The sequence below is a fragment of the Ensifer sp. ENS11 genome (genome assembly GCF_014851895.1).
GTDB classification, from domain to species: domain Bacteria; phylum Pseudomonadota; class Alphaproteobacteria; order Rhizobiales; family Rhizobiaceae; genus Ensifer; species Ensifer canadensis.
In genome coordinates, this window is record NZ_JACVAN010000023.1 from 1 (window position 1) to 56,756 (window position 56,756).

Consider the following 56,756-nt stretch of genomic DNA (forward strand, 5'->3'; position numbering starts at 1 on the left):
GCGCCACCAGCCCGTCATCGTGATGAAAGCCCGGAAACTCTAATCCCCGGCGATCCAAGGTTTGGGCTCAGAGCATTGAAACCAACGACTCTCCTGAAAAATGGAGGGAAGATGGGTCTCAGGTCACCCGGCGTCGAGCGCGACGCCGGGCCTTTCTGTTTATGGGTGTTGAGCAAACCGCGTCAGGCGGCCTTGCCGAAGAGATTTTGTAGAGCGCTACGCAAGCCGGGTACGACTTCATAGGTGTCGGTTACCAGAAGCAAACCATCCGCGCACTCGAACCAATCTCCTGCCATCCCCGCGATCCCTTTGATTGATGTGCTGAGCTTGGCAACCTCGATCGAGTTGGGCGGGGTGCTGATGACCCGCTCTGCAATCCAGGCGTCAAGCCAGCTTTGGTTCGCGGGTGAGACAGCCTCCAGCGCGGTTTGTGGGTGTTTGTCGAAATAGTCCTGAATAGCGATATTGGTCGGTGCGATGACGATCTGGTCGAGATTGCTGTCCCCGAAGGCATCGATGACGCGTGAGCGTTCAAGCGCCATCAGGAAGGTATCGGTCTTGCCGTCCCGGCCGGTTGTCGCCGCGAGAGAGCGTAGCGTCTCCAGTATCGTCGGAAGCTGTTGTTCCTGTTGCGCGTCGTCGGCGCCGGTCTTGATGAGGGACTGATAAACGAGGTCGATGCCGGGGGTGAACGACCGCTTGCGGATGCCGCGTGTCCAATTGTATTCGAAATCCACTTCGAAGCGACCTTTGAGATTGGGCACTGCGCCCTGCGGCACCTCGATGATCACGGCTGGGTTCCAGATATAGCCGGCATAGGATGGGCGGCCGGGATTTGCCGGCATTCCCGACGACACCCAGCCGACATGCGGCAAGCTGGTGTGCCACTCGATTGATCGCGATTCCGGGCGGGCCGCGAACGAGACCTCGGAAGCGGTGAAGCTGACGCCGACATTGGCGCTGAGCGAAGCGCCCGCCTTCGGGCCTTCCGAACTATACTCGGCGCTCAGTTCGCCGCCGATCGAGAAGCTGATGGTTGCCTGCTCGACCGTGCTGTTCGGCCCGAACGTCAAGAGACGTGCCTGTGCCGAGGTCGTTTCAATGCGCAGATTCATGTGGTTGGCATAAAAGCCGACCGAGACCCAATTGGACGACGGCTTGGACGGCGAGCCCTGAATGCCGTGGTAGACATCGCCGGCAACGAGATAATAGTCGCGCGTCAGATTCTGATCGCCGTGTATCAGCTTGTAGACCGATAGCAAGGCGTTCGCGGTCAGGGTTTGCGATGAGGTTTTGACCGTACCCCATCCAAAATCCTTACCGCCGTTCGTTCTCCATTCACCGTTCAAAGTGCCGACAAGCTTCCAGACTTCAGGATTCAACGTCTCGATAGGCATCGTTTTGTTTCCTTCGAAGCGCCGTCGATCGACGGGAGGTTGAGCTGTGGAGCGAGACCGGAACCGGCCCGCGCAGCCACCTTAACGCAGATATTCGAAGACAACCTAAGGTAATTATTTGTGCATTAAAGCTCTTTAAACGAGTCCTAAAATTAGACAAGCAGGACTCTGGTCCTATGCGCTTGCGGCGTCAGGCAAGCAGCGTTCTGACCGTTGCCCGCAATCGCTCCAGCCCACCCGGCTGCCAGCCAAGTGCCCGGATCTTCTCGCTATTCATGGCGTTGAAGGCAGTCAGGGTGGCCGGGCGCGGAAGGGCGTGCTTGGATCCGGTGATCTGCTGAACGATTGCCAGAATGGCACGGTTGTCGACGAGGACATCGGAGATATTGAACACGCGGCTCGTCAGGCGGTCGAGCGGTGCTTCGAGGGTGAGGCGAACGGCGGCGGCCACATCATCGCCATGAACTTCCGTGCCGGCGCGTGGCGCAATCTCTCGGCCCGCGAGATAGTCATCGAAAAGCGGCTGCCATTTGTGAGCGGCACCTGTGCCGGACCGTCCGTAGACGCCGGTCACACGCAGGCTCACCGCCTTGAATGCGTTCGTGCCTAGTGCGGCCAGTGCATTTTCGGCTTCCAGCTTGAGGCTGCCATAGAGGCTTTCGGGATGGCAGGGCGTATCTTCAAACAGTTCTACGCCCGGCAGTTCGTCGCCATAGACGGCGCGGCTCGACAGGAAGACGCAACGCTTCACGCCGTGGTCGCGGGCGGTTCGAAACAGGCGGACGGAGCCGTCCAGATTGCTGCGGCGGAACCCTTCCGGGTCATCGCCTTCGCCGCCCCGATAACGCCCGGCGACATGCTGGAAGGCGGCATGGACGAAGTGGTCGACGTCACGGAAGGCGACGCTCTGATCGATATCCGGGTCGAGAGCGAGCGGAACGAAAGCGACAGGCTTCGAGAAGAAGGCGGGAGCGGGCGGAGTGCGGCCGCCGGCAACAACGTCATACCCGGCGGCCATCAGATGTTCGACGATGAAGCGGCCGACGAAACCGGTGCCACCGGAGACGAGCACGCGCGTCATGACTGAGCCGGATTCGCAAGGGTTGCTATGTCTGGAATATTCTCGCCGGTTAGGTAGGCGGACCAGAGGTCGATCAACGGACGAAGCTGCTTGGTGCGGGGATGGTCCTTCTCCCACGGCTTTTCGTACTGGTAGTGCAACACGCCGATCGACGACCAGTCCCAGAGTTCTGGCAAATTGAACCAGACATATTGCAGCATGTTCATGGTCACCGGCAGGCCATGCCATTCGGGAAAAAAGCTCTGCAGGAAGGTCTGGTCGGTGCGGGGCCAGAAGGCTTCGGGCGCGTCGAGCCTTTCGACCATGGCGCGGAACGTCGCGATGGATGGCTCGGCAACGAAGACGCCGGAATTCAAACGGTGAAAATCGGCAAGACCTTCATAGACATTCGGCGCGGCGGAAAACTCCGGATAGCCAAACAGCCGGTCGATGTTTCTGAGAACGATCGCATCGGCGTCGATGAACACGCAGCGGCGATATTCTGTCAGCTGCCAGAGCCGCAGCTTGCAGAAATTGTCGAGCGGCGAATGAAAAGCCGGCTTGCGCCCCTTGGTGAAGGGCGCTTTGTCGTGGACGTTGCGCTTGCCGTGGCGCTCGTTGAAGGCTTCCGAGAGCGGCAGCAGCTCCGTTTCGATGAGGCGGCAGCCGAAGGTTGAGATTGGCGCAAGGACGTCGGCGGCAACACCGCCGGTGTGGAGAACGACGATATCGGCCAGGGTGTTCGTCAGGCGGATCGAGCGGACGAGCGCGCGGGCGCCGAGCGCATAGTCGGCATTGGTCACGAGCGTCACGAATGCATGATCGGACGAGGCAGGGGAGGAGGGGCGGAGCCCCTCCGGGTGATCGTCAAGTGATGTCATGAAACGGATTTCAGCCGCTTGCCCTCAGGGTCGTGGTTGATGCGCATCGCGATATCCTTGGTCCAGGCGGAGACGGCCGGAACGCGCGAGCGATCGACGCGATAGGCAAATTTCCTGGCGACATCGACGATTTCGGAAAGCAGACCATCTCTGAGACGGATCGGATCGAGGCCGAGCCCCAGGAACTTTTCGTTGTGCACAACGAGTTCATTTTCCGCCGCTTCCTTGCGCGGGTTGGGCAGCCAGGCAATCTGCGAACCGGAGATCGTGGCGATCATTTCGGCGAGGTCCCGCACCCGGTGGGTTTCCGTCATCTGGTTAAAAATTTCGACGCGGCTGCCACGGGCCGGCGGGTTCTTCAGCGCCAGTTCGATGCAGCGCACGGAATCCTGGATATGGATGAAGGCGCGTGTCTGGCCGCCGGTACCATGCACGGTCAGCGGATAGCCGATCGCCGCCTGGATGAGGAAACGGTTCAGCACGGTGCCATAGTCGCCGTCATAGTCGAAACGGTTGATCAACTGAGCGTGCCTGCGGGTCTGCTCCGTGTGGGTGCCCCAGACGATGCCCTGGTGCAGGTCGGTGATCCTGAGGCCATCGTTCTTGGCGTAGAACTGGAAAAGCAGCTGATCCAGGCACTTGGTCATGTGGTAGATCGAGCCGGGATTCGAGGGATAGAGGATGTCCTGGGTCACGGTTTTGCCCGCCATCGTCTCGATGCCAACAGGCAAATAGCCCTCGGGGATCGCCGCGCCGACGGTGGAATAGCCATAGACGCCCATGGTGCCGAGATGCACCAGATGTGCATCGAGTTCGAGTTCGACGAGGGCGTTCAGCAGATTATGCGTGGCATTGACGTTGTTGTTGACGGTGTAGTTCTTGTGCCGGTCGCTCTTCATCGAATAGGGCGCTGCGCGCTGTTCGGCGAAATGCACGATCGCGTCGGGGCGGTGTTCCGTAAGCCAGTTCTTCAAAAGCTCGTAGTCGCGGGCAAGATCGATCAGGTTGAAATGAATGCGACGGCCGGTTTCGGCATGCCAGATGCGGGTACGCTCCTGGATCGAATCCATCGGGGTCAGAGACTGCACGCCGAGCTCGGTATCAATCCAGCGGCGTGAGAGATTGTCGAGAATATGGATGTCATGACCGGCGTCGGACAGGTGAAGGGCCGTTGGCCAGCCGATGAAACCATCACCGCCGAGGATCGCAATCTTCATGCACGGTTCTCCTGATCAGGAAGGAAAGCTGTGTCACGTGTAGGATAGGTTTGTGACAAAGCTGCAATGCTTGCAAATGCCTTTTTGTTCCTGCACAGGATTTGGGAAATTCTTGTCGGAGAGAAGCATGTCCCTGATCTCGATTGCAGGCGAACTGACCGAAGGCGGCCATCGACTGGTCCAGCGCGTTTATTACGAAGACACCGATTTTTCCGGCGTCGTTTATCACGCCCGCTACTTGCATTTCATGGAGCGCGCCCGCACGGATTTCCTGCGGCTGCTCGGCGTCGAGCAGGCGACGCTGGCGATCGAGGGGGACAGCGAGGGTCTCGTCTTTGTCGTGCATCGCATGGAGATCGACTTCAAGGCGCCGGCGCGCATGGACGACATCCTGACGATCGGCACGGTGACGGAGAAAGCGGGCGGTGCCAAGATGGTGCTGCTGCAGGAGATCCGCCGTGATGGGCAATTGCTGATCGCCGCCAAGGTGATTATCGCGGTGATCAACGGCCAGGGCCGTCCCCGCCGCCTGCCCGAAGCGCTGGCGACGAAATTCACACAGGCAAGGCAAAGCGTGGGTTAAGCCGGCACGTGCTGTTGCATGCATCGAAGCGTCCTTTCTGAAGGGCGCTTTTTTCGTTGCCAGGAGGTTAGTTGCAACCCGTACCGCTTGTGCAGCTGACGATCATGCGGACGTACGTATGGATCGAGGGCCTGCGGCAGGTGGCGGCCTAGCCGCCCCGCTTATTCGGCCAGCGTATCCAGTATCTTCTTGGTCAGGGACTGCCTTGTATCGCCAAGCTCAGACCAGGGTTCCATTCCATTTTCGATGCGCTGGAGGATATCGGCGATATGGAAACCGTTGGCTGCGTCGAGGTTGGAAAGCTCGCTCCAGCTGACGGGCGTTGCCACCGGTCCACCTGCGCGGGCTCGGGTGGAATAGGGAGCGATCGCTGTCGCGCCGCGTTCGTTCCTCAGCCAGTCGATGAAGATCCTGCCCTGGCGCTTTGCCTTCGACATGGTGGCAATGAAATTATCCGGATCGCGGTCGGCAAAGCCCTGCGCGAACGACTTGGCGAAGCGTTTCGCGTCCTCCCATGGTGCGCGTGGCGCCAGCGGAACGATGACATGCACGCCCTTGCCGCCGGTAACCATGGGAACCGATTGGAGGCCGATGTCGTCGAGCGCGTCTCGAAGGCGGAGTGCGGCGTCCTTGACGGTTGAAAAATCGACGCTTGGGTCGGGGTCGAGGTCGAACACCAATCGGTCCGGCGTCTCGATCTTGTCGACCGGCGATCCCCAGATGTGAAATTCCAGCGTTCCCATCTGGACCGCCGCAACAAGACCCTTGGCATCACGCACATACATGTAGTTCTCGGTGTCGCCGGAGGATTCCTTCACCGGTGTATCGCGGATCTCGGCCGGAAAACCCTCGCTGGCATGCTTCTGGTAAAAGCATTGGCCGCGTCCGCCCTGCGGGCACCGCATCAGCGACAGCAGGTGACCGCTGGCAAAGGGCAGCATCTTGTCCGCCACGACGGCGTAGTAGCGGGCGAGATCGAGCTTGGTGATGCGCTCTCCCTCGAACAGCTCGCGCTCCGGATGGGTGATGCGAACGCCGAGAACGGTGTCGTCCGTAACCGAATTCGCCGCGCTCGGCGTTTCGCGCGAGGCACGCTTCGCGTTGCCCTGCGCACGCACTGCTTGGTTCGGCGCACGTTTCGCATCGGGTTCGGGCTCCTTCGTCATCTTCGGTCTTTCCTGTGTCACGGCCTTGGCCTCCTTGTCGCGGCGCAGCCCTTCGAAGCGCCGTGGCGAATGTGTCCATCGTCAGAGAACTCGGCTAAGTCGAACTAGGCCACCAGATCCGGCGTGTGCCGGCGGGGCCCATGCCGTCGAGCAATGCTTGCAGCTCGTGCCGTCGCTTGATGAGCGGGTTCTTGCGCAGGTCAGCGTTCTCCGTTCAGCGGTTTGGTGCCTGACGCGCGGACTGCGTCTTGGGCGAGGGCCTGCTCGATGCCCGCGATATCTTCGCTGGTGATGGCAGGGATCGGATCGGAGATGATTGCCTGAAGCACCTCGCTGGATAGGACGCCGTTGGCGAGTGCCTCTTCCAGCGCGGCGCGGGTTTCCCGCTCGGCCTTCAACTGCGCGTAGAGTGCCAGGATCAAGCGATCGCGCTGATCGAAGTGCTGCGGGGTGGACCGCCGGTCGCGATGTCGTGTCGTTTGCGTGGTCATGGCGAGAAAACGCCCGCCGACGAGGGAAGTTCCGTGATGGGCGCTTGGCCTCAAGGTGCGGCCGGAAAGACACAGCGCGGTAACACTCCCTTAACCATAATGGTGTCTTAATCAGCCCATCAGGATTTGTGCAGTGCACGTCATCCTTTGACCAAAATTGACGGCAAGAAGGCAACCATAAGCTAATAAAGGTCGCGATGGTGCGACCAGCGGCGGCGCCGGGGCATTCTTGCAACAGGACGTTTGGGCTACCCGGTCACGAGCATGAGCCGCTCTTGCCGGGTGTTTGGATTCGGGGACTGAAAACGATGGAACAGGTTGGATTGGCCGCTGCGACGCACGATGTGACCCTCTGGTCGCTGTTCATGCAAGCGGGCTTTGTCGTGAAGTTGGTCATGCTGGGGCTGATTGCAGCTTCGGTGTGGACATGGGCGATCGTCGTCGACAAGACGCTGAACTACGGCCGTGTCCGTCGCCAGCTCGACGGCTTCGAGCAGGTGTTCTGGTCGGGCCAATCGCTCGAAGAGCTGTACCGCACGCTCTCCGACCGTCAGACGGCGGGCATGGGTGCGATCTTCGTCTCGGCGATGCGCGAATGGAAGAAAAGCTTCGAGCGTGGCGCGCGTTCGCCAATCGGTCTGCAGATGCGTATAGACCGGGCCATGGACGTGACGCTTGCGCGTGAATCGGAATCGCTGGAAGCGCGCCTCGGTTCGCTCGCGACCATCGGTTCGGCGGCACCCTTCATCGGCCTCTTCGGTACCGTCGTCGGTATCATGACCTCGTTCCAGGCGATCGCCGGTTCGAAGTCGACCAACCTTGCAGTTGTGGCCCCCGGTATCGCCGAAGCGCTGCTGGCAACGGCCATCGGCCTGCTCGCCGCTATTCCCGCGGTTATCGCCTACAACAAGTTTTCCGCTGACGCCGGCAAGCTGTCGGCGCGTATGGAAGCCTTCGCCGACGAGTTTTCCGCGATCCTGTCGCGGCAGATCGACGAGAAACTGCAGAACCCGCGCCAGGCCGCGCAGTAATCGCCAGAGAGCACGGAGACCACGCTGATGGGTATGTCGGTTGGCGGAGCCAAGGGGTCGGGCGGCGGTCGCCGCCGCCGCGGCGGCAAGAAAGCGATCATGAGCGAAATCAACGTCACGCCCTTTGTGGACGTGATGCTGGTGCTGCTGATCATCTTCATGGTCGCCGCACCGATGATGACGGTCGGCGTGCCGATCGACCTGCCGGAAACGCAGGCCAAGGCGCTTAATTCCGATACGCAGCCGATCACCGTTTCGGTCAACCCCGCCGGTGAGATCTTCCTGCAGGAAACGCCGATCGCGATCGAAGAGGTCGTGCCCAAGCTCGAGGCGATTGCCACCACCGGCTACAACGAACGCATCTACGTGCGCGGTGACACCAATGCCGACTATGGCACGGTGATGAAGGTCATGGCGCGCATCTCGGCTGCAGGGTTCAAGAACCTCGGCCTCGTGACGCTGCAAGAACAGGAAAAGTGATCCTTGGCCATGAAGGGCAGTCTCGCCACATCTGGTCTGCTTCACGCTCTGGTTCTGACCTGGGCGCTGGTTTCGCTCGGCAGCCCGGCTGACTTCCAGGTCGCCGACGTCGAAGCCTTGCCTGTCGATATCGTACCCTATTCGGAAATGACCCAGGTCCAGCAGGGCGACAAGAAGGCACCGAAGAAGGAAACATCGTCGCCGGTTCCGACCAAACGTCCGGAAACGAGCCAGCCGGCCGAGAACATCGGCGACAACGACACGGACCTGAAAACGCCGCCGACGCCGAACGCCAAGCCGTCGAAGAGCGAGGCCACGGCCTCGCCGGAAAAGAACGAGAAGCCCGAACCGACGCCCGATCCGGTCGAGCAGGAAATCAAGAAGGTCGAGGAGACGAAGCCTGCTTCCGAACCGGCGACCGAAGTCGCGGCACTGCCGGAAGCCAAGCAGGAAGTAAAGCCCGAAACCAAGCCGGAACCGGCGCCGGCCGAAGAAAAGCCGGCCGAAAATCCGGAAGCCGAAGCGTTGCCCGAAAAGGTGCCGACGCCGGCTGCCAAGCCCAAGGTCGAAAAACCGGCACAGTCGGCAAAGACACCTGACCGCAAGAACGAGCAGACGCCGAAGGAACAGAAGAAGGCGGCCTCCACTGAGGAGAGCAAGTTTAACGCTGACGAAATTGCCGCCCTTCTCAACCGGCAAGATCCCTCTGCCGGTGGCGCCAAGCGCTCGACGCAGGAGGCGGCTCTCGGTGGCAAGAAGACCATCGGCGTGGGCTTGAGCGCCAACGAGATCGACGGTGTGAAGGGTCAGATCCAGGACAAATGGTCGCTGATGGCCGGTCTCACAGGCGTCGAGGAAGTGCGCGTCTCGATCCGGGTGCAACTGGATCCCTCGGGCAACATCGTCGGTGAGCCGGAGGTGACCGCCACGGGGGGGCCGGAAGGAACGCGCCGCGCCGTCGAGAGCAGCACGCTGCGCGCGCTCCGCCGCTCGGCACCGCTACAGAACCTGCCGCCTGAAAAATATGACGGCGAAAAAGGATGGAATACCCTCGTGCTGAACTTCGACCCCTCGGATTTCGCACTCTAGAGCTGCCGGGATTGGAATCATGCCGGATAGCAAACCAACCCTGCAAACCCTTCGTACTAAGCTGAAAGGCTTGTCTCTATGATCAAGAGCTCTTTTTTCCGCGCCCTGATGGTGGCAGCGGGTCTGCTGGCCGCCTTCGTGGCGGCGACGCCGGCGAATGCGGTCGTTGAAATCAACATCAACAAGGGCAATGTCGAACCGTTGCCGATCGCGATCACCGACTTCCTGCAGGGTGAACTCGGCAAGAAGATTTCGGACGTGGTCGCAGCCGACCTCAAGCGGTCGGGCCTGTTTAAGCCGATCGACCGCGGTGCCTTCATCGAAAAGATCAGCAACCCCGACGCCGCGCCGCGGTTCGAGGACTGGAAGGTCATCAACGCCCAGGCGCTCGTCACCGGTCGCGTGACGCAGGAGGCGGACGGTCGCCTGAAGGCCGAGTTCCGGCTTTGGGACACGTTTGCCGGCACGCAGATGACCGGGCAGCAGTTCTTCACCCAGCCTGAAAACTGGCGTCGTGTTGCCCATATCATCGCCGATGCGATCTATGAGCGCATCACCGGCGAAAAGGGCTACTTCGATACGCGTGTCGTCTACGTTGCCGAAAGCGGCCCGAAGACCGCCCGCAAGCGCCAGCTTGCGATCATGGACCAGGATGGCGCAAATCCACGACCGCTCACCAACTCCAACGACATCGTTCTGACGCCGCGCTTCTCGCCGAACCGTCAGGAAGTCACCTACATGTCGTTCGAAAACCAGCAGCCGCGGGTCTACCTGCTGCAGCTGGAGACCGGACAGCGGGAGGTTGTCGGCAACTTTCCGGGCATGACCTTCTCGCCGCGCTTCTCGCCCGATGGCCAGCGCGTCATCATGAGCCTGCAGCAGGACGGCAACGCCAACATCTACACGATGGACCTGCGCTCGCGCACGACGACACGGCTCACCAGCACGCCGGCGATCGATACGGCACCGTCCTATTCGCCGGATGGTGGCCAGATCGCCTTTGAAAGCGACCGCGGCGGACGTCAGCAGATCTACGTCATGGGTGCCGATGGCTCCGGTCAGCGTCGTATCTCCTTCGGCGACGGTTCCTATTCGACGCCGGTCTGGTCTCCGCGTGGCGACCTCATCGCCTTCACCAAGCAGTCGGGCGGCAAGTTCTCGATCGGCGTGATGAAGCCGGACGGTTCGGGTGAGCGCATCCTGACCACAGGCTTCCACAATGAAGGCCCGACCTGGGCGCCGAACGGCCGCGTTTTGATGTTCTTCCGCCAGAACGCCGGTGCCGGCGGACCGCAGCTCTACTCGATCGATCTGACCGGTTACAACGAGCAGGCCGTCCCGACACAGGGCTTTGCCTCGGACCCGGCCTGGTCGCCGCGGCTTGAATAGCAGGCTCGCCTTTGCGGCGGGGATTGTGGCGACGATGCCGCTTTCTCGCCGCAAAGTGCTGGTCTAGCAGGCGCCGAGCTTAAATTATCGATTTGTTAACCATAACTGTTGAATAGCGATTAACCGCTTCCGGTTACAGTCTGGCAACCGTGAATTCAGACACTTCTCAAGGAGACCGGCGCATGAGCCGAATTGACACCCCGGCCGCAGGCCGCATGCAGACCATCGCTCGCAACCCGGTCATGATCGCACTTGTCATGACCCTTGCCATCGCTGGCTGCGCCTCGAAGAAGAACATGCCGAACAATGCCAACGAGCTTGGTCTCGGCGCCGGCGCTGCAACGCCGGGTTCGCAGCAGGACTTCACCGTCAATGTCGGCGACCGTATCTTCTTCGACACGGACTCGACCTCGATCCGCGCCGACGCCCAGCAGACGCTCGACCGTCAGGCTCAGTGGCTGGCCAAGTACCCGAACTACGCCGTCACCGTCGAAGGCCATGCCGACGAACGCGGCACCCGCGAATACAACCTGGCACTCGGCGCTCGCCGCGCTGCTTCCACCAAGGACTATCTGATTTCGCGCGGCGTTCCGGCCAACCGCCTGAAGACGATCTCCTACGGCAAGGAAAAGCCGGTTGCCGTTTGCGACGACATCTCGTGCTGGTCGCAGAACCGCCGCGCCGTGACCGTTCTCGGTGGCGCCGGCATGTGATCTTCCGATCACGCATCGCTAAATTATAAGGGCGGCCTTGTGCCGCCCTTTGCTTTTTTACCACACTTTGGCCGAACTCCGTTGCTTTTTCAGGGTAATTGGAAAACTGTGCGGCAATCATCCAGATGAATCGGCGAGATGTATTGCGGGGCCCGATTCCAGGGTGGGAAAACCGGTATTCGAACAGGACAAATGAAATGAAGAAATTTGTCGTGGCTGGACTGCTTGGTCTCGCGGCCCTTTCGGGCCTGGGCCAGACAGTAAACGCCATGCCGCTTTCCGGGCTCATGGCCCGAACGACACACGCCGACACGGCAGGGGCGCACAGTCTTCCCGTCGTGAAGGTACAGGCGTCCGAAACCACACGGGTCGGCCAACTTGAAGAACAGATCCGCTCGCTCAACGGGCGTATCGAGGAAATGAGCTTCCAACTCCTGCAGATGCAGGAGCAGATCCGGAAGTTCCAGGAGGACAACGAGTTCCGCTTCCAGGATCTGGAAAGCGGCAAGGCCTCCCCGAAGAAGAGCGGCGCATTGCAGACGCCGAAGTCCAGCGATCAGGCGTCCGTCACCCCTCAGGTGACGGATAGCCAGACGATGGCGCCTGTCGATCCCGGCACCGGCATGGCCGCATCGGGTGCCAATCAGGGCACGACCGGTGCGGCACCGCCGACGACACTCGGCCAGATCGTCTTCGACGAGAGCGGCAATCCGATTTCGACGACGACAGACGCACAGCCTGGCGCCAACGCCACGCCTCCCGGTGTCGATCCCGGCGTAGCACTTCCGGGCACCGATGGCGGGCTCAACGCCAATCCGGATAGCCAGCGGCAGACGGCAGCGCTCGACAACCCCGGCGACCTCTACCAGTCGGCCTATGGGCACGTGCTTTCCGGCGACTACAGCACCGCCGAGCAGGAGTTCCGCGACTATCTCGACGTCTTCCCGCAGGGCGAAAAGGCGGCCGATGCCAGTTTCTGGATGGGCGAGGCGCAGTATTCGCAGGGCAAGTACAGCGAAGCTGCCAAGACGTTCCTGAATGCACACCAGGCGCACGCCAAATCGCCGAAGGCTCCGGAAATGCTGCTGAAACTCGGCATGTCGCTTGGCGCGCTCGACAACAAGGAAACTGCCTGCGCCACGTTGCGTGAGGTGAACAAGCGCTATCCGAAGGCCTCGCCGGCCGTGCGCGCAAAGGTGACGAGCGAGCAAAGCCGCTTTGGCTGCTGAGACGCCGGGGCACCTGGCCGTTCTCGAAACGGCGAAACGATTTCTTTCATTCTTCCATCGGCCCGCCCGACTGCTCGTAGCTGTCTCAGGCGGTAGCGATTCCAAGGGACTGCTTCTTGCCCTGCACCGGGCGATCGAGGCAACCGGCAAAGCCGACCTTTCCCTTGCCGCCTGCACGGTCGACCATGCCCTGAGGCCCGGCTCCGCCGATGAAGCGGAGGCGATCGCCGCCTTCTGCGCCAGCCTCGGCATTGCACATATGGTCAAACGCTGGGACGGCCACAAGCCGACGGCGGGAATTCAGGCCGCGGCACGTAACAAGCGCTATCAACTGCTGGCGAGCGCTGCCGATGAACTCGGGGCCACCTGCATCGTCACCGGGCACACCCTCGATGACCAGCGCGAGACGATCCTGATGCGGTCCGAGCGCGGGCAGGGGCCCGGTGGCGCCGGAATGGCCGACGCAACGCTCTACGACAAGCGCTTCTGGGTGTTGCGCCCGTTTCTCGGCCTTCGCCGCGCCGACATACGCGCTTTTCTGAGCGCGGAGGGCGTTGGCTGGTTCGACGATCCGAGCAACATGAATATGCGCTTTGAGCGTGTGCGCACCCGCGAGCGCCTCGCCGAAACGGGCGACGAAGTGGCTGCCGCATGGGATGCTGCGTCGCGGGCGCGCTCCTCGGCAAGGGCCGCCGCCTGGCTGAAGCTTCATGCGCGCGTTCACGAAAACCTCGTGGTGAGCTTTGCCGGCGCTGCTGTCGCCAGATGCGTCGACGCCGACTGCCGCCGCGCGCTTCTGGCAATGGCTGCTGTCGTCGGTGGCAGGACGCATCCACTGGCCGCGGAAACGGTGACGCGACTGATGGCGTTTCTCGAGCGGGACGAACCCGGACGGCTGACGGCGGGACGCGTCGTGTTCGACAGGCGTGCGACCGACCTTTACCTTTATCGCGAAACGCGCGATCTGCCGCTTCTGGCGCTGAGGCCTGGCGAGGCCGGCATCTGGGATGGCCGCTTTACGGTTCGAAATGTCGGAAATGGCATGGTGCAGATCGGCGCCACCAACGATGGCGGCCTGCAACAACAGAGACTTATTGCCGCAGGACTGCCACCGGGCGTTGCCAAGCGGGCGTCGGTTTCCGCGCCTTGTGTTGTATCCACAGACGACAATTGCGTCGCGAAGACCGACGTTGAGCCGCGCATAGGCCCCTACGACACCTTTTTGCCGGGTTTCGACCTGATCATGGCGGAGATGATTGCCGGATTGTTCGGGCGTCAGCCCTATGTTCGGTCGCCGGTTCACGATCTGTTGACAGAAATGGAACGGTAGTTGGCGGTTTGCCTTGGCAAGGCGTCGCCAGAACCCTATGTTAGGGGCAAGAAAGCGGCCCGGCGAAATGTGCGGGTCGTGACAGGTTCCGGGGAGTTCGATGAACCCTAATTTTCGTAATTTTGCCCTTTGGGCAATCATAGCGCTTTTGCTGATCGCGCTGTTTAGCATGTTTCAGCAACCGACCGAGCGCACCGGCTCGCGCGAGATTCCGTTCTCGCAGTTCCTCAAGGACGTCGATGCGAGCCGCGTCAAGGAAGTCGTGATCACCGGCTCCAAGGTCATCGGCAGCTATTCTGAAAGCGGCGCGACGTTCCAGACTTATGCACCTTCGGTTGACACCGCGCTCACCGAGCGTCTGGAAGCCAAGGACGTGACGGTAACCGTTCGTCCGGAAACCGATGGCTCCTCCGGGTTCCTGAGCTATATCGGCACGCTGCTGCCAATGCTTTTGATCCTCGGCGTCTGGCTGTTCTTCATGCGTCAGATGCAGGGCGGTTCGCGAGGCGCCATGGGCTTTGGCAAATCCAAGGCCAAGCTTCTGACGGAAGCGCATGGCCGCGTCACCTTTGACGACGTTGCCGGTGTCGATGAAGCCAAGCAGGATCTGGAAGAAATCGTCGAATTCCTGCGCGACCCGCAGAAGTTCCAGCGGCTCGGCGGACGTATTCCGCGCGGCGTGCTGCTCGTCGGCCCTCCCGGTACCGGTAAGACGCTGCTTGCCCGCTCGGTCGCAGGTGAAGCCAACGTTCCCTTCTTCACCATCTCCGGTTCGGACTTCGTCGAAATGTTCGTCGGCGTCGGCGCAAGCCGTGTGCGCGACATGTTCGAACAGGCCAAGAAGAATGCGCCCTGCATCATCTTCATCGACGAAATCGACGCCGTCGGTCGCCATCGCGGCGCCGGTCTCGGCGGCGGCAACGACGAACGCGAGCAGACGCTGAACCAGTTGCTGGTCGAGATGGACGGCTTTGAGGCCAATGAAGGCATCATCCTGATCGCGGCGACCAACCGTCCCGACGTTCTCGATCCGGCCCTTCTGCGCCCGGGCCGTTTCGACCGCCAGGTCGTGGTGCCGAACCCGGATATCAACGGCCGCGAACGCATCCTCAAGGTGCACGTTCGCAACGTGCCGCTGGCGCCGAATGTCGACCTCAAGGTTCTGGCCCGCGGCACGCCCGGCTTTTCCGGTGCCGACCTGATGAACCTCGTCAACGAAGCTGCCCTGATGGCCGCGCGCCGCAACAAGCGCGTCGTCACCATGCTCGAGTTCGAAGACGCCAAGGACAAGATCATGATGGGTGCGGAGCGCCGCTCCTCCGCCATGACCGAAGCCGAAAAGAAGCTGACCGCCTACCACGAAGCCGGACACGCAATCCTGGCGCTCAACGTTCCCTCGGCCGATCCGCTGCACAAGGCGACTATCATTCCGCGTGGACGAGCGCTTGGCATGGTGATGCAGCTGCCGGAAGGCGACCGCTATTCCATGAGCTACAAGTGGATGGTCTCGCGGCTCGCCATCATGATGGGCGGACGCGTCGCCGAAGAACTGACTTTTGGCAAGGAGAACATCACCTCCGGCGCTTCATCCGACATCGAGCAGGCAACCAAGCTTGCTCGAGCGATGGTGACGCAGTGGGGCTTCTCCGACCAGCTCGGCCAGGTTTCCTACGGCGAGAACCAGCAGGAAGTCTTCCTTGGTCACTCCGTTGCGCAGCAGAAGAACGTTTCGGAAGCGACCGCTCAGAAGATCGACAACGAAATCCGTCGTCTGATCGATGAGGCCTACGAGACCGCCCGCAAGATCCTCACCGACAAGAACCACGAGTTCGTGGCTTTGGCGGAAGGGCTGCTCGAGTACGAAACCCTGACCGGCGAAGAGATCAAGGCGCTGATCCGCGGCGAAAAGCCGGCGCGCGACCTCGGCGACGACACCCCGCCGCATCGCGGCTCCGCCGTGCCTTCCGCTGGCGTGAAGAAAGAGGGTTCGTCGGGTAACAAGGGCGAAGAATCCGAAGGTGGGTTCGAGCCGCAGCCGCAATAGCGGTTTTGGTTTCAGACGCTTAACTCAGAAGCCGCCGCGCCGGAGGGTGCGGCGGCTTTTTGTTGCTACTGCACGTTTTCCTTAAATCGCATTCGATTTAAGGATAAAAACATGCAGTAATTCAAAGTGCTACAGCGACCTTTGCGCGTCCAATAAGACGCGCGGCGCTGTACGTGCAGGATTGCACTTGGTAACGCGTTGTAATGATTTCTGATGCTATCGTCGCTGCCGTTTGCATTGGTTTTGTGTCAAAGAAGAAACGAAATACTCTCGGCCTTTGCTTCGGCATCAATGTCGCGGGGGCCACGGCAACAGCCGGAATGATATGAGGTCTGGTCAATGAAACCCAGTCGCGGAGCACGCAGACAGGTGAAGCAGGCAAAGCCTGCATTGACCCAGCAGAACGATGGAGTTCTTATGAAGCGCAAGTATTTCGGCACGGACGGTATCCGCGGTCAGTCCAATATCTTTCCAATGACGCCGGATCTCGCCATGCGGGTCGGCATTGCAGTCGGTACGATCTTCCGCAATGGCGCCCATCGCCACCGGGTGGTGATCGGCAAGGACACGCGCCTCTCCGGCTATATGCTTGAAAACGCCATGGTTGCCGGTTTTACGGCTGCGGGTCTCGACGTGTTCCTGCTCGGACCGATCCCGACCCCCGGCGTTGCCATGCTGACGCGCTCGCTGCGCGCTGATATCGGTGTGATGATTTCCGCGTCGCACAATCCGTTCCAGGACAACGGCATCAAGCTGTTCGGCCCTGATGGCTATAAGCTCTCCGACGATATCGAAGCCAAGATCGAAGCGCTGCTCGATCAGGATCTGTCCGGCCAGCTCGCCAAGGCGGAAGACATCGGCCGCGCCAAGCGCGTCGACGGCGACATTTATCGTTATCTCGAACACGCCAAGCGCACCCTGCCGCGCGACGTCACCCTTCAGGGCCTGCGGATCGCCATCGATTGCGCCAACGGCGCCGCCTACAAGGTTGCACCCCAGGCGCTTTGGGAACTCGGCGCCGAGGTGGTGTCGATCGGGACCGAGCCGAATGGTGTCAATATCAACCTCGATTGCGGCTCGACCCATCCGGCGGCCCTTTCCAGGAAGGTGCATGAGGTGCGCGCCGACATCGGTATCGCGCTTGATGGCGACGCCGACCGGGTTCTGATCGTCGATGAGAACGGCACTGTGATCGATGGCGACCAACTGATGGCTGTTATCGCCGACAGCTGGGCCGAGGATGGCACGCTGCGTGGCGGCGCGATCGCCGCAACCGTCATGTCCAACCTGGGGCTGGAGCGTTACCTCAAGGGCCGTGGTATCGAGCTGCGCCGCACCAAGGTCGGCGACCGCTACGTTGTCGAGCAGATGCGCCAGGACGGCCTGAATGTCGGTGGCGAGCAGTCCGGCCACATCGTGCTGTCGGACTTCGGCACGACCGGTGACGGTCTCGTGGCCGCCCTGCAGATCCTTGCGGTCGTCAAGCGCCTGGGCAAGCCGGTGAGCGAGGTCTGCCACCGTTTCGAGCCGGTGCCACAGGTCTTGAAGAATGTGCGCGTGTCCGCCGGCAAGCCGCTCGAGGATGCAGCCGTGCGCCAGGCGATTGCCGATGCGGAAGCCGAGCTTGCCAAGTCCGGCCGCCTGCTGATCCGTCCGTCGGGTACAGAGCCTTTGATCCGGGTCATGGCCGAGGGCGATGACCGCGGCCAGGTCGAGCGGATCGTCGACGGGCTGATCAATGTCATCGGCAGCGCGCGTAACGCTGCTTAAAAGCGTACCTTCAGAAGTTTCCTCCAGGGCCGGTGACAATCACCGGCCTTTTCTTTGCTCGCCAAAGAACAAGTTGCCGCAGCCCGGAGTATTAACGTTCCTTAATGCACACGGTAAACGTTTGTAGTTAATCGGAGTTTAACCTTTCCCCCTCATTATCCATAACCAACGTCAGGATTTGGACACCACTTTCATGGTGCACCAAGCAACCGAATGTATTGGAGTGGGCCATGAAGAGAATTTTGAGTGGCGTTGTTGCAGTCTTGCTCAGCGGCACGGCAGCTTTTGCTGCCGACATTTACCAACCGCCTGTCGAAGCGCCTATCGTCGAGCCAGTGATCCAGACCAGCGGCTGGTATCTGCGCGGCGACGTCGGCTACGCCTGGAACGACCTGCGCGGCGCGAATTACTACCAGGGAGGCCCGGGCGGCTCTATCGCTGAGTTCGCCTCGGCCGATATCGATGACTCCTGGGTCATTGGCGGCGGTGTCGGTTACCAGTTCAACAACTATCTGCGCACCGACGTCACGCTCGACTACTGGGGCGGTGGCGACTTCAACGGCTCGACCTTGGGCGGCTGCGGGATCGTCGCGGGTCCCTGCGTGTCAAGTGACACAAGCTCGGTTTCCGCCTGGAGCTTGATGGCCAACGCCTATGTCGACATCGGCACCTACGGCGCCTTCACCCCCTATGTCGGTGCCGGTATCGGTGCCACGCACGTGAAATGGGACGGACTGCGCAACACCAGCTGCAGTGTCAGCAATCCGGCAGATTGCGACCCGACGACGGATCACGGTGGCGAGAGCGATTGGCGCTTCACCTACGCGCTCATGGCCGGTACTGCGATCGACCTGACCTGCAATCTCAAGGCAGACGTTGGCTACCGCTTCCGCCAGGTCGATGATGGCGACATGTTCGGCTACAACAACGGCGGCGGCCCGGGCTTCGACGAGGGTTTCTACATCCACGAGGCACGCGCTGGTCTGCGCTACTCCTTCGGCAATGTCTGCGAAGTTCCCTACGAGCCGGAGCCGATCGTCTACAAGTAAGACATATGACGCTGAAATCATGAAGGCCGCCCCCGGGGCGGCCTTTGTCGTTTCGCCCAAAGCTTTGCCCAAATCCCAACGGGCATGGTTAACCGCGAGTTAACCTCCGTCTGCAATAGTTAACGCTGAACGAAGCAGCTGGTGGGTGGATCCTATTCGGCGACGGCAATGGCAGCGAAAGGGCATGGGCATGGAATGGCGAAACGGGATCTGCGGAGCCGCGTTCGGTGTCGGCCTGTTGCTTTCCGGTCCGGCAGTTGCCGCAGACGAGACCCTGATCGACGCCCCCGAAATCACGATTGCCCAGGAAGCAACCGGCAGCAGCGGCCTCTACCTGCGCGGCGACATCGGTTACGCCGGCTGGCGCGACGAAGGCGATCCTAGCTACCGCACCTTCGATCAGGGGACCGGTTACAGCAATATTCCGTTCGACGGTGCACGCTTCGATAAACCGCTTTCGGGCACCATCGGCCTCGGCTACCAGATCACCGACACTTTCCGCGCTGACCTCACGGTCGATTATTTCGAGGGTCGTTTCGACGGCTCGTCGCTGACCGCAAGCCCCTGCGCGGGGCAGGGTGCCGGCACGTCCTGCGCCTTTGCCGCGACGGCGGATTTTTCCGCGCTGGGCCTGATGGCGAACGCCTATGTCGATTTCGGAACGCTCGCCGGCTTCACGCCCTATCTCGGCGCCGGTATCGGCGCGACCAATCTGCGTTGGAATACCGCCTTTGCCAGTGAGAGCTGCGTTGCCGGCGGCGGCGCCTGTGCCGGCGCTCCGGCCACAACCTCATTTGACGGTCGCGACAGCTGGCGCTTCACCTATGCGCTGATGACCGGCGTCTCCTACGACCTCAGCGATCGTCTGAAGCTCGATGTCGGCTACCGTTACTCGCATATCGGCGACGGCGAGATGTTCGGCTTCGGTGCCGAGGCACTGGCGGGTGCGAGCGGGGCAAAGGGTTTCGACGATGGACTTTCCCGTCACGAGATCAGAGCCGGCCTGCGCTTCTCGTTCTGGTAACATTCGGTCGGCAGGCGCAGCCTCATCTTTGCTGATATTGCCTGCGACGCCATAAATATTCTCGATTGCGACACAAGTCGCTTGACTTCCTTCCGGACCCGCAATATTTCCGACGGCGGGACACCCTTCCCCAACGAAGGGCTATCTATCTGGAAGGATAGCACATGACGAAGCCTGCCAAGCCGGACATCCGTCCGAACAACACCCATTTTTCTTCTGGCCCTTGCTCGAAGCGCCCCGGTTGGTCGCTCGATGCTCTCTCCGACGCTCCGCTCGGTCGTTCGCACCGCGCCAAGGTCGGCAAGACGAAGCTCAAGCAGGCCATCGATCTTACCCGTGACATTCTTGACGTGCCGGCCGATTACCGCATCGGCATCGTGCCCGCTTCCGATACCGGCGCCGTCGAAATGGCGCTCTGGTCGATGCTCGGCCAGCGTGGCGTCGACATGGTCGCCTGGGAAAGCTTTGGCGCCGGCTGGGTGACCGATGTGGTCAAGCAGCTGAAGCTCGCCGATGTACGCAAGTTCGAAGCCGGTTACGGCGAACTTCCCGATCTCTCCAAGGTCGATTTCGATCGTGACGTCGTCTTCACCTGGAACGGCACGACCTCGGGTGTGCGCGTTCCGAATGCCGACTTCATTCCGGCCGACCGCAAGGGCCTGACCATTTGCGACGCGACGTCTGCCGCCTTTGCGCAGAACCTCGATTTCGCCAAGCTCGATGTCGTCACCTTCTCCTGGCAGAAGGTTCTGGGCGGCGAGGGCGCACACGGCGTCATCATTCTTTCGCCGCGTGCCGTCGAACGCCTGCTGACCTATGTGCCGGCCTGGCCGCTGCCGAAGATCTTCCGCATGACCTCCGGCGGCAAGCTGATCGAAGGCATCTTCACCGGCGAGACCATCAACACGCCTTCGATGCTCTGCGTCGAAGACTACATCGATGCGCTCGTCTGGGCTGAGAAGGTCGGTGGGCTCAAGGGCCTGATGGCGCGTGCCGACGCCAATGCCAAGGTGATCTTCGACTTCGTTGCAGCCAACGGCTGGATCGCCAATCTGGCGGTCAAGGACGAAACCCGCTCCAATACGTCGGTCTGCCTGAAGATCGTCGACACGGACGTCGCCGCACTGGATGCGGATGGACAGGCAGCCTTTGCCAAGGGCGTTGTCGCCCTGCTCGAAAAAGAAGGTGTCGCGTTCGACATCGGCCATTATCGCGATGCACCGTCCGGTCTCAGAATTTGGGCCGGTGCCACGATTGAGGCATCCGACATGGCAGCTCTGATGCCGTGGCTGACCTGGGCTTTTGAGACCCAGAAGGCGACGCTGTCGCTGGCAGCGGCCTAACCCAAGCGTTTGCTTCGCTCCCGATGGGGGAGCGAAGCCCTTGTACCGCATTCCCGTTCAGACCTGATCTTCTCAAGGAGGCCATCATGGCACCTCGCGTTCTCGTATCCGACGAACTGTCGGAAACCGCCGTCCAGATCTTCCGCGACCGCGGCGTTGAAGTCGATTTCCAGCCGAAGCTCGGCAAGGACAAGGACAAGCTCGCCGAAATCATCGGCAACTATGACGGTCTTGCCATTCGCTCGGCCACCAAGGCGACCGAGAAGCTGATCGCCGCTGCGACCAATCTCAAGGTCATTGGCCGTGCCGGCATCGGCGTCGACAATGTCGATATTCCGGCCGCTTCGCGCCGCGGTATCATTGTCATGAACACGCCCTTCGGCAATTCGATCACCACGGCCGAACACGCCATCGCGCTGCTTTTTGCCGTTGCCCGCCAGCTTCCGGCCGCCGACACCTCGACGCAGGCCGGCAAGTGGGAGAAGTCCCGCTTCATGGGTGTCGAAATCACCGGCAAGACGCTTGGCGTCATCGGCGCCGGCAACATCGGCTCGATCGTCTGCTCGCGCGCCATCGGCCTCAAGATGCATGTGCTTGCCTATGACCCGTTCCTGTCGAAGGAGCGCGCCGAAGAAATGGGCGTCACCAAGGTCGAGCTCGACGAGCTGCTGGCCCAGGCCGACTTCATCACCCTGCACGTGCCGCTGACGGACAAGACCCGCAGCATCCTCAATGCCGAAGCTCTGGCCAAGACCAAGCCGGGCGTGCGCATCATCAACTGCGCCCGCGGCGGCCTCGTCGACGAGAAGGCGCTGGCCGACGCGATCAAGTCCGGCCACGTTGCCGGCGCCGGCTTTGACGTGTTCGAGGTCGAGCCTGCGACGGAAAGCCCGCTCTTCGGCCTGGCGAACGTCGTCTGCACGCCGCATCTCGGTGCGTCGACCACGGAAGCACAGGAAAACGTCGCCCTGCAGGTCGCCGAACAGATGTCGGACTATCTCGTCAAGGGTGCCGTTTCCAACGCCATCAACATGCCCTCGATCACCGCCGAAGAAGCCCCGATCCTCAAGCCCTTCATCCGGCTTGCCGACGTGCTTGGCGCCTTCGTCGGCCAGGTGACGGAAAGCGCGATCAAGGAAATCGAGATCCTCTACGATGGCGCGACCGCAGCGATGAACACCAAGGCGTTGACCAGTGCCGTGCTCGCCGGTCTCATCCGGCCGCAGGTGGCCGATGTCAACATGGTTTCGGCTCCGATCATGATCAAGGAAAAGGGCGTCATTCTTTCCGAGGTCAAGCGTGACAAGACCGGCGTCTTCGACGGCTACATCAAGCTGACGGTCAAGACCGCCAACCAGACCCGCTCGGTCGCCGGTACGGTGTTCTCCGACGGCAAGCCGCGCTTTATCCAGATCAAGGGCATCAACCTTGATGCGGATGTCGGCAGCCACATGGTCTACATCACCAACACCGACGTACCCGGCATGATCGGCTTCATCGGCATGACCCTCGGCGATGCCGGCGTCAACATCGCCAACTTCCAGCTTGGTCGCGAGAAGGAAGCCGGCGACGCCATCGCGTTGCTCTATGTCGACGGCCCGGTTTCCGATGACGTGCTCGACAAGCTGCGCGCCAACGGCGCGATCCGCCAGGCAAAACCGCTGGTGTTCAACATCGATTGATCATGGATGCAGCAGCCTTGCGCACCGCCTGGTGCGCAAGGCTGAAGGGCGCAAATCGGCCATGATTTTGTGACCCATGCGCCAGCGAATGGCCGGCTCGCCAAGGCGGGCAGATGATTGAATTCGAGAACGACCAGGAACGCATCGGACAAGCCGGTGCGTTCTTTCGGTTTGAAACATTGATGACGGCAATGACACGACAGGCATTCCGCTGGCGCGAGGCCAGCCTTCCCGATCTCGTTTCGGTCTCCGAAATCCAGCTGGTGGTTCACGAGGCATTCCCCGAGGACGATCACGTGCTTGCCGATCGGCTGGAATTGAGCCCCGAGGGCTGCTTCATGCTGGAGGTCGGCGGCGTCGCCCAAGGCTATGTCTTGAGCCATCCCTGGCTCCGCCGTGCGCCGCCTTCGCTGAACGCGGTGCTGGGCGAGATCCCAGAAACCGCCGACACCTGGTACATTCACGATCTGGCGCTTTTGCCTGAGACCCGCGGATCCGGGGCAGGGGGCAACGTCGTGCCGCTGCTCGCCGTTATCGCCCGGTCGGAAGGCTACCACTCGATGTCGCTGGTGTCGGTCAACGGTTCGCGCGGCTTCTGGGAGCGGCAGGGGTTTTCCGTCCGCATGGACAAGCGGCTGGCAAGCAAGCTTGCAAGCTACGGCGAGGATGCGCTCTACATGGAGCGGTTGCTCGCCTGAAAGAGCGCCGGCTCGGCCGGAAGAGGTCAATATCCGTGCGGGTTGGTATTAGTGTTTCGGGCGGCCCTTCTCGGCAATGGCGATGCCGCCGAGAACAAGCAGCAGGGCGATGAAATGGAAGGTGTGGAAGGTCTCGCCGACCAGCATGACCGACAGCAGCGTGCCGAAGACCGGGATGGCATTGATGAAGAGCCCGGCACGGTTGGCGCCGATCATCTCGACGCCGCGGACATAGAGCACCTGCGACATCAATGACGGGAAGATGGCGGCGTAGAGCACGATGATCCAGCCGGTCGTGTCAGGAAAGATCGCCGTGCCGTTGCCGATCTCCCAGAAGAGCAGTGGAATGGCGCTGAGCAGGGCGCCGAAGGCGGGTGCGGCGATGAAACTCTGCCAATGCATCGTGGGCTTCCAGCGCAGTGCCACGGTATAGGCGGCGTAAACGATGCAGGCGGCGATCATCAGGGCGTCGCCGAAGTTGAACTCCAGTTGCAGCAGGCTGGCGATGTCGCCGTGCGCGGCGGTGATCAGCACGCCGATCAGCGTCACGGTGAAGCCGATCACCTGTGCGATCGAGGCGCGGGTTCGAAACAGCATGAAATTGAACAGGAAGATCAGCATGGGGATGCCGGCCTGCAGGATGACCGCGTTGATCGCGCTGGTATATTTCAGCGCAGAATAGAGCAGGGCGTTGAAGGTGGTGAAACCGATGACGCCATAGGCCAGCAGCTGCAGCCAATGCTGCTTGATCTTCTGCCAATCGCGGCGGATCTGCGGCGTCATTAGCACCAGGATGATGAGAAGCGCAAACACCCAGCGAAGGGTGGTGAGCATCATCGGACTGACATGCCCGACGGCCATTTTTCCGGCGACCGAATTGCCGCCCCAGAAGAGTGCGGTGACGCAGAGATAGAAATAAGCCCTGGAATTCACGATGCTGCAACCTGCTGGGATGACGGGGATTGATTGCCGCAAGGGCGGGAGAGACGCAAGATATAGGCGCTAAATCCAGCGCTTGTCATGCAAAAAGGGCGGAACGCCCGTCATAACGGGGTCGCTTTCCCGGTGACAACACAGTATAGATGCGCGGGTTTTGAGAACAGCGCAACCCTACTTGCGCGCGTCAACAGGAAGAGAATTATGACGAATGTCGTGGTGGTCGGATCCCAGTGGGGTGATGAAGGCAAAGGCAAGATTGTAGATTGGCTCTCGGAACGCGCGGATATCGTCGTGCGCTTTCAGGGCGGTCACAACGCCGGCCATACCCTGGTGATCGACGGCGTCAGCTACAAGCTGTCGCTGCTTCCGTCCGGCGTCGTGCGTCCCGGCAAGCTCGCCGTCATCGGCAACGGCGTGGTCATCGACCCGCATGCGCTGATCGCTGAAATCGACAAGCTCGGCAAGCAGGGCGTGACGATCACCCCGGAGAACCTGCGCGTTGCCGACAACGCCACGCTCATTCTTTCGCTGCACCGCGAACTCGACGGCTTCCGCGAAGACGCTGCCTCCAACAGCGGCACCAAGATCGGCACCACCCGCCGCGGCATCGGCCCGGCCTATGAAGACAAGGTCGGCCGTCGTGCGATCCGCGTGATGGACCTTGCCGATCTCGAAACCCTGCCGGCCAAGGTCGATCGCCTGCTGACGCACCACAACGCGCTGCGTCGTGGCCTCGGCGAACCGGAAATCAGCCATGACGCGATCATGCTCGAGCTGTCTTCGGTTGCCGACAAGGTACTGCCGTTCATGGAAACCGTCTGGGTGCTGCTCGACAAGGCGCGGCGCAAGGGCGCCCGCATCCTGTTCGAAGGCGCGCAGGGCACGCTTCTCGACATCGATCATGGCACCTATCCGTTCGTAACCTCGTCCAACACCGTTGCAGGTCAGGCCGCCGCCGGTTCGGGCATGGGCCCGGGCTCGCTCGGCTACATTCTCGGTATCACCAAGGCCTATACGACCCGCGTCGGCGAGGGCCCGTTCCCGACCGAACTGCACGACGAGATCGGCCAGTTCCTCGGCGAGCGCGGCCACGAATTCGGCACCGTTACCGGACGCAAGCGCCGCTGCGGCTGGTTCGATGCTGCGCTCGTGCGCCAGTCGGTCGCTGCCAACGGCATCACCGGCATCGCGCTGACCAAGCTCGACGTGCTCGATGGCCTTGATGAACTGAAGATTTGCGTCGGATATACTCTCGACGGACAGCAGATCGATCATCTTCCGGCAAGCCAGGCGCAGCAAGCTTCGGCAAAGCCAGTCTATATTACACTTGAAGGCTGGAAGGAATCGACTGTCGGCGCACGCAGCTGGGCAGATCTTCCGGCACAGGCGATCAAGTATGTTCGCCAGGTCGAGGAACTCATCGGTGCACCGGTGGCTCTTCTTTCGACCAGCCCGGAGCGGGACGACACAATACTTGTGACGGACCCCTTTGAGGACTAGTGTCGGCGGACTGACATTGCGTCGTGATCGCAAACACATGCCTGAGCGTATGAGAAAGTTCTGATGGCGGATTTTGTTGCAGTTATTCGCAGGACCGTTGACGGCCTGTCGGAAAACACACCGGAAATGCGGGATAAGGTCTACGAGAAGGCGCGCGCCGCCGTGCGTCGCCAGCTCGAGAATATGAATCCGCGTCCGTCGGACGATATGATCAATCGTCAGCTGGCAAAGCTCGAAAACGCGATCGGCGAGGTCGACAGCGAATATGCTGAGGCGCTTCCGGCGGTCGACGAGGTCGAGCCAGAGGCTGAAGTCGTGGATGCGGTCGTGCCCGCTGAGGCGGAACCGGAACCGGGCGAAGTCGTCGAGACGCCTGTCGAGCAGGTCGAGTCCGAGGCGGAAAGCGAGCCGGTGACGGCCGCTGCCGAAGAACCGGCGACAGAAGCCGTTGGCGATGTCGAGCCTGCTGACGCCGACTCGTCCGTCGAGCATGATGAGCAGCTGTATGCCGAGCCCGTGCCCGCCGAAGCAACGGCCGAACACGCCGAAGCCGTCGAAGAGCAGGCCGAGCCGACTTGGCAGCCGCCGGTCGAGGACGAGCAGCCGGTCGAGGCACAGGCGCATGATGAGGAAATCGTCGCACCCGCCCAGCCTGCCGCTGAAGAGGTCTATGACCACGCGCCGGTTGCCCCCGCCATCGAGCCTGAACCCGAATCGGTGCAGGATGCGACCTGGGATGCGCCCGCTGTCGCGCCTGCTCCGGAAACGTCAGCGCGTTCGGAGTGGGAACTGCCGGACTGGGAAGACACGAAGCCCGCTCCTGAGCGTTCCTCACTGGACGCGAAACCGGACAACGTGGTCGACGATGCCGGTGCACCTGAGTTGCTCGGCATGCATCCCGTCGAGGAAAAGCCTGCCGAAATAGAGCCAGCGGCGCCGAAAGCGGATGCCAGCCGTTCCTGGTCGTTCGACGACGACGATCCGTTTGCCTCGATCACCGAGCGCCCGGCTCAAAAGGCCAGCGACGCCGAAATTTCCGATTGGTCGTGGCCGGTCGAAAAGACATCGCCAACGCCGGCCGCAAACTCGGCGGAGACCGCAAGCCAGCAGGAACGCGCCGGCACGGCCTGGGATCACATTGACGATCTTCTGGGTCTTGAAGGCGGCGCGACAACGGCGGCCAGCGCTGCTGCGGGAACTGCGACGGCCAAGGATGCCGATCGCGGCATCGAGATGCCGGCGCGGCCGACTTCGTATCGCACGACGCCAAAGCCTTCGCGCTTCAGCGTCAAGCGCCTGGTGATCGTCGCCGGCCTGCTGCTCGTGCTCGGCGGCGGCGGGTTTGCCTACTGGCAAAACCGGGAAGCGGGCAATGCCTGGATCTCCGGCATGGTCGCTTCGATCACATCCGCTGTTTCCAGTAATGGCGAGACGCCCGCAGAACAGCAGAGCACGCCCCCCGCGCAGACCGGCGAGACCGCGACCCAACAGCCCGGCGGGCATGACGACACGGCTGTTCCGGACAACACGTCGACGAAATTTACCCAGCGCCTGCTTGCCGATGGCTCGGAAACCGATGCCGGCCCGGCCGTCTTGAACGGTGAAAGTGCCGCGCAGGAAGGCAAGTCGGTCGCACCGCAGACCGAAGCCGGAAAACCGCAGGAAGAAGCGGCCGGTACGCCTGGTACCGACGCCGGAACGCCTGGTACAGGTCTGCAACCCGGCGCTCAGCCGGCACAGCCGGATGTTGCGGTTGCCAACGGCGAAAAGATGTTCCTCTACGAAGAGCGGCTCGGCCAATCCTCTCCGACCGCCATTCCAGGAACGGTCGCCTGGTCGGTCAAGGAGGAGTCGCCGGGTGGCGACGCCAAGCCGGAACCGGCAATTCAGGCTCAGATCACTGTGCCGGACCGCGGGCTGACGGCGCTGATGACGATCAAGCGCAATGCGGATCCGTCCCTGCCGGCGAGCCACGTGATCGAGTTCGTGTTCTCGCTGCCGCAGAACTTCGAAGGCGGCGCCATAGACGGTGTGCAGCGCGTTTCGATGAAGCGGACGGAGCAGGATCGTGGCGATGCGCTGATCGCGGTACCCGCCAAGATCACCGACGACTTCCACATGATCGCGCTCAACGACTTCGCCGAAGCGGTCGGCAGCAATACCGAACTGCTGCGCAGCCGCGGCTGGATCGATATCCCGCTGACATACCGCAACGGTCGCCGCGCCTTGCTGACGCTTGAAAAGGGCCAGAGTGGCAACGAAGCCTTCAGCCAGGCGATGCGCGCTTGGGGATCGTCAGGCAATACGGCAGCGACAGGCCAATAGGGCCGGACACGCTGAAGCAGAAACAACAAAAAACCCGGCGAGAACTTCGCTGGGTTTTTTCGTTTCCTGTTATCCCAAGCCTCGGACTTATGCGCCTTCGACGACGCGCAAGGCTTGGGCATTCTCCAACGCCGCCTTGCGGACGGCGTCCTGGACCTTTTCAAAGGCCCTGACTTCGATCTGGCGCACGCGCTCGCGGCTGATATCGAACTCAGTCGACAGGTCTTCGAGCGTCAACGGATCTTCGGTAAGGCGGCGCGCCTCGAAGATGCGGCGTTCACGATCGTTGAGCACCTTCATCGCGTTTGCGAGCAAGGCCTTGCGGCTGTCCAACTCGTCCTGCTCGATCAGGATCTGTTCCTGATTGTCGTGGTCGTCGACGAGCCAATCCTGCCATTGTCCGGATTCGCCTTCGCTCGCCTTGATCGGCGCGTTCAGCGAAGCATCGCCGGACAGGCGACGGTTCATCGAGATGACCTCGTCCTCGCTGACCTTCAGCGTCGTGGCGATTTCCTTGACGTGCTCAGGCTTCAGGTCGCCTTCGTCGAGCGCCTGGATCTTGCCCTTGAGGCGACGCAGGTTGAAGAACAGCCGCTTCTGGTTGGCGGTCGTACCCATCTTGACCAGCGACCAGGAGCGCAGGATGTATTCCTGGATGGCGGCCTTGATCCACCACATGGCATAGGTCGCCAGACGGAAGCCGCGATCGGGCTCGAACTTCTTGACGGCCTGCATCAGGCCGACGTTGCCTTCAGACACGACTTCGCCGATCGGCAGGCCGTAGCCGCGATAACCCATCGCGATCTTGGCGACGAGGCGCAGGTGGCTGGTGACGAGCTTGTGAGCGGCGTTGCGGTCGTCATGCTCCTGATACCGCTTGGCGAGCATGTACTCTTCCTGCGGCTCGAGCATGGGAAATTTGCGGATTTCGTCGAGATAACGATTGAGGCCGCCTTCACCAGCGGCAATGGACGGCAAATTGTTTCGGGCCATGAAGCACCCCCCTTTATAGTCTCCGGCCTCCGGGCGGCAGGCCGGGCATGTGGGTCTTCGTTAAGACCCCACGAAGCTACAAAATAAGTACGGCGAAAGCATGATTCAAGGAGTCCGGTTTCACTAACATGTGACGCCGGAGGCAAGACAGATCACGAATAGAGGCGCAGTTAAGATTGGAATCCTGCGGCCGAAATTCAAGAGGTGGCGCTACGTTGCGCCACGCAGGGCCTCGACCAGGGCCGCCATGTCTTCAGGCATCGGGGCCTCGAAGTGCATGGTCTCGCCGGTCGACGGATGTTCGAACTGCAGCATGAAGGCATGCAGGGCCTGGCGGTGGAATTGGCTGACCACGGACTTTGCCGCTTCCGGCAAGAGGTTGGCCTTGGTGCGGAAGGCCGCGCCATATTCCGGGTCGCCGATCAGCGGATGCCCGATGTGAGCCATGTGCACGCGGATCTGGTGGGTGCGACCGGTTTCGAGGTGGCATTCCACCGTCGATGCCAGGCTGGTGCCGTCGGGCTTTTCCAGATAGCGCTCGACGACCTCGTAATGGGTGATCGCTTCGCGGGCGTCGTCGCTGTCCTCGCGTTTTACGGCGCGCTTGGTGCGGTCTCCCGCCCGGCCGAGAGGGGCGTCGATGGTGCCCTTCAGCTGGCGCGGACGGCCCCAGACGACGGCCCGGTAGGCGCGCTCGAGCGGGCCGGTGCGGCCGTGATCGGCAAACTGGTCCGACAGATGGCGATGGGCGGCGTCGTTCTTGGCGACGACCATGACCCCGCTCGTTTCCTTGTCGAGGCGGTGGACGATACCGGGCCGCTTGACGCCGCCGATGCCCGAGAGGCTGTTGCCGCAATGGTGGATGAGAGCATTGACCAGCGTGCCCGTCCAATTGCCGGCGCCGGGATGAACGACAAGCCCTGCCGGCTTGCACAGGACGATAAGGTGGTCGTCCTCATAGAGCACGTCGAGCGGGATATCCTCGCCCTTCGGCTCCGGATCTTCCGGCTCGGGCAGGTCGATCTCGAAATGGTCGCCCGGCTGGACCTTCTTCTTCGGTTCGGTCACCAGCTTGCCGTTGATCGAAACAGCACCCTGCTCGATCAGGCTCTTGATCCGGTTGCGGGAAAACTCGCCCGAAAGTGCCTCGGTCAGGAAGGAATCGAGCCGCCCTGCGGCGTCCTCGCCCGCCGTCAGGACTTTCCTATTGGCTGCTGCTTGTTTAAAGGGGTCGTTCATTCCGTTTTAATTCCGATAAAAGGCCAATCATGACCGCGACCGCGCCCGATGACCAGGAAGACAAGCCGCTAGACCCGGCGATGGAGAATGTTCGCCGCAAGATGGTGCGGCTGCAACTCGTCTCGGCAGGCGTGATGTTGGTCATGCTTATGGCTGTCCTCGGAACGATTGTCTACAAGCTGACCCGCACGGACGAAAAGGCGCAGGCGCAATCCGCAGCCATCGCCGTTCCGAGCGAGGCGCCGGTCAATGCGGTTGCCGCCCTCCCGGCCGGCTTCACGGTGACCAACGTCGCGCTGTCGGGCTCGCAGGTGCTTTTCTACGGCAATCTGCCCGGCGCCGAGCCGCGCGCCATCGTCTTCGATATCGCCGCCGGCCGCATCGTGGCCGACATCACCGTCAGGACCAACTGACGGTATGAGCTCAAGCGCCTCGCCTCCGATCCGCATCGATGATCCGGCAGATCCGCGGATCGCCGGCCTCGTGTCGATCAAGGAGCGCGACCTGACGGGCCGACAGGGGCGTTTCATCGCTGAAGGCACGGTGGTGCTGCGCATGCTGGCGGCGGCGCATCGCTCCAACAGCGGGCTTGGCGCCGAGGCCATCCTGCTTCTCGAAAGCCGTGTGGCCGGCGTGGAGGCCATTCTGGCGGAATTTCCCGCTGACGTGCCCGTCTATGTGGCGGCGGCACCGGTGTTCGACGCGATTGCCGGCTTCAACATGCACCGTGGCGTGCTGGCACTCGGGCGCCGTGACGGCGTTGCCGGCCGGGACGCGCTGCTCGCCTCACTGCCGGCTACGAGCCTTGTGCTCGCAGCCTGTGGCATCTCCAATCACGACAATATGGGCTCGCTGTTTCGCAATGCGGCGGCCTTCGGCGTCGATGCGGTGCTGATGGATGAGACGAGCTGCGATCCGATGTACCGCAAGGCGATCCGCGTTTCCGTCGGCTCGGTGCTGACTGTGCCGTTTGCGCGCGAAGGGTCGGCGGCGTCGCTGATCGAACGGCTGCAGGCCGAGGGCTTTGCGATCTGGGGGCTGTCGCCGGCCGGCGAAACCGACATCGGCGGAATACCGCCGGCCAGGCGCACTGCCTTGCTCGTCGGAACGGAAGGTGAGGGGCTGCCGCCGGCCATCCTGAAATCCATACGCACCGCGCGCATTCGCCAGCGGCCCGGGCTCGACAGCCTCAATGTCTCGATGGCAGCCGGCATCGCGCTGCATCAGGTCGCCTTGATCAACGACCGGATCTGACGCGCACCGAAAGTGCCTATTCCTTCGGCAGGATTTCCTTTGCCCGCTTTGCCAGGCTCTTGCGGCCGGCCACATCGTTCTTGTCATCACCCGCGAGCAGGCTGAGGATCGGCGAGGCGGCGCCCTCGCGCGTTGCCGTCAGAGCCACCATGCCGGCGGCAATTTCCGCCACTTCCTCGCGCAAGGCATCGTCATGGGCGGTCGTCTTGGAATTGGTCAACCGTTCCGACAGGGCGGCCGCACGGTTCTTGAGTTCATGCGAAAGCGCCGCAGTTTCCAGCGGCGGCACGCCCGGTTGCTCGATGAGCTGCGCAGGGTGCGCGGCAACGCCCTCCGACGGCTCGCTGCCGCTTGCGCGACGGTCCTTGCGCGCTGGGAAGGCGATACCTGCCGCGCGCAACACCTTGGCGGCATCCCGCATGTCCTGGTTCACGTCTTTCACCTTGGTCTTCAGTCGTTCGATTTCATCGGCGCGTCGCTCGAGCGCGCTTTCGCGATCGGCGCCTGCAGCCAGTTCCCGCGAAAGCTTGTCTTCCAGTCGCTGCAGGCGGCTCTCGTCACGGGCAAGACGCAGCTCCATTTCCTTGGCATGCGCGCTTTCCGTCTTCAGATCTGCACGCAGCGCATCGCGCTCGTCGCGGAGCGTCGCGACGCGGCTCTTGAGGTTTTCGGCCTCTGTCTCGCCGGCGGCAAGGTCGAGGCGTAGATTGTCGATGGCGGCGGCCTGTTGCGCCAACTGATTGGTCAGAGTCTTGATCGTTTCCGCCTTGCCGGCGTTGTCGCGCTCGACGGTTTCGAGCGAAACCTTCATGCGCTCCAGTCGCTGCTCGAACTGTCGGATCGCCGAGCGCATGTCGGCGGCTTCGACGTTCATGTCGGCAAGCTGGGAATGCAGATCGGCATTCTCGCCGTTCAGGCGGCGTGCCTCCTGCAGTGTCTTCTCGTTGTTGAGCATCAGCGATACGCCCTTGTCGCGCTCGCGCTTCAGGGCTTGCTGCGTGCGTGCGTTCTCGGCGGCAAAGGTGGCGCGGGCGGCATCTTTCTGGGCGCGCACTTCCTGGGGGCTGAGCGGCATGGTCGCCTTCAGACGATCCTCGGCAAAGCGCACGATGCGGCGGTGAATGGCCGGCGCGACGAGAAGGCCGATGATGATCGCCGTCAGGAAGCCCAGGGCAAAGAGGAGCGAGAATTCAATCACGAGCTGGCCGTTTCAAAGCTGGACCGGAAGCAAACGCCCCGCCCGACCATCATAGTCAGAGCAAGGCGCTTGATGTTACTTTCCTGCACTAAACATGACGTTTCGTGCGCTGCAAGTATTTGACGCGGGATTTCGCCAAAGCGCACCCGCCATCTACAGCGCCGCGCGTCTTGTTAGACGCGCAAAGGTCGCTGTAGCACTTTAAATTGCTGCATGTTTTTTCCTTAAATCGAATAGGATTCAAGGAAACATGCAGTTAGGTCAGAAGGGGTTCCAGGTCGGGTTCTGCGTCATCTTGAGATAGCCGACATTGACCCCGAGCCGGGCGCCGATGCCGGTGCGGATCGGGACGACGACGATGTGTTCGTCGGTGAGCACCGTCATGCCGACGCCGGCCACGACATAGGCCGAACCGGAGACGCCGCCAAACCGCTTGTAGAGGGATGGCACGCTCGGAAGGTTGTAGACCAGCATCATCGTTCGGCTGCCCTGTCCGCCCCAGTCGATGCCGAGTGATGGCCCCTGCCAGAAGACGTTGTGCTGGCCGGCATTCTTGGTGTTGAGTTCGCCTTCCCCGTAGGTCAGGCCAGCGATGAAGGCGCCAGAACCTTCCTGTCCGAGGATATAGCCGTTCGGCAGGCCGTAACGTTCGAAGGCGCGCTCCACCACCTTGGCGAGGCCGCCCGAGGTTTCGCCGAAGAAGCCGTGACCGGCATCGACGATCTCCTGCATCGAATATTGACTATTCGCCTGCTGGGCATGGGCGGCGGATATGGCGCCGGCCATCAGGAACATCGTCGCCAGGATAGCGCGGCTGGCCATCGTGGCTGCCTTCATGATCTGCTGCATCGTTTCCTCCGTCAGGCGCGAAAATCACTCGCTTGCGGGTTTGCTATGGCCGGCATCGCCTGTGACGGCGCGGCCAGCGGGGGTCTGGACCATTTCCCTGCAATTTGAACCGATGGTCTTAACAATCGGTTTACCAAATGTGGTGTCATTATGATCCACTGATGAACGGCTGCGCCGGGCAGCCCATGGCTTGCGTCTTAGCGCCTGAGGCTTTACCGGCTCTGCCCGAGCGCGTGCCTCATGTCCGCATGCCGATGGAACCGAACAAGGAAAGACGATGGCAACGAATCCGAACCTGACATTGACGGGACCCGATCTGGCCGCGCTTCTGTGCAGCCGGGTTTGCCACGACATCATCTCGCCGGTCGGCGCCATCAACAATGGCCTGGAACTTCTGGACGAGGGCGGCGCCGATGCCGACGCCATGGACCTCATCCGCACCAGCGCACTCAACGCGTCGGTCCGCCTGAAGTTCGCTCGCCTCGCCTTCGGCGCCTCCGGCTCGGTCGGCGCGTCGATCGATACCGGCGAAGCGGAAAAGGCGGCCAAGGACTTTGCCGCCGCCGAGAAGAAGACCGAGGTCAACTGGCACGGGCCGCGCGCCATCATCGCCAAGAACCGGGTCAAGCTCCTCCTGAATCTTTTCCTCATCGCCTATGGGGCGATCCCGCGCGGTGGCGTCATCGACATCACGCTCGAAAATCCCGAGCTCGACGCAGTGTTCACGCTGGCCTGCAAGGGCCGGATGATGCGCGTGCCGCCGCGTCTGGTCGAACTTCTGTCCGGCACGCCGGAAGAGGCGGTCGATGCGCATTCGATCCAGCCCTACTACACGGTGCTGCTCGGCGAGGAAGCGGGCATGACGATCGATGTGGTTTCGACCGGCGAAGAGATCATCTTCACGGCGCGTATGAAGCCGGTCGACGCCTAAGTCCGGCGCTGCCTTTGCTGTTTTGATACATGTCCGGCGCGGTGTGGCGATGGCCCCCGCGCCGGACATTTGCGTGGCCACAGTTTGAGCGCCCGCCTTTCCTGGCTTTTGGCCGGTTCACCGAAAAATTAATATTTTCAGCGTGTTAAAAACAGCCGGAGAGCCTGCGTTAAGCAAGCTCCGTAACGAAATCTTTGCCAAATTTGTATAGGGTTGTTTCAGGCGTGCGAGCACGCGTATAGGTAAGTCATGAAGGAGTTGGACATGCGGCGCTTGATGATTGCCGACGGCTCGGATGTCGTCAGGAAAGTTGGGAAACGTATCCTGTCCGGCATGGGCTTCCTTGTCTACGAAGCGCCGAGCGGCCTTGAGGCGCTGGTGCGCTGCGAAGCCGAGCTGCCGAATATTCTCGTGGTCGACGCCGGCCTGGAGGGCGCTCTGGATCTCATCGCCAATATCAGGCGACTGCCGAATGGTGCGTCTGTGCGCATCTATTACTGCGTCGTCGAGGCGGATCTGAAGAAGATGATGGCCGGCAAGCGCGCCGGTGCCGATGATTTCCTGCTGAAGCCGTTCGATCGCAAGATCCTGACGAGCGTCTTTGCCAGCCAGTCGATGGCGGCCTGAACCGCAATAAACGTGTTTCCGGACTGAACAAGCCGCGGCAGTTGCTGCGGCTTTTTGCTGTCTCGTCTTGGCACTTTTTGCATGACACCCGAGATCAAGGCCTTGGCAGGCGCATGTCACCACCTTCGGACCTTTGACACCAGGAAGCACCTGATCACCGAGGGAAGGGGCGACCATAACGAAAAAACCCGCCTCGAAGGGCGGGTTTGTTCAAAAGGCGTCCGTTGGCGTCATGCCTGGATATGCGGGTCCATGCCGCGCCCGGAAGAAAGCTCGAAATCAGGCGGTTTCGGCGTATTCGGCACCATCCGGCTCGCGCAGAACGTAGCCACGGCCCCAGACGGTTTCGATGTAGTTGGCGCCGCCGGCAGCATTGGCAAGCTTCTTGCGCAGCTTGCAGATGAAGACGTCGATGATCTTCAGTTCCGGCTCGTCCATACCGCCGTAGAGGTGGTTGAGGAACATTTCCTTGGTGAGCGTCGTGCCCTTGCGCAGCGAAAGCAGCTCGAGCATCTGGTATTCCTTGCCGGTGAGGTGGACGCGCTGTCCGCCGACTTCCACCGTCTTGGCATCGAGATTGACGATCAGTTCGCCGGTCGAGATGACCGACTGGGCATGACCCTTGGAACGGCGAACGATCGCATGGATGCGCGCCACCAGTTCGTCCTTGTGGAAGGGCTTGGTCATGTAGTCGTCGGCGCCGAAGCCGAGACCGCGAACCTTGTCTTCAATTCCGGCCATGCCGGAGAGAATGAGGATCGGCGTCTTCACCTTGGAAAGACGCAGTGTTCTCAAGACCTCGTAACCGGACATGTCCGGAAGGTTGAGGTCGAGAAGGATGATGTCGTAGTCATAGAGTTTGCCGAGATCGACGCCTTCCTCACCGAGATCGGTGGTGTAAACGTTGAAACTCTCGGACTTGAGCATCAGCTCAATGCTCTGAGCCGTTGCGCTGTCGTCTTCAATTAGTAGAACCCGCATATTCTTCCCCTTTTCCGCCGCCCAAGGTCATCGTGGCCCCCTTACGCGATACGGATCCAGTCGTTGCCTGATTTGGAGGCTGCCATCAAATGGTTAACAAATTCTGATTCACTCTGGCAAGCTGTATCGAGATTGTTAAATATTTTTAGCAGTTCCCTGATTTCAAACGTGAATCCAAAATGGCACTTTTCATGCGAAACATGAGGAAATGCCGCTATCTGACTCTTCTGACTCGTTAATGCCGGGGCCGTCATATTTCGTGCCTCAGTATTTACGGAGCCTTAAATCATCACCCCTATGATTAACGATGCCCGTAAACGAAAGGTTACCAGCGGTAGGCTTTTGTTAATATCGCTGTCGATTTTCGTTTTCTGTCTGTTGGGGCAGGCTCGACGGGCCAAATCAGTAACCGGGGTCTCGTTATCCACGGGAGTATTGCGTATGAAAGCACGTGAGAGCCTTGTCCGCCTGAAGGAATTTCAGGTCAGGGAGAAGCAGCGTCAGCTGAGCCAGCTTCAGATGATGATGGCTGAGTTCGAACGGATGACCAAGGATCTGGAAAATCAGATTGTTTTCGAGGAAAAGAAGTCGGGCATTTCCGATCCCTCGCATTTTGCCTATCCCACTTTCGCCAAGGCTGCTCGTCAAAGAGCCGACAATCTTCAGGTCTCCATTCGTGAACTGAAGGCGCAGCAGGATGCGGCCGAACTTGCACTTGAAGAAGTGCAGGCCGAATTTGCGAAGGCGGCGGCGCTCGAGGAACGGGATACGACGACGCGTCTCAGGGCGTAAGCTCCTTAGCCGTTTCGAGGCAGATGATTTTCATTCTTTGTCGGGCGATGCCGATGGCATGGCCCGATCCGGCACGATTGTCACAAGAACGAAAAACCCGCGCGACAGGCATCTGTCGGGCGGGTTTTCCCATTTCGGAACTTTGGTGGTTTGCCGCCTCAGGCCTGGATCACGTCCTGCCAATCGGGATGGCGCAGCGCCTGCGCGCGCATGAACGGGCAGAGCGGAATGATCTTCCAGCCGCCCTTGCGCGCTTCGTCGATTGCATGTTTTGCCAGCGCCTGGCCGACGCCCTTGCCGCGCAACTCGTCGGGAACGAGCGTGTGATCGACGATGATCAGTTTCGGCGATGAGCGGGAATAGGTCATCTCGCCGGTATAGCCTTCGACGGTTGTCGAGTAGCGGCCGTGCGAACCGATTTCTTCGTGGGCGATATCCATCTCAGCATCCCTTCACATTCAACGTTTGCGTGTTGCTGAAGATGCTATCGCATGACTGCAGCATTCGAAACCGGTTTGGCGAACGCGAAGGGGAAACGCACTGTCGCCGAAATGTTGCCTATTGAAAGACGGGGCGGAGCGGGCGACGGAAAACGAAGACGGCGGCCACCGGAAATTCCGGAGCCGCCGTTCGACCTATGGCCCTGTTGGGGGCTTTTAGTGGCGATATTGCTGGATGCGTGTGGTGCGCAGGCCGGCCAGACCGTGATCGTTGATGGAGGACTGCCAGGAAAGGAATTCCTCGACAGTGAGGGTATAGCGTTCGCACGCTTCCTCAAGGCTCAAAAGGCCACCGCGGACAGCGGCAACCACCTCAGCCTTCCTGCGAATAACCCAGCGCCGGGTATTCGCCGGCGGCAGATCCGCAATCGTCAGAGGACTGCCATCGGGGCCGATGACATATTTTACACGTGGTCGCATCATTTCGGTCATGGGACTCTCTACACAAACTCAAGACCATATGTTGCTGACCTTAGCCCGCCACATTTAACATTTGCCTAAGCGGTCGGTAACAATTTGCTCATAATTTTAAATACTTCCGCACACTCCCTCGATCACTTCCGCAACGTCCCGCCGGCGATCGCGACGCCTGTCGCGCTCGACAAGAGCCGCCTTAATGCCCGGAAAGCTTTGGATTATCGCGGATTTTACATGGGAGCCATGCAATTACCACATTTCACTTTAACTAAAATTCTTGGTAACGAGGCGCCGAAATAAAGGATGAGCGACGTTTGTGCGCTCCCGAATCATTCTTGGTGCATCGTCATATTTTCACAACCGGTCGCGTTGCTTTCGCGGGCATGCCGGAGAGGGTGGCTGTATTCTGGCTGCCGGGTGAAGTTCATGCACCGGATGATTTTCGGGGCTGTTTGTATTCTCTCGACCAGGTGCGTTGGCACCGGTGATGTGGTGATCAGAGATGAAGGAATCGAATGAACCAGCCTTGCTGCGCGAGGCTGAGACGGCGGACATGATTTCCGAAATCGATACGGCTGCCGTCCGCACGGAATACGAACTTCTGCACCTGATGCGGCGGTTGATCGCGCGCTATGGCTTCGGCCATTTCATGATCGCGCGCCTGCCGCTGGCCGAGCAGCAGCGCTTTTCCGAGCGCCTGGTGCTCAGCAACTGGCCGTCGGAGCTGGTGCGCCAGTACGACGCCTGCGAGATCTTTCAGTCGAGCGTACTGGTCGAGCGCCTGCGTGGCACCAAGCTGCCGGTAACCGGCGGCGCCGAGCTGCTCGATGCCGCCGGCAAGCCGACCGACGAGGCGATGGTGCACCGGCTGCTGGCGCATCCGGAGATGGGGCGCCATTTCGCCGTCCAGTTGCATACGAGCAGCGGCGATCCCTTCGTCGCCATGCTGTCCGGGCGACGGGAACCGCCTGTCGGCGTCGAGCAGGCTACGCTCTATCTTTCCCTCGTGCAGCTGTTCGAATGCCTTGAGCGTACCTTCGACACCGGCAGTTCGGCGCGCGAAAAGCTGTCGAGCCGCGAGATCGAGTGTCTGCGCTGGGCGGCAGCCGGCAAGAGCAGCGACGAGATCGCCATCATCCTCGGCATCTCCACCTATACGGTCAGCAGCTACTTCAAGAGCGCGACCCGCAAGCTCGACGCCGTCAACCGCATGCAGGCGATCGCCCGCGCCATGAGGCTGAAACTGATCTGAGACGGACCGCCCTGACCGGCCTGGCGCCATAGCACCGCCCTTGCCGCCGGGCGGACAAGTTTCTATATGTCGGCGACTGGAGCCTCCCGCTTTTCAAGAAAGCGGAGAAGATACTCTGGACATTGTCGTGCTACAGCGATCTTGGCGCGTCTGAATAAGACGCGCGGCGCTGTAGAAGCCGAACGCGTGCCGCGTGCTATCGCGCAGGCATTGCATCGCATGAAGCGTGAAACAGGGGCGAGCGTTGTCGCTGCCACCCGAAGGCCGGATTGGATCCCGTGAATAGTCTCAATTTTGACCGCAAGCCCGAAGATACGCGTGTCGTTGTCGCCATGTCCGGCGGCGTCGATAGTTCCGTCGTCGCGGGCCTGCTCAAACGCGAGGGTTACGACGTTCTCGGCATCACGCTGCAGCTCTACGACCACGGTGCCGCCGTCCACCGTGCCGGCTCCTGCTGTGCCGGCCAGGACATCGACGACGCGCGACGCGTCTGCGAAACGCTCGGCATCCCGCATTACGTGCTCGATTACGAAGCGCGCTTCCGCGAAACGGTGATCAACCCGTTTGCCGAAAGCTATGTCGCCGGCGAAACGCCGATCCCCTGCGTTGCCTGTAACCAGACGGTGAAGTTTGCCGATCTCCTGGCGACGGCCAAGGAGCTCGGTGCCGATGCGCTGGCGACCGGCCACTACATCCGCTCGCGGCCGAGCCCGAACCCGCGCTATGCCGGCCAGCGGGCGCTCTATCGCCCGACTGACGCCGATCGCGACCAGAGCTACTTCCTCTTTGCCACCACGCAGGAGCAGATCGACTATCTGCGCTTCCCGCTCGGCCACCTGTCCAAGGCCGAGACGCGGGCGTTGGCGGAAGAGATGGGCCTTGTCGTCGCCCAGAAGGCCGACAGCCAGGACATCTGTTTCGTGCCGCAGGGCAAGTACAGCGACATCGTTTCCAAGCTGAAGCCGAATGCAGCGCTTGCCGGCGAGATCGTGCATCTCGATGGCCGCATACTCGGCACCCATGACGGCATTTTGCACTACACGATCGGCCAGCGCCGCGGCATCGGCATTGCCACCGGCGAGCCGCTCTATGTCGTCTATCTCGACGCCCGCTCGCGCCGCGTCATCGTCGGCCCCAAGGAAGCGCTGGAAACGCGCCGGGTCTACCTGCGCGACGTCAACTGGCTGGGCGACGAAGATCTCGAAGACGTGGCAGCCGATGGCTTCGACTGTTTCGCCAAGGTCCGCTCCACCCGCCAGCCGGCACCCGCCATTCTGAAGCGCGACGCCGAGGGTCTCTATGTCGAGCTTGCCGAGGGCGAAGCCGGCATCGCGCCGGGCCAGGCCTGCGCGCTCTATTCCGGCGTCGGTGAAGACGCCCGCGTCTACGGCGGCGGCTTCATCCGCAAATCCGAGCGGGAAGCCGGTGCCGAAGCCGCGTTGAAGGTGCTTCTGGCAGCGCCTGCGGCTGCCTGAGGCAGTCATTTCCGATCGCGCGGGAAAACTTCACATTTTCCCCGCGACTTGGCTTGACACTTGGCTGAACCGGGCCTTATAAGCCGCCCGTCCAGTCAAGACGGCTTCACCTTCGAAGCCCTGACGCGGTACCCGGCGGAGTAGCTCAGTAGGTTAGAGCAGAGGAATCATAATCCTTGTGTCGGGGGTTCGAATCCCTCCTCCGCTACCAAAACTACAAATTTCTTAACTTTATTTGATGATTCGATTGTTTCGGCTACGGCTCACTTTCGTCGTTCGTTGTTACTGGATGCCTTTGTCGGTCACCAAGCCGTTCCGCTGTGGGTCACTCTACTGGGATTTGCTGCCCCGCTTATTGCATTAGCCGGATCGGCGGTCGGTTACGTCGTTAAACTTTACCAGGGTGCTGCGGCCCGTAAGAGAGATCAGTTTTTTGAGCTGATGGCTTTCATAGACAGCCACGACAGACCGATTGCCACGAAGGTTGCTGCCGTCTACCGACTGCGCGACTTCCCGAAAGATAGAAATTTCATAGTCCGCTTTTGCCGAACGCAACGTGAAAACATTCAGGGCAGTGCGGCACAATCCTTAAGGGAGGAGATGGACGCAACAGCGCTCTTTTTCCAAAACAACTCGGACCCAATCTAGCTTTGATAGATTCACCCTTGGCTCGCTGCCCATTGGGCTACGAACAGTTTGACTAGACCGATCGCGATACTCAGTTCACCATCGTGATACCCAGCTAGCAAAATCGGCAAAGCCAAAGACCTCCGCTGCGTCTCCCAATTCAACGCAGCAGCGTTTGAAGGTGCTCGAAGCGAAACTGTTCTGTAAGCGTTGCGGACATCGCTTCCACAAGCGCTTCGCAGTCGCCTAAACGTTGCGTTGAGTGCCGCTAAATTGCAGGCAATGGGAGAGGCAATTGCAGTTCGAATACACCGATCCGCAGGGTCGTGTCCCCACAGGTGGTGTAGCTCGGCGGTAGCGAAGCCGCTCGCGAGCGCGCCCTCAACAGCGCCGTAGTGAGCGGGCGGCGGAGCGGTGGTCATCGATGTTCTCCGGTAGGGTCGGGTTGCTGACACCAACCTGATTCGAAGGAACCACCGATGACCGACGACATGATGAACCTGCGTGCGCTCGTGGAGAAGTCCCCCGACGCCGATCTTTTGCGCGAGATGATCGGTTTTGCCGCCGAGCGGCTGATGGAGCTGGAGGTGGGCGCCGCCACCGGTGCCGGCTATGGCGAGAAGAACCCGCTGCGGACGGCCCAACGCAACGGCTACCGCGAGCGGGATTGGGAGACGCGCGCCGGAACCGTCGAGCTGCGCATTCCGAAGCTCAGGAAGGGCTCTTACTTTCCGGGCTTCCTGGAGCCGCGGCGCATGGCCGAGAAGGCGCTGACGGCGGTCATCCAGGAAGCCTATGTGCAGGGAATCTCGACCCGCTCGGTCGACGATCTGGTCAAGGCCATGGGCATGAGTGGCATCTCCAAGAGCCAGGTCAGCCGGCTGTGCGAGGAGATCGACGGCAAGGTCAAGGCCTTCCTCGAAATATCCTCCGCCGTGGCCGGTGCTGCAATCGAAATTGTCAACGTGGATCGCCTCAAGGAGATGAACGTTGTCAACGGGGGAAATTCGGATGTCTCCTTGAGCGTCCAGGCTCGTAACAAAATGCTTTATGTGCTCGGAGAGAGAGATTCCCTCTACGGACATCACAAGGTATTGTTCTGCTATATCAAAGGCACTGGATTTGTGTTCTTCGGCCTGATTGAGGCCCAAGGCCGTGAAGCGGAGTTAATGCAGTTTGAGGCAGTCGAGTTAGTCGTCAATGGAGAGAAGCTTGCCATCGATATTTCGGACAGAGCGATGCGTTTTGTCTCGGGGCGATATGTTGCAATCAACTGTCGGCTGTCTCACGAAGAAGCGCGCTTGATCGCATACTCTGACAGTTTTGGGGTCATGGTCCGCGCTTCGCGTGAGGCGCCGGTGTTCCTTGGGATTTTTGCGATGTCGACCGAGGGCGGCAGAGAACAGCTTGAAACGTTTTTCGGCGCACTGTCCGTGGAGCAATAGGAACAATTGTTGGGGACCTAGGCGATGTTGGCGGCAACTGTCATCAACAACGGTTTTGCCATCGCGAAAATACCAGGTTTGGCGGCTTTCTGAGAACTCAACCTGAGCGCCCGCGCTGCACGCCCTCTCCATAACGTCCGGCAACACAATCTTCACCCTATCGCTTCTCACCCATGACTATGCCGATGGTGCAGGTCCGGATAATGCGGGTGCTTATGCCGCATCGGTTCGTGGCGGTGCCAGTGGGAATGCGGTTCGGTGACCGGGCCGTCGTGGCTGTGGGTGTGATGTTCGTCGTGGATATGGGCGTGTTCGTGCTCGAGCGCCTCGTGGGTGTGTTCGTGGTCGTGGCGCTCTGCCAGGTGCATCCAGAGGCCAAAGGCCATCAGCAGGCCGGCTGAGAGGAATTGCAGGGTGATCGTGTCGCGGAAGAGGGCGATCGAGAGGAGGGCGCCGATGAAGGGGGCGAGCGAGAAGTAGGCGCCAGTGCGCGCCGTGCCGAGATGGCGCAGGCCGAGCATGAAGAAGACGAGGCTGATGCCGATGCCGAGGAAGCCGACGAGGGCGGCGGCAGCGGTGAGGCCGACGGACGGCAGCGAAGCGCCGAGCGACAGGGCAAGCGCGAGGTTGGTGGCGCCCGCCGCCAAACCCTTGATCATCGCGATCTGGACGGGATCAGCCGACGAGAGCTTTCGCGTCAGATTGTTGTCGATGCCCCAGGCAAGGCAGGCGCCCGCGATCAGCAGGCTGCCGCGGTCGAGGCTCAGGCCCGCACCGTTCCACGACAGGAGAACCGCGCCGCATAAAATTGCGGCTGCGCCCAGGAGCAGGCGGCGATCGACATTCTCGCGAAACACCAGCCAGGCAATCGCCATTGTCGCCAGTCCCTCGAGGTTGAGGAGCAGCGATCCGGAGGCGGCCGTGGTCTGGGATAGGCCGAACATCAACAGTAGCGGGCCGAGCACGCCGCCGAACAGGATGACTGACATCAGCCAGGGAATATCGGCGCGCGCCAGCGGCGCTTCGACGCCATCGAGCCCGACCAGGGCGCGGGCGCGGTGGACGATCGCCAGGCCAATCCCGGCGCCGAGATAAAGCATGCCGGCGAGCAGCCAGGGATCGACGGAACCGAGCAGAAGTTTTGAAAGCGGCGTCGAGGCGCCGAAGAGAACTGCGGACCCCAGGGCGAGGGGAACGCCGGGCCAGAGGTGGGAATGATCGCTCGACATCGGAAACTTCCTGGCATCGGATGGGCATCGGCCATGAGGCGGCCGGTGCGGTCCATCCAAGCAGCAAAGTCATGCCAGGGGAAGTCTTTGTTCGTGCCGACAATGGGAAGGGAGATTTCTCCACCAGGACATCGGCCGTTAAAGTTTCAAGGAGACCGGCCGGCTCTGCCTGACGCGGAGAATAGCGCCGGCCGACTGCGCAACGGTCAGGCCGCGATCATGGCGATCGCCGTACTTAGGTTCGCCCGCCGCCTTGCCGCCAAGAGTGCGGCTATCAGGGAGATCTGGAGAAAAGCGCCAAACTGGCCGTGCGGATGAACGTTGGGCAGATCGAGGTCGATCTCGCCGGTACGTCGGCCGCGGTCTCGAAGCTCTGGGGGTGCCTGAACCGGTCGTAGCCAATGGCTGCCCGCCCAGGTTGCTGCTGCCAATTCAGCCTCCTGCTGTCAGCGCGGAACGCTGGCGGGCCGACCATTGCCGTTGTAGGCTAAACGCAACTTTGAATATATGAGCGATTCGGCGAATATTCGAAACTCCGTGCTGGCCCGTTTTCCGCTATCTTGGCCGCGTGTATGCTGATCAGTCTGCCGGCCCAGTCTCAGGCCCTCACGGATGATCTGACCACGGGAACGCTGACCGGCACCTGTGAGAGCCTCATCGTTGCAGGTGAAGACTGGACGAGCCAATGTGACGGCATGCTGGTACAATCGGTTTATCCAGACGGCCGATCCGGTTTCACGGTTTTCCTCAAGTCCGGCGTTGCAGTGACTTTCCGAGGACGCGAGGCCGAGAAGCCCGACCCGGACAGTCAGTTGCAGAGCGTCAACAGGATCGTTGTGGACCCCGGTAAGGAAGCGGCTGAATTCGAGATGAAGGAAGTGGCTGGCGGATGCGGTTACACCAACCCCTTCAAGGGCGAGGCCATGACGGTATGCGAGGCCACCGATATCGGCAAAAGCCAGTACGCTCTGCAGTTCAGGTCCGACGGAAAGCCGCCGCAGATGGAGCGCGATCGGAGTGACCAGGACGAGGCGAAGCGCGAAAGCTCTGAGCAAAAATTTCAGGTGGGCAGTTGGACTGGAGACCCATTGGATGGGGGACGAAAAGGCTGTCTGATGTCGAAAAACGTCGACCGAAAGATCGCGCTCATCCTGTATGCCGACCGTAATCAGGCGTTTCACCTCAGCCTCTTCAACAACAGCTGGAATCTCACCGAGAAGAGCGCATCCGCGGGTGACTTGAGGATCGGCGGCAAGGCGTTTGCACTACGCGAAGTCGATATCCGCACGCCTCATCTCCTGACTGTTCACGTCGGCGCTGACAGGGACGCGTTGCAATCGGCGTTAGCGCAAAGCGCTGAACTGACGTTTCAATCGGCCGGCGCTGCGCAAACCAGGGTCGATCTCGCGGGAGCCGATGAGGCCATCAAGGCGCTCAATGCCTGCGTGAAGTGAAACGCCGTGTTTGCCGGCCACGGACATCAGGTTTTCGCGGTGAGGAGTTCGAGGCGAAGACCGTCGCCTCGTGTGGCTGCCAACGCGTGGAGGGTGAGCAGGGACATCATGGCTGGCTCCATCGTTTGATCGAGCACTCTTGCCCCTCAGCGTCGGGCAAGCCACCCGGTTTCCTGCCCGGTGGAAATCGAGACGGCGCGCTTTAGCGATGGATGGACGAGGTGATCGTGCTGTAGTCGGGCAGGGTGATGTCGGCAATTTCTGCCGCCCGATATTGGGACAGGGCCACATTCATGAAGGCGATCACTGCCAGAGAGAAGGCCAGAACGGTGATGGAAACGCCGAAACCGGTCTTGATCATGTCCGTATCCTCCAAGCCTTGTGTTTGCTGTTGAGAGACTGTCAAACCGTGGCATGGAGACTATCCTGTGGCGTCGAATGCGCTGTTCCCCGGGTAACACGCCGTATGGTTACCGAATTATGAACGGAAAAATCGGTGCCAATCCTGGCGAGGAGCGTCGAGAATGCTCAGGCTTGCCGGATTTCGACGCTATCTCCCGGCGCCAGCGCCCGGTGCTGGACGATGGCTCGCCGATCCTCGGAGAAGCGGAAGGCAGCCCGCTCTACATCCTGGTGAAGGAGGGGGAGCGCTGGATGATCGCCATCGGCCAGAACACCAAGATCCAGACGGAGGCGATCATGACGCAGCAGAAGGAGATCAGCGCCAGCGACGCAAAGTAGCCGTTGGTGTTGGCGCCGTCCGTTCGGTTGTAAGCTGAGGTTGCGCGATCGGAGAGCGGCGCGGAGCTGGCCGCCGGCACCAGGCGCAGTCAGACGCTCGGCGCCGGGTCGATCTCGATGAGAAACACCTCGCACGGTGCCGGCGCCTTCACCGTGGCCGCAACCGGCCCCTCGAGGATCACCGCATCGCCGACGGAAAGCGCAAGCGTCTGGCCGTTACCATCCAGCTCCACCGCGCCGCGATGGCAAAAGACCATGGTGGTGGTAGCCTCGCTCGCCAGCGAATGCTCGCCGTCGATCGCCAGCCGGCGCACCTGATGGATGAGCTTGCGCCGGCGGGTCATGACATTGAGGTCGACGATCGTGCCGTTAATCAGGCTGGCCGATGTGGCGACGTCGGCGGGGAAGGCAAGGGGCGCATCCGCCTCCGTCAATCGGGCCGGGTCGCGGCCTTCGATCAAGAGCGTCATGCCGTTGCCTTTAAGGATCGACAGCGTGCGGTCGATGCCGGGAAAAGCAGAGAAGGGGCCATCGCTTGCGACGGTCGCCATGCTCACCCGCCAGTCAAACTCCGAAAGCGATGCGCCTTCCGGAAAGACTGATATCTCGATGGTTTCGCCGCCGCCGTTTTTCCAGGGCATGCGCTTGTGGCCGGAGGCGGGCAGGAGCTTCATGGCGTCTCTTCCTGAATGACGAGCCGCATGCGGTCGAAATCCTCGTTCATCGGCCGGTCGTCTGCATAGACGGGAACGACGGCGCGGATGCGCTGGTAGAGCGCCTCGGTGCGTTTCGCCTTGGCCGTTGCGCGGGGCTGCAGGTCATAGGCCTGTGCGGCCGCGAGCAGCTCGATTGCAAGAATGCGCTCGAGGTTGTCGACGATTTCAAGCGCCTTCCATGCGGCGGGCGTGGCGTGCGTCAGGATATCCTCCTGCAGCGCCGAGGTGATGCCACCATCAAGGCTGGCGGGGGCTGCTAGGCGACGGTTCTCCGCGGCAAGGGCAGCCGCCGTATACTGGGCGATCATGTAGCCGGAGGAAACACCACTGTCGCCGGCGAGAAAGGCGGGCAGGCCACTGACGAGCGGGTTCACCAGCCGGTCGATGCGACGCTCAGATATCGCGGCAACTTCGGCAACGGCGACCGCGAGACTGTCCATGGCGAGACCGAGTGCTGCTCCAACCGCATGAGCCTGCGAATGCACCTCCGGCGCCTCCGGCGTGCCTGAAACGGCCGGGTTGTCGGTGAGGCTTGCCAGCTCCCGGTTCACCACCTCGGCCACATGGTCGAAGGCGTCGCGGGCGGCGCCATGCACATGCGGCACGGCGCGCAGGCTCAAGGGATCCTGTGTGCGCGTGCCGGCGCTTGCCGCCAGCATTGGGCTATCCTCCAGAAGGTCGCGCAGCGTCTTGCCGACCGCCTGCAGTCCGGACGAGTGCCGTAGCGCCAGCGGGCCGGCGGCAAAGGCATTGGCCTGGCTGCCGAGGTTTTCATAGGTCAGCGCCGATGCGGCATCCGCCCAGGCGAAGAGTTTTTGTGCGCGCGACAGCGCCAGCGCGGCAAGGCCGGTGGCGCAGGGCGTGCCGTTGACGAGGCTCAAGCCCTCCTTGGCCTGCAACTGCAGGGGCTGGAGCTCGAGCCGACGCAAGGCTTCGGCACCGCTGACTGTTGCCTTGCCGTCGTTTGCCGAGCCATGGCCGATCAGCACGAGGCCGATCGACGCGGCATGGGAGAGGTAGCCGACAGAGCCACGCGACGGAATATTGGGGATGAGGCCCGCATTGAGCAGCGCCAGAAGTGCCTCGACCGTCTCGATGCGGACGCCGGAATAGCCATGGGCGAAATTGGCGATCTGGGCAGCCATCACCGCCCGTGCCTCGGTTCGCCCGAGCGGCTCACCGACGCCGCAGGCATGGCTGAGGATGATGTTGCGCGACAGCGCCTGCTGGTTTTCCCGGTCGATGATGACATCGCAAAGCGCACCGACACCTGTGTTGATGCCGTAGCCGCGGATGCCGCGATCGACCAGCGCCTCGACCACGGCGCGGGCCTTGACGATGCGCTGGCGAGCGGCCGCGGAAAGCGTCAGCCGAGCGCCATCTGCGACCGCGGCGATCTCGACCCAGGTTGCAGGTCCATCAAGCGTGACGGTTTCAGTCATGAGTTTCTGGCCTTCCCTGGCGGCGCTGGACGAACCGGGCGACATAGTCGTTGGCGGGCTTGTCGAGAATATCGTCAGGCGTTCCCACCTGCACCACCTGGCCGTCCTTCAGGATGGCGATTTCCGAGCCGATGCGCAAAGCCTCGTCGAGATCGTGAGTGATGAAGACGATGGTCTTCGACAGGTTCTGCTGCAGCTGCAGCAACTGGTCCTGCATGTCGGCGCGGATCAGCGGATCGAGCGCCGAGAAGGCTTCGTCCATCAGGATGACATCGGTATCGGCGGCAAGCGCCCGGGCAAGGCCGACGCGCTGTTTCATGCCGCCCGAAAGCTGATGCGGGAACTTGGCGTCGTAGCCGGAAAGCCCGACGGTCTCGATCCATTTCATGCCGATGTCGCGGCTGTCGGCCTTGGAAAGGCCGCGCACCCGCTGGCCGTAGACGACGTTCTGCAGCACGGTGCGGTGCGGCATCAGGGCAAAGCTCTGGAACACCATGCTGACGCGGTGCATGCGGAAGGTGCGAAGCGCCTTGGCGTCGAGCTCGAGGATGTTGCTGCCGTCGAAGACCACCTGGCCGCTGGTCGGTTCGATCAGCCGGTTGATGTGGCGCACAAGCGTCGACTTGCCCGATCCGGACAGGCCCATGATGACGAAGATCTTGCCGGCACCGATCGTCAGGCTGACGTCGTTGAGGCCGACGCTGCAGCCGGAGCGGGCGAGAATCTCAGATTTGTCGAGGCCGTCCTTGGCCATGGCGAGTGCCGCCTTGGCGTCCTGGCCGAAGATCTTGTAGACGTTGCGGATCTCGATATCAGCCATTGCGGGGATCCTCCGTCCGGCTCTTGCCGAAACCTTGCGTGATGCGGTCGAGTACGATTGCCAGAATGACGATGCCGATGCCGGCTTCCAGGCCCTTGCCGACGTCAAGCGTCTGGATGCCGTTCAGCACCTGCTCGCCGAGGCCGCGCGCGCCGATCATCGAGGCGACGACCACCATCGACAGCGCCATCATGATTGTCTGGTTGAGGCCGGCCATGATCGTCGGGGTTGCCAGCGGCAGTTCGACGCCGAAGAGGATCTGGTTGGGGCTGCCGCCGAAGGCCGTTGCCGCTTCGACCACCTCGTGGTCGACCTGGCGAATGCCGAGGTCGGTGAGGCGGATCAGTGGCGGCACGGCATAGATGATGGTGGCGAGGATCGCCGGCACCTTGCCGAGGCCGAAGAGCATCAGCGCCGGGATCAGATAGACGAAGCTCGGCATGGTCTGCATCACGTCGAGCACCGGCAGCGTGATGTTGCGCACCAGCCGGCTCTTGGCGACGAGAATGCCCATGGGAACTCCGATGGCCACAGACACCAGCGTCGCCATCAGCATCAGCGCCAGCGTCTGCATGGTAAGATCCCAGAGGCCGAGCACGCCGACGAAGAACAGGAGCGCGCCGACGGCGACCGTCAGCGTCCAGCGCTTGGAGCTTTGCCAGGCAAGCGCCATGAAGGCGAGGATGACGACCCACCAGGGCAGGCCGCGCAGGATCCATTCGATGAACAGCACGGCTTTCAGGATCACCGCGCTGATCGCCTTGAAGACCCAGCCATAGCTGCTGACCAGCGTCTGGATGAACTCGTTCACCGGCGCGCGGATGGAGAGATTGAGGGAATCCGGAAACATCGGATGTCGTTCCTTGCTCGGGCCATGACGGACGCAATGCCGCCGCCGATGGCGCTTGCCTCGGGGTGTCGAAGGGTGGGGCCGGCGCGGGTCCGATGGGACCGCCCTGTCTCAGACAGAGGTGAGGCGCATCAGACCCGCGTCGGCCGACCGAACGGACTTTACTTCAGGCTGGCTTCGATCTTGCCGCGGGCCTCGTCGGAGACCCACTTGCCCCAGATGTCGCCCTTGGTCTTCAGGAACTCGGCCGCTGCCGCCACTGCATCGACCTTCTGGTCGGTCATGTAGGCAAGGCTGCCGTTGACGTCTTCCAGAGGGAAGGTCGCCTTTTCGAGGATGGCGATGATCTCGGGGGCTTCCTGGGCGAAGGTGCTGTTGACGCCGTAGGAGACATCGACGGACGGGAAGGCGCAGCCCTGGTCGCGCTTGCCGGTGGCGCTCGAAAGCTCCTTCCAGCAGGCTTCGTTGTAGGCCGGCTCTTCAAGCTGGACGAGCTTGAACTTGCCCATGATCGCGGTCGGCGACCAGTAGTAGAACAGGATCGGCTCGCCCTGCAGATAGGCCGAAGTGATTGCGGAATCGAGCGCCGTGCCGGTGCCGGGACGGAAGTTCACATAGGTCTCGCCGAGCTTGTAGGCATCGAGCTTGGCGGTGCTGACACCCTCGCAGGTCCAGCCGGACGGGCAATTGAGGAAGCGGCCCTTGGACGGCTCCTCCGGATCGGCGAAGAGTTCGACGATCTTGGCATCGGAAAGCTGCGAGACGCTCTTCAGGTCCGGCGCTTTGGCCTCGATGTTGCGGCTGGCATCGCCCTTGATGACGTATTCCGGCACGAACCAGCCTTCGCTGGCGCCGACGAAGGTCTTGCCGATGGCCACGACCTTCTTTTCCTCGACAGCCTTGTTCCAGATGTCGGAGCGGCCGAGCCATTCCTCGGCGAAGATCTGGACGTCGTTGTTGGCGGTCGCCTGTTCGAGCGTCACCGAATTGCCGGGGATCGAATCCACCTGGCAGTCGTAGCCCTTCGACAGGATGGTTTTCATCACCTCGGTGATGAACGCGCCGCTTTCCCAGTCGATGCCGGCGAAGGTAACGGTCTTGCCGTCGCCGCAATAGGAGGCGCTGGCGTTGCCGGCAGAAGCGGCAAGCACGAGGCCGGTGGCGGCGAGGGTGAGTTTCAGTTTGCTGATCGACATGCGCATTCCCCTTTTTTTGATAGTCGCTTCGATTGCTACTTCAGTTTCATAAGCACCCGCGCGAAAGCACGGTCGATGTCTTCCTCCCGATCATGGCGTCCGTTGCGGATCTTCCACTGTCCCGCGACCATGACGTCGCGGACGGTCTCGCCGCCGAGCGCAAACAGCCAGCGGTCGAGGGTCTGATTGCCGCTTGCGGCGGCGATGTACGGATTGGAGCCGTCGAGCACGACGAAATCGGCGCGGGCACCGACTGCAATGCCGGCAGCCTTATGGCCGACAGCCTGGGCGCCACCCTTGAGGGCCGCATCGAAAATGGTGTGGCCGACCGATGCGCCCGGGCCGGCGGCGAGCCGGTTGCGACGCCGGTCGCGCAGGCGCTGGCCGTATTCCAGCAACCGCAGTTCTTCGGCGACGCTGGTTGCCACATGGCTGTCGGTGCCGATGCCGAGGCGTCCGCCTTCGGCGATGTAGTCGACGGCTGGAAAGATGCCGTCGCCAAGATTGGCTTCCGTTGCCGGGCAAAGGCCGGCGACCGCGCCCGACCGTGCCAGCCGCTGTCTTTCCTCGTCGGTCAGATGGGTCGCGTGGATCAAGCACCAGCGCTCGTCGACGGGCATTTCGTTGAGCAACCACTGAACAGGGCGGCGACCGCTCCAGGCAAGGCTGTCTTCGACTTCCTTGGTCTGTTCGGCGACGTGAATATGGATCGGTCCGTTGACGGGTGCACGTTCGAGGATCGTGCGCATCTCTTCCGGGGTCGCGGCGCGCAGTGAATGGATGGCGTAGCCGAGCGTCTGGCCATTGTCGCGGCAGATCGGCGCCAGGCGTTCCAGGAGTGCGAGGAAACGATCGGGGTCATGCAGGAAGGGGCGCTGGCCGACGTTCGGGGCGACGCCGCCGAAATTGGCATGAGCGTAGAAGACCGGCAGATGGGTGAGGCCGATGCCGGTCGATTGCGCGGCAGCGAGAATGCGCAGCGACATCTCGGCCGTGTCGGAATAGGGCGTGCCGTCGGCGGTGTGGTGCAGGTAATGGAATTCGGCAACGTGGCCGAAGCCGCCCTTCAGCATCTCCATGTAGAGCTTGGCGGCGATCGCCTCGACGTCGTCGGGGTTCACCAGTCCGACCGTGCGGTACATTTCTTCCCGCCAGGTCCAGAAACTGTCGTTGCCGCTGCCGGCGACCTCGGCGAGGCCCGCCATGGCGCGCTGGAAGGCGTGGGAATGCAGATTGGCGACGGCTGGAATGAGCGGTCCGGCAACGCGTTCGTCGCCGTCGGCGATCGTCTGATCGGTCTCAATGGAGGCGATCCCGCCTGACGCATCGAGCGCAATGGCGACATTCTGCGCCCAGCCTGTCGGCAGAAGCGCATGGTCGGCGAAGAGCCGGTTGACGGGAAAAGTTGCCATGTTGCGATTTTCCTGTACGTAGTTGTATATGGAACTATAGATATTTTACGGTGGCGCGCAAGCGCGAAATGAACGAAAAGAATCATTGCCGGATACGCATGATTTGTTTGCTTTCCGGAAAGGGCGGGAAAAATGCCGATAACGGCACTCAGGCGAAGGATCGAAATGGCCGCATTCGAGGACGGACCGGTGCCACGCTACGAGGCGGTGAAGCAGTTCATCCGCACCCGCATCGACAGCGGGGAATGGCCGGCACATCATCGTATTCCTTCCGAAAACGAGATCGTCGCCGATCTCGGCGTCAGCCGCATGACCGCGAACCGGGCGCTGCGGGAGCTGGCGACCGAGGGCGCGATCACCCGCGTTCAGGGGGTAGGGTCGTTCGTCGCGGCACACAAGGGCAGCACGGCGCTCTTGGAAGTGCGCAACATCGCCGACGAGATCCGCGAGCGCGGCCACGCCCATACTTCGCGCATGACGCTGATGCAGGAGGAGGTAGCACCTTCGGAAATCGGCTATGCGCTCGGGCTTGTTACCGGCGCACGAGTTTTCCATTCGATCATGGTGCATTCGGAAAACGGCCTGCCGATTCAGATCGAGGACCGGTTCGTCAACCCGGCCATCTGCCCGAAATACATGGAGCAGGATTTCCGCGACATGACGCCGAACGCCTATCTGACGGCGGTGGCACCGATCACCCGCACCGAACAGATCGTCGAGGCGGTGTCGCCGCAGCCATGGGAATGCAAGCTGCTCGGCATCGACCGCAACGAGCCTTGTCTTATGATCCGGCGTCGCACCTGGTCCGACACCGCCAATGTGACGACGGCGCGCCTGCTCTATCCCGGGACGCGCTATCGCCTTGAAGGTGTGTCGCAATAGTCAGGAGACCCGTTCGGTCGATTCGGAAGTCGGCATGATGCCGGATGTGATGGAGGCGACACTATGGTTGAAGACGCGCTGAAGCTTCGCACGCAATTGCCAAGGCCCGATGTGACGCCCGAGGACGCTGCGCGCATTCTTTCGGAGCATTTCGGCCTTTCCGGCACCCTGACCGAACTGGGCAGCCAGCAGGATCGCAACTACCGGATCGACACCGGCGAGGCACTTTTCGTCCTGAAGATCTGCCGAGCGGCCTACGATCCGCTGGAACTGCAAGCCCAGAACGCCGCCTTGTTGCATCTCGCCCGTCAGACCGGCTCGGTGCGGGTGCCGCAGGTCATGCGCGCGCTCGATGGCAACGACATCGTCGATGTGACGGTGCGCGGCGAGGACTATCGCGTTCGCCTGTTGACCTATCTCGATGGCGTGCCGTTGACGCGGCGCAAACATCTGACAGCGGAAACCGTGGCCGCGCTCGGCGACATTGCCGGGCGGCTGGCGGTGGCACTCAGCGATTTCGATCATCCGGGCCTCGACCGCGAGCTGCAATGGGATCTACGCCACGCCGCACCGGTCGCCTTGCACCTGCTTTCCGCCATGACCGACGAGGGCCTGAAGAAGCGCATCGCCGAGGCGATGGTCGGAGCCATGCGCCGGCTGCAGCCGCTGACGGCCGATCTGCGCCTCCAGGCGATCCACCATGATGTGACTGACGACAATGTCGTCGGCCAACCGGATGCGGCCGGCCGGCCGATCCCGGATGGCGTCATCGATTTCGGCGATATTCTGAAGGGCTGGCTCGTCGCAGAGCTCGCCGTCACATGCGCTTCGCTGCTGCATCATGCCGATGGCGATCCTCTCTTCGTTCTGCCGGCCATCAGGGCCTTTCACGCGGTTTGCCCGCTTGAGGAAAACGAGCTGAAGGCATTGTGGCCGCTGATCGTTGCGCGTGCCGCGGTTCTGATCGCCAGTTCCGAGCAGCAGCTCACCATCGATCCTGAGAACGCCTATGTGCAGGGCAACGCGGCCCATGAGCGCGAGATCTTCGACGTTGCCGTCTCCGTACCGCCGGCCATGATGCAATACGCGATCCTGCGTGCCGTCGATGCGGTACCGGAGGCGACGATGCCGGTGGTGGGTGAGGGATTGCTCGTCGACATCGAGCCTGCCGGCGTGCGCCAGATCGATCTTTCCATCTTGAGCCCGCTGCTTCCCGAGGAGCGCTGGCAGCACGAGGCGCTGCCGGCCTCGTTGCTGCAGACGGCGGCGCACGCGATCGGGATGGCGTCGACCCGGTATGGCGAGTACCGGATGACCGAGAGCGCGCTTCGGGCGTCCGCGCCGATGCCGACCTTCGCCCTGCATGTCGATCTCTGCCTGCCGACCGGGACTGTCGTCAGGGCACCCTTTGCCGGCCGACCCGAATGGCATGACGGGCGGATGGTCCTGAACGGTGGGGCGGTCGTTCTCCATCTCTCCGGTCTCGAACCGTCCGAGGATACGGAAGAGACGGTTGCTGCCGGCACGCCGATCGGCACGGTGGTCGAGGCCGGCCATGGGCTTGGCCTGATCCGGGTGCAGCTCTGCCGCGAACCGGGACTGAACCCGCCGCTGTTTGTCCCGGCCCATCAGGCGGATGCGTGGCGCATGCTCTGCCCGTCACCATCAGGCATCCTCGGTTTCGACTGCGATGCGCCGAGACCGCATTCGACCGACCTGCTTGACCGCCGCAAGCGGCACTTCGCCAGGCAGCAGAAAAACTACTATCGCAATCCACCGCAGATCGAACGCGGCTGGAAGGAACATCTGTTCGACGTCGAGGGCAGGGCCTATCTCGACATGGTCAACAACGTCACCATCCTCGGCCACGGACATCCGCGGCTGGCGGCAGCGGTCGGCCGGCAATGGTCGCTGCTCAATACGAATTCGCGTTTCCATTATGCTTCGGTCGCCGAGTTTTCCGCGCGGCTTGCAGCACTCGCGCCCGATGGCCTCGACACGGTGTTCCTGGTCAACAGCGGCTCGGAAGCGAACGATCTCGCCTTGCGGCTCGCCTGGGCCTTTTCCGGCCAGCGCAACATCGTCAGTCTGCTCGAGGCCTATCACGGCTGGACGGTGGCGAGCGACGCGGTCTCGACCTCGATCGCTGACAACCCGCAGGCGCTTGAGACCCGCCCTGACTGGGTGCATGCCGTGGTGGCGCCAAACACCTATCGAGGCCCGTTCCGCGGCGCCGGCACGACCGACAATTACGTCCGGTCGGTTGCGACCAAGCTGCGCGAACTGGAGGACGGGGGGCAAGGCCTTGCCGGCTTCATCTGTGAGCCGGTCTATGGCAACGCCGGCGGCATTCCCTTGCCGAAAGGCTATCTCGACGCCGTCTATGCCATGGTTCGCCAGCGCGGTGGTGTCTGCATCGCAGACGAGGTGCAGGTCGGTTACGGCAGGCTCGGGGACTATTTCTGGGGTTTCGAGGAACAGGGCGTCGTGCCCGATATCATCACCATCGCCAAGGGCATGGGCAACGGCCATCCGCTCGGCGCCGTCATCACGCGGCGTGAGATTGCCGACGCCCTGGAGAAGGAAGGTTATTTCTTCTCGTCATCAGGCGGCAGTCCGGTGAGTTCCATCGTCGGTCAGACGGTGCTCGATCTTCTCGAAGAGGAGAAATTGCAGGACAACGCGCGCGTCGTCGGCGGCTACCTCAAGACGAGGCTCGAAGCGCTGGAGCAGCGGTTTCCGCTGGTCGGCGCCGTGCACGGCATGGGGCTTTATCTCGGTGTCGAGTTCGTCCGCGATCGCGAAACGCTGGAGCCCGCGACAGAAGAGACCGCGGCCATCTGCGATCGCCTTCTTGAGTTTGGCGTCATCATGCAGCCGACCGGCGACCACCTGAACGTCTTGAAGATCAAGCCGCCGCTCTGCCTCAGCCGGGAAAGCGCCGACTTTTTTGCCGACATGCTCACGCGTGTTCTTGACGAGGGTTGGTAGACGCGGGTCCCAC

The 56,756-nt window shown here is 61.7% G+C and carries 50 protein-coding genes, 1 tRNA gene and 2 pseudogenes; 30 read left to right on the forward strand and 23 right to left on the reverse strand.

The window, feature by feature from the left end; translation table 11 throughout:
- Positions 1–182: 182 nt before the first annotated feature.
- The 4 genes from IB264_RS28755 to IB264_RS28770 all read right to left on the reverse strand — a co-directional run bounded on the left by IB264_RS28755 (position 183) and on the right by IB264_RS28770 (position 4,555).
- Positions 183–1,397 carry a hypothetical protein gene (locus tag IB264_RS28755; protein ID WP_057206614.1) on the reverse strand — a complete coding sequence of 405 codons (1,215 nt, stop codon included), beginning with the start codon at positions 1,395–1,397 and terminating at the stop codon, positions 183–185.
- 190 nt (positions 1,398–1,587) lie between these two features.
- A complete protein-coding gene (locus IB264_RS28760; RefSeq protein ID WP_057206611.1) occupies positions 1,588–2,478 on the reverse strand; it encodes an NAD(P)-dependent oxidoreductase in 891 nt (296 codons plus the stop codon).
- A complete protein-coding gene (locus tag IB264_RS28765; RefSeq protein ID WP_057217920.1) occupies positions 2,475–3,338 on the reverse strand; it encodes a glycosyltransferase in 864 nt (287 codons plus the stop codon). Before IB264_RS28765 ends, IB264_RS28760 begins: the two co-directional genes overlap by 4 nt.
- On the reverse strand, positions 3,335–4,555 hold the full coding sequence (locus IB264_RS28770; RefSeq protein WP_057206608.1) for an NAD-dependent epimerase/dehydratase family protein: 1,221 nt from the start codon (positions 4,553–4,555) through the stop codon (positions 3,335–3,337). The genes IB264_RS28765 and IB264_RS28770 overlap by 4 nt, the downstream gene beginning before the upstream one ends.
- A gap of 127 nt (positions 4,556–4,682) precedes the next feature.
- On the opposite strand from IB264_RS28770, the gene ybgC reads away from it, so the two are divergent.
- Complete coding sequence (ybgC, locus tag IB264_RS28775; protein WP_025424733.1) at positions 4,683–5,138, forward strand: tol-pal system-associated acyl-CoA thioesterase; 456 nt, start codon at positions 4,683–4,685, stop codon at positions 5,136–5,138.
- A gap of 161 nt (positions 5,139–5,299) precedes the next feature.
- Here ybgC and ligD read toward each other — a convergent pair.
- Both ligD and IB264_RS28785 read right to left on the reverse strand, forming a co-directional pair.
- Positions 5,300–6,405: pseudogene (ligD, locus tag IB264_RS28780) on the reverse strand (non-homologous end-joining DNA ligase); the annotation flags it as partial.
- A 99-nt stretch (positions 6,406–6,504) separates the two neighbouring features.
- Complete coding sequence (locus tag IB264_RS28785) at positions 6,505–6,795, reverse strand: hypothetical protein (RefSeq protein ID WP_025424732.1); 291 nt, start codon at positions 6,793–6,795, stop codon at positions 6,505–6,507.
- A 308-nt stretch (positions 6,796–7,103) separates the two neighbouring features.
- Between IB264_RS28785 and tolQ the strand changes: the two genes are divergently transcribed.
- From tolQ to IB264_RS28855, 14 genes are all read left to right on the forward strand, one after another.
- Complete coding sequence (tolQ, locus tag IB264_RS28790; protein WP_025424731.1) at positions 7,104–7,826, forward strand: protein TolQ; 723 nt, start codon at positions 7,104–7,106, stop codon at positions 7,824–7,826.
- Between the two features lie 27 nt (positions 7,827–7,853).
- Positions 7,854–8,306, forward strand: coding sequence for a protein TolR (gene tolR / locus IB264_RS28795; protein ID WP_025424730.1), 453 nt, complete (start codon positions 7,854–7,856; stop codon positions 8,304–8,306).
- 9 nt (positions 8,307–8,315) lie between these two features.
- Positions 8,316–9,395 (forward strand): cell envelope integrity protein TolA, encoded by a 1,080-nt coding sequence (tolA, locus tag IB264_RS28800; RefSeq protein ID WP_025424729.1) that lies wholly within the window; start codon positions 8,316–8,318, stop codon positions 9,393–9,395.
- 78 nt (positions 9,396–9,473) lie between these two features.
- Positions 9,474–10,784 (forward strand): Tol-Pal system beta propeller repeat protein TolB, encoded by a 1,311-nt coding sequence (gene tolB / locus IB264_RS28805; protein WP_025424728.1) that lies wholly within the window; start codon positions 9,474–9,476, stop codon positions 10,782–10,784.
- Positions 10,785–10,966: 182 nt separating this feature from the next.
- Positions 10,967–11,497 carry a peptidoglycan-associated lipoprotein Pal gene (gene pal / locus IB264_RS28810; RefSeq protein ID WP_025424727.1) on the forward strand — a complete coding sequence of 177 codons (531 nt, stop codon included), beginning with the start codon at positions 10,967–10,969 and terminating at the stop codon, positions 11,495–11,497.
- A gap of 197 nt (positions 11,498–11,694) precedes the next feature.
- Positions 11,695–12,726 carry a tol-pal system protein YbgF gene (gene ybgF, locus IB264_RS28815; RefSeq protein WP_025424726.1) on the forward strand — a complete coding sequence of 344 codons (1,032 nt, stop codon included), beginning with the start codon at positions 11,695–11,697 and terminating at the stop codon, positions 12,724–12,726.
- A complete protein-coding gene (gene tilS, locus IB264_RS28820; RefSeq protein ID WP_057217918.1) occupies positions 12,716–14,056 on the forward strand; it encodes a tRNA lysidine(34) synthetase TilS in 1,341 nt (446 codons plus the stop codon). The genes ybgF and tilS overlap by 11 nt, the downstream gene beginning before the upstream one ends.
- Positions 14,057–14,156: 100 nt before the next feature.
- Positions 14,157–16,100: an ATP-dependent zinc metalloprotease FtsH gene (gene ftsH / locus IB264_RS28825; RefSeq protein WP_025424724.1), complete on the forward strand. Its 1,944-nt coding sequence runs from the start codon at positions 14,157–14,159 to the stop codon at positions 16,098–16,100.
- A 417-nt stretch (positions 16,101–16,517) separates the two neighbouring features.
- Positions 16,518–17,870 (forward strand): phosphoglucosamine mutase, encoded by a 1,353-nt coding sequence (gene glmM, locus IB264_RS28830; RefSeq protein ID WP_025424723.1) that lies wholly within the window; start codon positions 16,518–16,520, stop codon positions 17,868–17,870.
- Between the two features lie 230 nt (positions 17,871–18,100).
- Positions 18,101–18,919 carry an outer membrane protein gene (locus tag IB264_RS28835; protein WP_057206601.1) on the forward strand — a complete coding sequence of 273 codons (819 nt, stop codon included), beginning with the start codon at positions 18,101–18,103 and terminating at the stop codon, positions 18,917–18,919.
- A 190-nt stretch (positions 18,920–19,109) separates the two neighbouring features.
- Positions 19,110–19,943: an outer membrane protein gene (locus IB264_RS28840; RefSeq protein ID WP_057206644.1), complete on the forward strand. Its 834-nt coding sequence runs from the start codon at positions 19,110–19,112 to the stop codon at positions 19,941–19,943.
- A 164-nt stretch (positions 19,944–20,107) separates the two neighbouring features.
- Positions 20,108–21,286: a phosphoserine transaminase gene (locus tag IB264_RS28845; protein ID WP_057206599.1), complete on the forward strand. Its 1,179-nt coding sequence runs from the start codon at positions 20,108–20,110 to the stop codon at positions 21,284–21,286.
- 86 nt (positions 21,287–21,372) lie between these two features.
- The gene (gene serA / locus IB264_RS28850) at positions 21,373–22,968 is read left to right on the forward strand and encodes a phosphoglycerate dehydrogenase (RefSeq protein ID WP_057217916.1); all 1,596 of its coding nucleotides are present in this window, start codon (positions 21,373–21,375) and stop codon (positions 22,966–22,968) included.
- Between the two features lie 113 nt (positions 22,969–23,081).
- On the forward strand, positions 23,082–23,666 hold the full coding sequence (locus IB264_RS28855; RefSeq protein ID WP_234907901.1) for a GNAT family N-acetyltransferase: 585 nt from the start codon (positions 23,082–23,084) through the stop codon (positions 23,664–23,666).
- A 48-nt stretch (positions 23,667–23,714) separates the two neighbouring features.
- Here the strand turns inward: IB264_RS28855 and IB264_RS28860 are convergent, their stop codons facing one another.
- On the reverse strand, positions 23,715–24,599 hold the full coding sequence (locus IB264_RS28860; protein WP_057206595.1) for a DMT family transporter: 885 nt from the start codon (positions 24,597–24,599) through the stop codon (positions 23,715–23,717).
- 207 nt (positions 24,600–24,806) lie between these two features.
- Between IB264_RS28860 and IB264_RS28865 the strand changes: the two genes are divergently transcribed.
- Positions 24,807–26,105, forward strand: a complete 1,299-nt coding sequence (locus IB264_RS28865; RefSeq protein WP_057206594.1) for an adenylosuccinate synthase — start codon at positions 24,807–24,809, stop codon at positions 26,103–26,105.
- Between the two features lie 63 nt (positions 26,106–26,168).
- Positions 26,169–28,430 carry a hypothetical protein gene (locus IB264_RS28870; RefSeq protein WP_057217914.1) on the forward strand — a complete coding sequence of 754 codons (2,262 nt, stop codon included), beginning with the start codon at positions 26,169–26,171 and terminating at the stop codon, positions 28,428–28,430.
- Positions 28,431–28,517: 87 nt separating this feature from the next.
- On the opposite strand, the gene rpoH is transcribed toward IB264_RS28870, so the two are convergent.
- Positions 28,518–29,423 carry an RNA polymerase sigma factor RpoH gene (gene rpoH, locus IB264_RS28875; RefSeq protein ID WP_025424714.1) on the reverse strand — a complete coding sequence of 302 codons (906 nt, stop codon included), beginning with the start codon at positions 29,421–29,423 and terminating at the stop codon, positions 28,518–28,520.
- Positions 29,424–29,633: 210 nt separating this feature from the next.
- Positions 29,634–30,662 (reverse strand): RluA family pseudouridine synthase, encoded by a 1,029-nt coding sequence (locus IB264_RS28880; protein ID WP_025424713.1) that lies wholly within the window; start codon positions 30,660–30,662, stop codon positions 29,634–29,636.
- A gap of 29 nt (positions 30,663–30,691) precedes the next feature.
- Between IB264_RS28880 and IB264_RS28885 the strand changes: the two genes are divergently transcribed.
- Together IB264_RS28885 and IB264_RS28890 are read left to right on the forward strand one after the other, a co-directional pair.
- Positions 30,692–31,075: a hypothetical protein gene (locus tag IB264_RS28885; protein ID WP_025424712.1), complete on the forward strand. Its 384-nt coding sequence runs from the start codon at positions 30,692–30,694 to the stop codon at positions 31,073–31,075.
- A 4-nt stretch (positions 31,076–31,079) separates the two neighbouring features.
- Positions 31,080–31,916 (forward strand): RNA methyltransferase, encoded by an 837-nt coding sequence (locus IB264_RS28890; protein ID WP_057217911.1) that lies wholly within the window; start codon positions 31,080–31,082, stop codon positions 31,914–31,916.
- Positions 31,917–31,932: 16 nt separating this feature from the next.
- Here the strand turns inward: IB264_RS28890 and IB264_RS28895 are convergent, their stop codons facing one another.
- Together IB264_RS28895 and IB264_RS28900 are read right to left on the reverse strand one after the other, a co-directional pair.
- The gene (locus tag IB264_RS28895; RefSeq protein WP_057217910.1) at positions 31,933–33,114 is read right to left on the reverse strand and encodes a hypothetical protein; all 1,182 of its coding nucleotides are present in this window, start codon (positions 33,112–33,114) and stop codon (positions 31,933–31,935) included.
- A gap of 261 nt (positions 33,115–33,375) precedes the next feature.
- On the reverse strand, positions 33,376–33,963 hold the full coding sequence (locus IB264_RS28900; protein WP_025424709.1) for a DUF1134 domain-containing protein: 588 nt from the start codon (positions 33,961–33,963) through the stop codon (positions 33,376–33,378).
- Between the two features lie 277 nt (positions 33,964–34,240).
- Between IB264_RS28900 and chpT the strand changes: the two genes are divergently transcribed.
- Both chpT and IB264_RS28910 read left to right on the forward strand, forming a co-directional pair.
- On the forward strand, positions 34,241–34,894 hold the full coding sequence (gene chpT, locus IB264_RS28905) for a histidine phosphotransferase ChpT (protein WP_057206585.1): 654 nt from the start codon (positions 34,241–34,243) through the stop codon (positions 34,892–34,894).
- 264 nt (positions 34,895–35,158) lie between these two features.
- Complete coding sequence (locus IB264_RS28910) at positions 35,159–35,521, forward strand: PleD family two-component system response regulator (RefSeq protein ID WP_025424707.1); 363 nt, start codon at positions 35,159–35,161, stop codon at positions 35,519–35,521.
- A 279-nt stretch (positions 35,522–35,800) separates the two neighbouring features.
- On the opposite strand, the gene ctrA is transcribed toward IB264_RS28910, so the two are convergent.
- A complete protein-coding gene (ctrA, locus tag IB264_RS28915; RefSeq protein ID WP_025424706.1) occupies positions 35,801–36,502 on the reverse strand; it encodes a response regulator transcription factor CtrA in 702 nt (233 codons plus the stop codon).
- A gap of 441 nt (positions 36,503–36,943) precedes the next feature.
- Between ctrA and IB264_RS28920 the strand changes: the two genes are divergently transcribed.
- On the forward strand, positions 36,944–37,294 hold the full coding sequence (locus tag IB264_RS28920; protein ID WP_025424705.1) for a hypothetical protein: 351 nt from the start codon (positions 36,944–36,946) through the stop codon (positions 37,292–37,294).
- A gap of 158 nt (positions 37,295–37,452) precedes the next feature.
- Here IB264_RS28920 and IB264_RS28925 read toward each other — a convergent pair whose 3' ends face one another.
- Positions 37,453–37,734: a GNAT family N-acetyltransferase gene (locus tag IB264_RS28925; protein ID WP_025424704.1), complete on the reverse strand. Its 282-nt coding sequence runs from the start codon at positions 37,732–37,734 to the stop codon at positions 37,453–37,455.
- A gap of 216 nt (positions 37,735–37,950) precedes the next feature.
- Positions 37,951–38,226: a DUF1153 domain-containing protein gene (locus IB264_RS28930; protein WP_003527546.1), complete on the reverse strand. Its 276-nt coding sequence runs from the start codon at positions 38,224–38,226 to the stop codon at positions 37,951–37,953.
- Between the two features lie 487 nt (positions 38,227–38,713).
- Here IB264_RS28930 and IB264_RS28935 point away from each other — a divergent pair, with 487 nt between their 5' ends.
- The 4 genes and pseudogenes from IB264_RS28935 to IB264_RS28950 form a co-directional block, all read left to right on the forward strand.
- Positions 38,714–39,463, forward strand: coding sequence for a LuxR family transcriptional regulator (locus IB264_RS28935; RefSeq protein ID WP_057217909.1), 750 nt, complete (start codon positions 38,714–38,716; stop codon positions 39,461–39,463).
- A gap of 278 nt (positions 39,464–39,741) precedes the next feature.
- Positions 39,742–40,938, forward strand: coding sequence for a tRNA 2-thiouridine(34) synthase MnmA (gene mnmA, locus IB264_RS28940; RefSeq protein ID WP_057217975.1), 1,197 nt, complete (start codon positions 39,742–39,744; stop codon positions 40,936–40,938).
- 134 nt (positions 40,939–41,072) lie between these two features.
- A tRNA-Met gene (locus IB264_RS28945) sits at positions 41,073–41,149 on the forward strand.
- A gap of 895 nt (positions 41,150–42,044) precedes the next feature.
- Positions 42,045–42,485 (forward strand): annotated as a pseudogene (locus IB264_RS28950) (transposase); the annotation flags it as partial.
- Between the two features lie 692 nt (positions 42,486–43,177).
- Here IB264_RS28950 and IB264_RS28955 read toward each other — a convergent pair.
- Positions 43,178–44,239, reverse strand: coding sequence for a DMT family transporter (locus IB264_RS28955; protein ID WP_057217905.1), 1,062 nt, complete (start codon positions 44,237–44,239; stop codon positions 43,178–43,180).
- Positions 44,240–44,445: 206 nt separating this feature from the next.
- Positions 44,446–44,670 (reverse strand): hypothetical protein, encoded by a 225-nt coding sequence (locus tag IB264_RS28960; RefSeq protein WP_146160922.1) that lies wholly within the window; start codon positions 44,668–44,670, stop codon positions 44,446–44,448.
- Positions 44,671–44,811: 141 nt separating this feature from the next.
- Here IB264_RS28960 and IB264_RS28965 point away from each other — a divergent pair, with 141 nt between their 5' ends.
- Positions 44,812–45,693: a hypothetical protein gene (locus IB264_RS28965; protein ID WP_113567688.1), complete on the forward strand. Its 882-nt coding sequence runs from the start codon at positions 44,812–44,814 to the stop codon at positions 45,691–45,693.
- 202 nt (positions 45,694–45,895) lie between these two features.
- Here IB264_RS28965 and IB264_RS28970 read toward each other — a convergent pair whose 3' ends face one another.
- Positions 45,896–46,054, reverse strand: a complete 159-nt coding sequence (locus tag IB264_RS28970; RefSeq protein ID WP_156408099.1) for a hypothetical protein — start codon at positions 46,052–46,054, stop codon at positions 45,896–45,898.
- A 119-nt stretch (positions 46,055–46,173) separates the two neighbouring features.
- Between IB264_RS28970 and IB264_RS28975 the strand changes: the two genes are divergently transcribed.
- Positions 46,174–46,434: a hypothetical protein gene (locus IB264_RS28975; protein ID WP_146160921.1), complete on the forward strand. Its 261-nt coding sequence runs from the start codon at positions 46,174–46,176 to the stop codon at positions 46,432–46,434.
- An 89-nt stretch (positions 46,435–46,523) separates the two neighbouring features.
- Here the strand turns inward: IB264_RS28975 and IB264_RS28980 are convergent, their stop codons facing one another.
- The 6 genes from IB264_RS28980 to hutF form a co-directional block, all read right to left on the reverse strand.
- Positions 46,524–47,108, reverse strand: coding sequence for a HutD family protein (locus tag IB264_RS28980; RefSeq protein WP_057217900.1), 585 nt, complete (start codon positions 47,106–47,108; stop codon positions 46,524–46,526).
- Entirely contained in the window at positions 47,105–48,592 is a 1,488-nt protein-coding gene (gene hutH, locus IB264_RS28985; RefSeq protein ID WP_057217899.1) for a histidine ammonia-lyase, read from the reverse strand. Before hutH ends, IB264_RS28980 begins: the two co-directional genes overlap by 4 nt.
- Positions 48,585–49,412, reverse strand: a complete 828-nt coding sequence (locus tag IB264_RS28990) for a glycine betaine/L-proline ABC transporter ATP-binding protein (protein ID WP_025424694.1) — start codon at positions 49,410–49,412, stop codon at positions 48,585–48,587. Before IB264_RS28990 ends, hutH begins: the two co-directional genes overlap by 8 nt.
- A complete protein-coding gene (locus IB264_RS28995) occupies positions 49,405–50,262 on the reverse strand; it encodes a proline/glycine betaine ABC transporter permease (RefSeq protein ID WP_053249722.1) in 858 nt (285 codons plus the stop codon). Before IB264_RS28995 ends, IB264_RS28990 begins: the two co-directional genes overlap by 8 nt.
- A gap of 161 nt (positions 50,263–50,423) precedes the next feature.
- Positions 50,424–51,458: an ABC transporter substrate-binding protein gene (locus IB264_RS29000; protein WP_057206637.1), complete on the reverse strand. Its 1,035-nt coding sequence runs from the start codon at positions 51,456–51,458 to the stop codon at positions 50,424–50,426.
- A 35-nt stretch (positions 51,459–51,493) separates the two neighbouring features.
- Positions 51,494–52,870 (reverse strand): formimidoylglutamate deiminase, encoded by a 1,377-nt coding sequence (gene hutF / locus IB264_RS29005; RefSeq protein WP_057217898.1) that lies wholly within the window; start codon positions 52,868–52,870, stop codon positions 51,494–51,496.
- A 138-nt stretch (positions 52,871–53,008) separates the two neighbouring features.
- Between hutF and hutC the strand changes: the two genes are divergently transcribed.
- Positions 53,009–53,752 (forward strand): histidine utilization repressor, encoded by a 744-nt coding sequence (hutC, locus tag IB264_RS29010; RefSeq protein ID WP_025424690.1) that lies wholly within the window; start codon positions 53,009–53,011, stop codon positions 53,750–53,752.
- A gap of 63 nt (positions 53,753–53,815) precedes the next feature.
- Complete coding sequence (locus IB264_RS29015) at positions 53,816–56,743, forward strand: aminotransferase (protein WP_038575667.1); 2,928 nt, start codon at positions 53,816–53,818, stop codon at positions 56,741–56,743.
- Positions 56,744–56,756 lie beyond the last annotated feature (13 nt).

Excerpts from the sequence above, each read along its gene's own strand:
- IB264_RS28755 (WP_057206614.1), bottom strand. The coding sequence starts at position 1,397 with ATGCCTATCGAGACGTTGAATCCTGAAGTCTGGAAGCTTGTCGGCACT.
- IB264_RS28760 (WP_057206611.1), bottom strand. The coding sequence starts at position 2,478 with ATGACGCGCGTGCTCGTCTCCGGTGGCACCGGTTTCGTCGGCCGCTTC.
- IB264_RS28765 (WP_057217920.1), bottom strand. The coding sequence starts at position 3,338 with ATGACATCACTTGACGATCACCCGGAGGGGCTCCGCCCCTCCTCCCCT.
- IB264_RS28770 (WP_057206608.1), bottom strand. The coding sequence starts at position 4,555 with ATGAAGATTGCGATCCTCGGCGGTGATGGTTTCATCGGCTGGCCAACG.
- ybgC (WP_025424733.1), top strand. The coding sequence starts at position 4,683 with ATGTCCCTGATCTCGATTGCAGGCGAACTGACCGAAGGCGGCCATCGA.
- IB264_RS28785 (WP_025424732.1), bottom strand. The coding sequence starts at position 6,795 with ATGACCACGCAAACGACACGACATCGCGACCGGCGGTCCACCCCGCAG.
- tolQ (WP_025424731.1), top strand. The coding sequence starts at position 7,104 with ATGGAACAGGTTGGATTGGCCGCTGCGACGCACGATGTGACCCTCTGG.
- tolR (WP_025424730.1), top strand. The coding sequence starts at position 7,854 with ATGGGTATGTCGGTTGGCGGAGCCAAGGGGTCGGGCGGCGGTCGCCGC.
- tolA (WP_025424729.1), top strand. The coding sequence starts at position 8,316 with ATGAAGGGCAGTCTCGCCACATCTGGTCTGCTTCACGCTCTGGTTCTG.
- tolB (WP_025424728.1), top strand. The coding sequence starts at position 9,474 with ATGATCAAGAGCTCTTTTTTCCGCGCCCTGATGGTGGCAGCGGGTCTG.
- pal (WP_025424727.1), top strand. The coding sequence starts at position 10,967 with ATGAGCCGAATTGACACCCCGGCCGCAGGCCGCATGCAGACCATCGCT.
- ybgF (WP_025424726.1), top strand. The coding sequence starts at position 11,695 with ATGAAGAAATTTGTCGTGGCTGGACTGCTTGGTCTCGCGGCCCTTTCG.
- ftsH (WP_025424724.1), top strand. The coding sequence starts at position 14,157 with ATGAACCCTAATTTTCGTAATTTTGCCCTTTGGGCAATCATAGCGCTT.
- glmM (WP_025424723.1), top strand. The coding sequence starts at position 16,518 with ATGAAGCGCAAGTATTTCGGCACGGACGGTATCCGCGGTCAGTCCAAT.
- IB264_RS28835 (WP_057206601.1), top strand. The coding sequence starts at position 18,101 with ATGAAGAGAATTTTGAGTGGCGTTGTTGCAGTCTTGCTCAGCGGCACG.
- IB264_RS28840 (WP_057206644.1), top strand. The coding sequence starts at position 19,110 with ATGGAATGGCGAAACGGGATCTGCGGAGCCGCGTTCGGTGTCGGCCTG.
- IB264_RS28845 (WP_057206599.1), top strand. The coding sequence starts at position 20,108 with ATGACGAAGCCTGCCAAGCCGGACATCCGTCCGAACAACACCCATTTT.
- serA (WP_057217916.1), top strand. The coding sequence starts at position 21,373 with ATGGCACCTCGCGTTCTCGTATCCGACGAACTGTCGGAAACCGCCGTC.
- IB264_RS28855 (WP_234907901.1), top strand. The coding sequence starts at position 23,082 with ATGATTGAATTCGAGAACGACCAGGAACGCATCGGACAAGCCGGTGCG.
- IB264_RS28865 (WP_057206594.1), top strand. The coding sequence starts at position 24,807 with ATGACGAATGTCGTGGTGGTCGGATCCCAGTGGGGTGATGAAGGCAAA.
- IB264_RS28870 (WP_057217914.1), top strand. The coding sequence starts at position 26,169 with ATGGCGGATTTTGTTGCAGTTATTCGCAGGACCGTTGACGGCCTGTCG.
- rpoH (WP_025424714.1), bottom strand. The coding sequence starts at position 29,423 with ATGGCCCGAAACAATTTGCCGTCCATTGCCGCTGGTGAAGGCGGCCTC.
- IB264_RS28880 (WP_025424713.1), bottom strand. The coding sequence starts at position 30,662 with ATGAACGACCCCTTTAAACAAGCAGCAGCCAATAGGAAAGTCCTGACG.
- IB264_RS28885 (WP_025424712.1), top strand. The coding sequence starts at position 30,692 with ATGACCGCGACCGCGCCCGATGACCAGGAAGACAAGCCGCTAGACCCG.
- IB264_RS28890 (WP_057217911.1), top strand. The coding sequence starts at position 31,080 with ATGAGCTCAAGCGCCTCGCCTCCGATCCGCATCGATGATCCGGCAGAT.
- IB264_RS28900 (WP_025424709.1), bottom strand. The coding sequence starts at position 33,963 with ATGCAGCAGATCATGAAGGCAGCCACGATGGCCAGCCGCGCTATCCTG.
- chpT (WP_057206585.1), top strand. The coding sequence starts at position 34,241 with ATGGCAACGAATCCGAACCTGACATTGACGGGACCCGATCTGGCCGCG.
- IB264_RS28910 (WP_025424707.1), top strand. The coding sequence starts at position 35,159 with ATGCGGCGCTTGATGATTGCCGACGGCTCGGATGTCGTCAGGAAAGTT.
- ctrA (WP_025424706.1), bottom strand. The coding sequence starts at position 36,502 with ATGCGGGTTCTACTAATTGAAGACGACAGCGCAACGGCTCAGAGCATT.
- IB264_RS28920 (WP_025424705.1), top strand. The coding sequence starts at position 36,944 with ATGAAAGCACGTGAGAGCCTTGTCCGCCTGAAGGAATTTCAGGTCAGG.
- IB264_RS28925 (WP_025424704.1), bottom strand. The coding sequence starts at position 37,734 with ATGGATATCGCCCACGAAGAAATCGGTTCGCACGGCCGCTACTCGACA.
- IB264_RS28930 (WP_003527546.1), bottom strand. The coding sequence starts at position 38,226 with ATGACCGAAATGATGCGACCACGTGTAAAATATGTCATCGGCCCCGAT.
- IB264_RS28935 (WP_057217909.1), top strand. The coding sequence starts at position 38,714 with ATGAAGGAATCGAATGAACCAGCCTTGCTGCGCGAGGCTGAGACGGCG.
- IB264_RS28955 (WP_057217905.1), bottom strand. The coding sequence starts at position 44,239 with ATGTCGAGCGATCATTCCCACCTCTGGCCCGGCGTTCCCCTCGCCCTG.
- IB264_RS28965 (WP_113567688.1), top strand. The coding sequence starts at position 44,812 with ATGCTGATCAGTCTGCCGGCCCAGTCTCAGGCCCTCACGGATGATCTG.
- IB264_RS28970 (WP_156408099.1), bottom strand. The coding sequence starts at position 46,054 with ATGATCAAGACCGGTTTCGGCGTTTCCATCACCGTTCTGGCCTTCTCT.
- IB264_RS28975 (WP_146160921.1), top strand. The coding sequence starts at position 46,174 with ATGAACGGAAAAATCGGTGCCAATCCTGGCGAGGAGCGTCGAGAATGC.
- IB264_RS28980 (WP_057217900.1), bottom strand. The coding sequence starts at position 47,108 with ATGAAGCTCCTGCCCGCCTCCGGCCACAAGCGCATGCCCTGGAAAAAC.
- hutH (WP_057217899.1), bottom strand. The coding sequence starts at position 48,592 with ATGACTGAAACCGTCACGCTTGATGGACCTGCAACCTGGGTCGAGATC.
- IB264_RS28990 (WP_025424694.1), bottom strand. The coding sequence starts at position 49,412 with ATGGCTGATATCGAGATCCGCAACGTCTACAAGATCTTCGGCCAGGAC.
- IB264_RS28995 (WP_053249722.1), bottom strand. The coding sequence starts at position 50,262 with ATGTTTCCGGATTCCCTCAATCTCTCCATCCGCGCGCCGGTGAACGAG.
- IB264_RS29000 (WP_057206637.1), bottom strand. The coding sequence starts at position 51,458 with ATGTCGATCAGCAAACTGAAACTCACCCTCGCCGCCACCGGCCTCGTG.
- hutF (WP_057217898.1), bottom strand. The coding sequence starts at position 52,870 with ATGGCAACTTTTCCCGTCAACCGGCTCTTCGCCGACCATGCGCTTCTG.
- IB264_RS29015 (WP_038575667.1), top strand. The coding sequence starts at position 53,816 with ATGGTTGAAGACGCGCTGAAGCTTCGCACGCAATTGCCAAGGCCCGAT.